The organism is Roseateles sp. FW301-B2, assembly GCF_058788955.1.
The window spans coordinates 28,824-85,230 of the sequence record NZ_JBYTBE010000015.1 but is presented as its reverse complement, the minus strand read 5'-3'; the positions used below and the strand labels follow the sequence as shown (position 1 = coordinate 85,230).

The window sequence follows — 56,407 nt, the reverse complement described above, 5'->3', positions numbered from 1 at the left end:
TCCAGGCATCTGCCAACCACTCAAGGACAGTCCATGCCCATCAAGACCACAAGCGCCAGCCTGCAACCCGTGCTGGCCGCCAGCCTGGCCCCGCTTGAAAAGCTCACCCGGCTGACCCAGGCCAACCTGGACCTGCTGACGCGCTTCTCACACTCGGACGAGATCAGCGCCCCCGGCCAAGTGCCGAATCTGCTGCAGTCCAAGGCCTTCAACGAACTCAGCCAGGGCATCATCAAGAACTACAGCGAGTTCGTCAGCGAGCTTGGCAAGGACGGCGTGGCCGCCCTGGCCAAGGTCCAGCCATGAGCGCGCTCCACCCCTTGAAGGCCCTGCATGCGCTGCGTCTGCGGCTGCGGCGCAAGGCCGCGCGCGCGGTACAGCCCCCCGCCTCCGACCAGGCCTATCTGATCTTGGAGCCCGGCAGCTACCAGGTGCACCGCAGCGGCGCAGCCCGCCATACCGTCATCAAGCCCAAGCGCTGAGCCCGACGTGCTGGTGCTGGACAGGCGCGACTCCACCGTCTGGGTGGACGACACGCTCTCGCCGCGCCGGCAGGCCCTGGACCTGCGCGCGTTCAGCGTTCAGGCGTCGCGCTCGCTGCGCCGGATATCGCGCAGCATGAAGAGGTACAGCCCCTCCACCTTCTCGCGTGCCCAGGGGGTCTTGCGCAGGAACTTCAGGCTGGAGGCGACGCTGGGCTCGTGCGTGAAGCAGCGCACCGGAATGCGCTCGCCCAGCCCGGCCCAGCCATAGTGATCGGCCAGCGCCGTGACGATGCGTTCCAGCGTCATGCCGTGCAGGGGGTCGCGCGAGGCGGCGGATGTCGTGGGGGTGGCCATGGCCGATTGTCGCTAAGGTTTGACGGTGGTGAGCTGGCCTTCACGCGCCAGCTGAGCCAGGCCCGCATGCAGCCGTGCCAGCAGGCCCTCGTCCAGCCGCGGGTGGCAGGCCAGATGCAGCTCCAGCACGCCGACCTCCAGCGCCTCGCGCAGGCGCGGTGCGTCGGGCCGGGCCAGTTCGTAGCGCAGCGTCAGATCGCTGGTGGCCCAGAGGTCGATGCGTTCGGCCATCAGCATGCGCAGGCTGATCGCATCGCTGGCCACCTCCTCGACCGGCAGACCCGCGGCATGCAGGCGGCCGGCCACCACCGACTGACGGATCGCGCCGATGCGAAGGCCCCGCAAGGCCTGCAGGTCCGCCCAGCGGCGCGAGTCCGTGGCCCGCGCCATCAGCACCAGGCGCGAGCGCGCCAGCAGGCCGGCCCATTTGAAATGCGCCTCGCGCTCCGGCGTGCGCGCCAGGCCGACGATGCAGGTGTTGGGGTGCTGCTCGGCATCCCGCATCGCCCGGGCCGTCACGCTCGGTTCGAAGCGCACGTCCACGCCGGCCAGCGCGCCCAGGCGCGTGAACACCGGCACCCCGCGCCCCTCGACAACGCGCGTCTTCGGGTGGCTGACAAACAGGCCGGGCGTTTCCATCACCAGCAAGGTCAGGGTCTCGGCACGCGCCGCAGCGACGCTGCCGGCCAGCAGCAGCATCAACAAGGCACCGCCCCAGTTCCCCAATCGCATGCACAGGACTTTCATGACTTTGGCGGCATCGTAGCCGGGCGCTTGCGGGCGCCCAGGGCCGCGCCCGGTGCCCAGCCCAGGCGCTCGTACTCCGAGATCACCTGCGCGCCCAGCAGCAGCAGGGTGGCGCCCAGCTCCAGGCTCAGCAGCACCGCGATTGCGGTGGTCAGCGAGCCGTACACGGTGCCGATCTGCGAGAGCGTGCCGAAGTACCAGACCAGCACATGGCGGGTCAGCTCCCACAGCAGCGCCGCCACCAAGGCCCCCAGCAGGGCGGCGCCCCAGGAGGGCCGGCCCAGCGGCATGACGAGGTAGATCGAGGCCAGCATCAGCACCTCGCCGGCCAGGCCCAGCAGGTACAGCAGCAGGCCCGATACCCCCACCAGCGACCAGCTGCGCCCCAGCAGCTCGACGCTCTGCTGGCCCAGCGCCTGCAGGCTGCCGGCCACCAGGGTCACCAGCAGCAGGCCGGCGCCCAGGCTGCAGATATAGGCGTAGGGGATCAGCGCCGAGATCAGCGCATGGCGGCGGCGCCGCACCAGGCGGTGGTGGAAGATCACCGACATGGCGTTCTCCAGCACCGTGAAGGCCAGCGAGCTGAAGAACAGCATGCTCACCAGCAGCACCCAGCCCAGCACATCGCGGTGCGCCAGAAAGCGCGCCAGCTCGGCCACCATGGCGGACGATTGCCCGGGCACCAGCCATTCCAGGTAGCGGCCCACGGTGGTCAGCAGCTCGCCCTGCTCCACCACATGCGAGAGCACGATCACCGCCAGGATCAGCAGCGGCACGATGGACAGCAGCGCGTAATAGGCCACCGCGCCGGCCAGCAGCAGGCCCTGGTTGGCGCGAAAGGCCTTGAGCGTGCGCAGCGCGAAGGCGGCCGGGTGGCGCAACACCCAGAGCGCCGGGCGGCCGCGCTGCGGCAAGGGGTCGGGGGACGCTGCCATTGGCCTCATTCTCACCCAGCCGAAGCCGCTGCGGGCGTCGCAGCTGTCGGACAAGGCCGCGATCGCCTGTGGGCACCCGCCGCAACACGCCTGCCGGCACGGCACGCGCGCTCGGCGCGGCGTAAGCTGGCCCATGGACATCACCGAACTCAAGCCCACCCCGCTCAGCGTCGACGTGCGCAGCCTCTCGCTGGGCCTGCTGGCCCTGCTGGCCAGCCTCTATGCCCTGCACTGGGCCAAGGAGCTGCTGGTGCCGGTGCTGCTGGGCCTGGCCTTCAGCTATGCGCTCAGCCCGCTGGTGAACGCGCTGGAGCGCCTGCACCTGCCGCGTGTGCTGGGGGCGGCGCTGCTGATCGCCGGCATCACCGGCGGCCTGGGCGGGTCGGTCTATGCGCTCAGCGACGACGCCTATGCGCTGATCGAATCGCTGCCCGCGGCCACCCAGAAGGTGCACGACGCGGTGCGCGCGCGCGGCCCGCAGGGCGAAAGCGCGCTGCAGAAGGTGCAGAAGGCCGCCACCGAGCTGGAACAGGCCGCACAGGAGGGCAGCACGCCGGCGGCGACCACCAGAGGCGTGACGCGCGTGCGCATCGAGCGCCCGCAGTTCGACCTCAAGGACTATGTGTGGAGCGGCAGCCTCGGCGCCCTGGCGGCGCTGGCCCAAGCGCTGGTGGTGATCTTCATCACCTTCTTCCTGCTCGCCTCGGGCAACACCTTCCGGCGCAAGCTGGTCAGGATCGCCGGCCCCGACTTCGCCGCCAAGCGCATCACCGTGCAGGCGCTGGACGAGATCACCGACCAGATCCAGCGCTACCTGCTGGTGCAGCTGTGCACCAGCGTGCTGGTGGGCCTGGTGATCTGGGCCGCCTTCAGCGCGCTGCACCTGGAGCATGCGGCGGTATGGGGCGCGGCGGCCTTTGTGCTGGACTTCATTCCCTACCTGGGCGCCAGCGTGCTCACCGCCGGCTCGGCCTTCTTCGCCTTCGTGCAGTTCGGCAACCTGGAGCTGCCGCTGCTGGTGGGCGGCACCGCCCTGCTGGTGCACACCCTCTCGGGCAATCTGCTGACGCCCTGGCTGAGCAGCCGCGCCAGCCGCATGAACGCGGTGGCGATCTTCATCGGCGTGCTGGCCTTCGGTTGGCTGTGGGGGCCCTGGGGCCTGCTGCTGGGCGTGCCGATACTCACCACGGTGAAAGCGGTATGCGACCGCGTCGAACACCTCAAGCCGATCGGCGAGTTGCTGGGCGACTGAGGGCGCCCCCCTACTCGTGCCGCAGCGCCTCGATCGGATCGAGCTGCGCCGCGCGCCGCGCCGGGAAGTAGCCGAACAGCACGCCGATGCCGGCCGAGAACAGGAAGGCGACGATGTTGATGCGGGCGTCGAACAGGTAGGGCACATGCATCAGGCTGGCCAGGCCGATCGAGGCCAGCGTGGCGAACACGATGCCGATCAGCCCGCCCAGCGCCGCCAGCGCCACCGCCTCGATGAGGAACTGCATCAGCACCTCGCGCTCGAGCGCGCCGATCGCCAGCCGCAGGCCGATCTCGCGGGTGCGCTCGGTCACGCTCACCAGCATGATGTTCATGATGCCGATGCCGCCCACCAGCAGGCTCACCGCCGCCACCGCGCCCAGCAGCGTGGTCATCACCTGGGTGGTGCCGCTGATGGTCTCGGCCAGCTGCTGGGTGTCCAGCACGTTGAAGTTGTCGTCGTCGCCGGCGGCCAGCTTGCGGCGCTCGCGCAGCAGCTGGGCGAGGCTGGCCTTCAGGCGCGCGCTGTCGCTGCCGTCCTGCATCGACACCAGCAGGGTCGCGACGCGCTGGTTGCCGGTGACGCGGCGCTGCAAGGTGTGCAGGGGCAGCACCACCACATCGTCCTGGTCATTGCCCATCGCCGCCTGGCCCTTGGACGCCAGCACGCCCACCACGGTGCAGGAGAAGGTCTTGATGCGCAGCTGCTCGCCCAGCGCCGGCGTGCTGCCGTAGAGCTCGCGCCGCACCGTCTCGCCGATGATGCAGACCGCGCCGCCCGCCAGCTGCTCGGCCTCGTCGAACAGCCGGCCCTGGGCCAGCTTCCAGTTGCCGGTGCTGAACCAGGCGTTGCTGCTGCCGGTGACGCTGCTGGCCCAGTTGCGCCCGTTCGCCACCACGGTGACGCTGGCGCGCCCTTCCGGCGCCACCGCCGCCACGCCGCCGATCTGCGCCGCGATCGCCTCGGCATCGGCCTCCTTGAAGGCCGGCGCGCTGCTGCCGCCGCCGCCGAACTGGCGCTGGCCCGGCCGCACCATCAGCAGATTGCTGCCCAGGCTGGAGATCTGCTGCTGCACCGCCTGCGTCGCGCCCTTGCCCAGCGTCACCATGGTGATGACGGCGCTGACGCCGATCACGATGCCCAGGATGGTGAGGAAGGAACGCAGCAGATTGCGCCGGATCGAGCGCAGGGCCAGCATCAAGGTGTTGAGCAGCATCAGGCCGCTCCCGCCAGGGCTGGTTCGGTATTCGGAACGTCCGACGCGATCGCCCCATCGACGAAGCGCACCAGGCGCCGCGCATAGGCCGCCATGTCGGGCTCGTGGGTGATCATCAGCACGGTGATGCCATGCACCTCGTTGAGCTCGCGCAGCAGGGCCATGATCTCGCGGCTGCGCTGGGTGTCCAGATTGCCGGTCGGCTCGTCGGCCAGCAGCACCGCCGGCTCGGTGACCAGGGCGCGCGCGATCGCCACGCGCTGCTGCTGGCCGCCCGAGAGCTCGGAGGGCATGTGATGCTCCCAGCCGCCCAGGCCCACCGCCTGCAGCGCATGCGCCGCGGCCGCGCGCCGGCGCGCCGCGCCCTCGCCGCGGTAGAGCAGCGGCAGCTCGACGTTTTCCTGTGCCGAGGTGCGCGGCAGCAGATTGAAGCCCTGGAACACAAAGCCCAGGAAGCCGCGCCGCAGCAGCGCGCGCTGGTCGCGCGTGAGCGCCTCCACATGGGCGCCCTGGAACAGGTACTGGCCGGCGCTGGGCGTGTCGAGGCAGCCCAGGATGTTCATCGCGGTGGACTTGCCCGAACCGCTGGGCCCCATGATGGCGACGAACTCGCCCGCCCGGATGTCCAGGTCGATGCCCTTCAGCGCCATCAGCTCGGCCTGGCCGCTGCCATAGACCTTGGTGACGCCGCGCAGGCTGATCAGCGGCGCAGTCACTTCGGCGCCACCTTCTGGTCGGTGATGACCTGCATGCCGGGCTGCAGCTCGCCGCCGAGGATCTCGGTCATGTGGCCATCGCTGATGCCGGCCTGCACCGGCACCATCACCGCCTGGCCCTCGCGCAGCACCCAGACCTGGCGCGCGCCGGCGGTGCTGGCGCCCTCGGCGGCCGAGCGCTTGGCGCCGCTGCGCGGCGGGCCGCGCGGGATCAGGCTGGAGACGATGCCGCCGGAGGCAGCGGCCGCCGCCGTCGGCGCGGCGCTGGGTGCAAAGCGCAGCGCGCTGTTCGGCACCAGCAGGGCGTCGTCGCGCTGCAGCGCGGTGATGGTGGCGGTGGCCGTCATGCCGGGGCGCAGGCTGAGGTCGGCGTTGTCCACGTCCAGATAGGTCAGGTAAGTGACGACGTTCTCGGTGATGGTGGAGCCGAAGGCCACGCGCGTCAGCGTGGCCGGGTACTTGCGGCCCGCGTAGGCGCTGACGGTGAAGCTGGCGCGCTGGCCGACCTGCACCTTGCCGACATCGGCCTCGTCCACATAGACCTGCAGGCGCAGGCGCGCCAGATCCTCGGCCACGCTGAACAGCGTGACCGCCTGCAGCGAGGCCGCCACCGCATTGCCGGGATCGACATTGCGCGTCAGCACCACGCCGTCGGCGGGGGCGCGGATCGAGGCCTTGGCGAGGTTGATCTGGTCGGTGGCCAGCGCCGCCTTGGCATCCTGCACATTGGCGCGCGCGCTCGCCAGATCGGCCTGCGCCCGCTCGGCGCTGGCACGGCCGCTGTCCAGCTCGGCCTTGGACGGCACCTTGCCGCCCGACAGCCGCGCCACCTCTTCCAGCCGCGCTAGCGCGGCCTGGCTTTCCTTCAGCGTGGCCTGGGCCTGGGCCACGCGCGCCTCGGCGGCCGCCAGCGAGGCCTGCGAGCGCAACACCTGACCCTGCAGCTTGGCGGTGTCGAGCTCCACCAGCACCTGGCCACGCCGCACGCGGTCGTTCACGTCCACGTTCACCTTCAGCACGGTGCCCGAGAGCTCGCTGCCGATATTGATCGCGCGGGTGGGCTGCAGCGTGCCGTTGGCGGTGACGCTGAGCGTGAGCTTGCCGCGCGTGACCGGCTGCGCCACATAGACCGGCGCGGCCTGGCTGGCCTGGCGGCTCTGCCACCACCAGGCGCCCAGGCCGGCCAGCAGCAGCAGCGCCAGCAGCAGCCAGGGCCAGCCGCGCCGGTACCAGGGCCGCCGGGCCTGCGCCAGCACGGCGGACAGATCGGGCGGGGGCTTTGTTGTTGCTGCGTCGCTCATCGGTTTCATGATTCCATCAAGAAGGCTGCCAGCCACCGCCCAGCGCCTTGTACAGGCGCACATGGTCGGCGCTGACGGCGGCCATGGCCGTGGCCACGCCGTCTTCGGTGCTGAGTTGGTTGCGCTGGGTCTCCAGCACGGTCTGGAAGTCCACCAGCCCGCTGCCATGGCGCTGGCGTGCCAGCAGCGCCGCCCTGGCGGCCGATGCCGAGGCGGCCTGCAGCCGCGCGAGGCGCTCGCGGTCGCCGCGCAGCGCCACCAGCGCATCCTCCACATCGCGCAGCGCGCCCAGCACGGTGGCCTGGTAGGCCGCCTGCGCCTGCGCCAGCGCGGCCTGCTGGGCGCGCACCTGCGCGCGCGCCGCGCCGCCGTCGAACAGCGGCAGCGACACGCTGGCCAGCAGCGCCGAGGCCAGCGAGGCGCCATTCGTCAGCGTGCCCAGGCTGAGCGCGCTGAGGCCCACATTGCCGCCGATGCGCAAGCTCGGCAGCCGCGCCGCCTCGGCCTCGCCCACGCGCGCGGCGGCCGCCTGCACGCGCAGCTCGGCGGCGCGCACATCGGGGCGCTGGCGCAGCGTCTCGGCCGGGATGCTGAGGGCCAGGTCTTGCCCCGGCTGGGGCAGCGGCGCGCTGGCGGCCAGCTGGGCGTCCAGCGCCGCGGGTGGCTGGCCGCTCAGCAGCGCCAGCGCATGGCGGCTCTGCGCGATGCCGGTCTGCAGGGCCGGCAGCTGGGCGCGCGTCTGCTCGGTGGCGGCGCGCGCCTGCTCGGCCTCCAGCGAGGTGGTGAGCCCGGCCTGCAGCCGCCATTCGGTGATCTGCAGGGTCTCAAGCTGGCTGGCCAGATTGGCCTCGGCGATCGCCAGCCGCGCCTGGTTGCCGCGCAGGCTGATATAGGCCAGCGCCACTTCGGCCGCCACCGCCACCTGCACATCGCCCAGGCTGGCCGCGCTGGCCTCGGCCGTGGCCTGCTGGGCCTGCACGGCGCTGCGCTGGCCGCCGAACAGGTCGGGCTCCCAGCTCGCGTCCAGGCCCAGCTTGAAGCTGTTGACCGGGCTGCTGCTGCCGCTGTCACTGCGCTGTGCCGCGGCGCTACCGCTCAGGCCGGGCAGCAGGCCGGCCGCCGCCACGTCGCGCAGGGCACGCGCCTGCTGCAAGCTGGCCTGGGCCAGGCGCACATCGGTGTTGGCCTGCAGGGCCTGGCGCAACAGCGCGGCGAGCTGGGCGTCGCCAAAGCCCAGCCACCAGGCAGTCAGGCGCACATCGGCGGAGATCGCGGTAGCCGGCATGGGCGGCTGCGGCGGCGCGCTCGCACAGCCGGCCAGGGCCATCGATAGCGTCAACAGCAGCGGGGCGAAGCGAGCGGGCATGGTCATCACGGATCCCAGTGTCGGCAGCGGCCTTGACGGGCGTGTTGCGCACTGTCAAGCGCAGGTAAAGCTGGCGCGTCGGAGCACCGCTACGCGCCCGCAGCACTGTACTGCGTCGCCGAGCCCGCCGGCGCGCTCAGCTGCAGCCGCGATAGACCGCACAGTCGCTGGCATAACAGCTGCAGGCCGCGGCCTCCAGGCCGGCGCGATCCAGCACCTGCATCGCGCCGCGGTGGTAATGGATCAGGCCCCGGCCCTGCAGCAGGCCCGCCGCCACCGTGATGCCGACGCGCCGCACGCCCAGCATATAGGCGAGGAATTCATGCGTGATGTGGAAGCTGTCGAGGCCGGCACGGTCCTGGCTCATCAGCAGCCAGCGCGCCAGCCGCGGCCCGATCTGGTGATAGCGCAGGCAGCCGGCCGCGTTGGCCGACTGCGCCATGCGCACGTACAGGTACTGCTGCAGGCTCAGGCGCAGCGCCGGGCTGAGAGCCAGCTCGCGCCGGAACACCGGGCCGCTCATGCGCCAGGCAAGACCTGGCCCCTGCACCAGGGCACGCAGCGGCGTGCGCTGCACCCCCAGGGTGAGCTGCAGGCCCAGCATGCCCTCGCGGCCTATCATGCCCACTTCCAGACCATGCTGGTCGATCTGCGCCACCAGCGAGATGAAGCCGCTGCGCGGGAAGTAGACGAACCGGGTCGCCTCGCCCGACTCGCAAAGCACCTCCGACAGGTGCAGGGGCACCGCCTCGCCGGCGGCCAGCAGACGCTGGCGCTCCGCGCGCGGCAGGGCTTGGATCAGCAGGTTCTCGGCCAGGCTCACGGGCGTTCTCCCAGTAGGCCTCGAGTCTGCGGCCGCGGTGGCGTGCCGACCGTCTGCCAGCGCACAGAGGCGCTCAGAGCGCTCTCAGAGAGCGAGCCGGTCCGGCAGCAGTCGCTCGTACTCCTTGCGCACCACGCCGTAGCATTCGCAGCTGCGCGCCTCCAGGCCGGCGCGGTCCAGCACCGAGATATGGCCGCGCGCGTAGCGGATCAGCCCGGCCGCCTGCAGCTTCAGCGCGCTCTCGGTCACGCCCTCGCGGCGCACGCCCAGCATATTGGCGATCAGCTCCTGGGTCATCTTCAGCTCGCTGCCATTCAGGCGGTCCAGGCTCAGCAGCAGCCAGCGGCACAGCTGCTGGTCCAGGCTATGGTGGCGGTTGCACACCGCCGTCTGCGCCATCTGGGTGATGAGGGCCTGGGTGTAGCGCAGGAACAGATGCATCACCGGCCCGGCGCGGTCGAACTCCTCCTTCATCGCCGAGGCGCGCAGCCGATAGCCGCTGCCGGCGCTCTGAACCACCGCACGGCTGGGGGTCGAGCCCCCGCCCATGAAGAGCGAGATACCGACGACACCCTCGCGCCCGACCACGGCAATCTCGGCCGAGGCGCCGTTCTCCATCACATAGAGCAGGGAGACGATGGCCGTGCTGGGGAAGTAGACGTGGGCAAGCGTGCGGCCCGATTCGTACAACACCTGGCCCAGCGGCATGTCCACCGCTTCGAGCAGGCCCTGCCAGCGCTGCCATTCGGGCTCGGGCAGGCAGTCCAGCAAGTGGTTGCCGCGGCTGCGGGGCGGGAGGTTGGGCATGGGCGCTCCGAAAGATGGCTGGGCGCCGCCAGCGCTGGCAGCACCAGCTGAACTATAGGCAGTCCTGGCCCGGGCATGTGTTCGCTAGCGCACAGACCCTGGGCACCCCCGGCCCTAGGGTGGCTCATGACCCTGCTCTATCCCGTCCTCAGCAAGACCGCCTACCGCCTGGATTTCGCCCTCTACGGCCTGGCTTGCGCCCTGCTGGCCGGCCTGCTGCTGAGCCTGGCCTGGCGGGCCGGCTGGGCGCAGATCCTGCTGGGTCTGGCCTGCATCGCGGCCGGCGTGCTGCTGTGGAGCCTGATCGAATACGCCGTGCACCGTTTCGTCTTCCACGGCATGCAGCCCTTCAAGCGCTGGCATGCGGCGCACCACCAGCAGCCGGGGGCGCTGATCGGCATGCCCACGCTGCTGAGCGTGCCGCTGTTCGCGGGCCTGGTGTTCCTGCCGGCCTGGGCCCTGCTGGGCCTGCCGGCCGCCGCAGCGCTGATGCTGGGCGTGCTGGGCGCCTATATCGCCTATGGCGTGGTGCACCACCTCAGCCACCACGGTAAACGCCTGCCGCCCTGGCTGCTGCAGCGCCGCCATTGGCATGCCCTGCACCACCGCGGTGCCAACGCCGGCCGCTACGGCGTCAGCAGTTCGTTCTGGGACCGCGCCTTCGGCAGCTGCTGAGGCGCTGTTGCGCGCAGGCCCGCTGGTACGCCAGCGCACAGACCGGCGCGGCGGCAGGCCCTACAAGGGAACTTGCCCCGCAAATGCAAGACCAGCGGCCACCAAGCCAGCACGAAAGCCCCAATGAAAAACCACCATTCCCTGCGTCTCATCGCCCTTGCCAGCCTTGGCGCCCTGTGCGCTGCCGGCCCCGCCCTCGCGCAGGAGCAGGGCAGCTATCTCGGCCTGGGCATCGGCCAGTCCAGCGCCAAGCTGAACGACGCCGCCATGGCCGGCAGCGTGCTGGGCAGCGGCTTCGGCATCACCGCGCTGGAGCGCGACCGCCGCGATACCGGCTACAAGCTGTTCGGCGGCTGGCAGTTCAACCGCTACCTGGCGCTGGAAGCGGGCTATTTCCGCCTCGGCGAGTTCAGCTCGGTGGCCAGCACCCTGCCCGCCGGCAGCCTCGACACCCACATCAAGATGCAGGGCGTGAACCTCGACCTGGTGGCCACCCTGCCCATCACCGACAGCCTGTCGGCGCTTGGCCGCATCGGCGGCACCTATGCGCGCAACCGGGCCGATTTCGTCGGCAGCGGCGCCGCGGCGGCGATCAACCACGAGCAGCGCGCACGTGGCAGCAATGCCAAGTACGGCGCCGGCCTGCAATATGCCTTCTCGCCCAGCCTGCTGGTGCGCGGCGAGGTGGAGCGCTACCGCATGAACGACACCACCGGCGGCCACGGCAATGTGGACCTGGTCTCGGTGAGCCTGGTGTTCCCGCTCGGCCGCAGCAGCAACTACAGCGCACCGCGCGCCGCCGCGCCGCAGCCCGTCTATGTGGCGCAGGCACCCGCGCCGGCGCCGGTGCTGGCACCCGCACCGGTGGTGATGGCGCCGATGGTGATGCCGCCCGCCCCGCCGCCGGTCAGGCGAGTGAGTTTCTCGGCCGAATCGCTGTTCGGCTTCGACCGCTCGACGGTGCGCCCCGAGGGCCAGGCGGCGCTTGACAACTTCAGCCGCGAGCTGGCCGGCAGCAGCTACCAGGTCATCAATGTCGAGGGCCACACCGACCGCCTCGGCAGCGAGGCCTACAACCAGCATCTCTCCGAGCAGCGTGCCGAGGCGGTGAAGCGCTATCTGGTCGACAGCGGCAAGCTCGAGGCCAGCAAGATCGCCGCGGTGGGCAGGAGCGAATCGCAGCCGCTCACCAAGCCTGAGGACTGCAAGGGCAGCAAGCAGACGGCCGCCCTGATCGCCTGCCTGCAGCCGGACCGCCGCGTCGACATCGAAGTGGTCGGTACCCGCTGATCGCGTCCCCACAGGCAAGACCCAATGACGGCGGGAGGCCTTCATGACGATGACATCCGGGCATCCAGCCGCACGCTGGAGCACCTCTTCCTTCGGCGCCTGCGTCGACACCAGCCCCGCCGAGCTTGACGCGCTCGGCGCGCACCTGCACGCCTGCCATGCGCAGCGCGGCCGCTGGTTCGGCCTGCGTTGCCGGGCCGATCTGATGCATGGCTTTCTGGCGGCACGGCTGGTCAGCAGCCTGCTGGCCGTGGTGGTGCTGATCGGACTCGCGCTGCTGGCGCTGCGGTGAGGCTGGCGCAGTGAGGGCGGCCGAGCTCGCGCGCCATGTGCCGGAGGCCGCGCCGGCCCTGCTGGCCCTGCTGGACCCGGCGCGCGGGCCGCTGCAGCCGCCGATACGCTCAGAGATCTTCGGGCCGCAGCGCTTTGCCCAGCATGGGCTGAGCCTGGGCCTCACGCACCGCAGCGCCAGCGTGGCCCGGCGTTGGCAGGCCGGCTTCTCGCCACGCCTGCGCGACAACATCGCGATGCTGCGCGAGGCACAGCGCTATATCGGCACCCAGGCCGAGATGGGCGTGGACCTCAGCCCGGCGGCCGAATGGCTGCTGGACAACTTCCACCTCATCGATGCCCAGCTCAAGGAGGTGCACGAGGGCCTGCCGCGCAGCTACTTCCGCACCCTGCCCCTGCTGCCCGACGAGCCGCTGGCCGGGCTGCCGCGCATCTACGGCCTGGCCTGGGCCTTCGTCGCGCATACCGACGGCGGTTTCGACGAAGAGCTGCTGCGCCACTACCTGGCCGCCTACCAGCAGAGCTGCGAGCTCAGGCTGGGTGAGATCTGGGCCCTGCCCACCACCTTGCGCGTGGTGCTGATCGAGAACCTGCGCCGCCTGGCCGAGCGCGTGGCCTGCCACAAGGCCGCGCGCGAGCTGGCAAACCTGTGCTGCGACCAGCTCGACAGCGGCAGCCCGCGCGAGTTCGATGCGCTGCTGCGCCAGCTGGTGCTGCGCGGGGTCGACCGCGTGTTCCTGGTGCAGCTGGCGCAGCGCCTGCTCAAGCAGCCGCACGATGCCGACAACCCCAGCAGCCCGATCCAGGCCTGGCTGCGCCTGGCCCTGCCAGATCTCGCCACCCTGCTGGCCCAGCAGGACGCCGACCAGGCCGCCGACAACCTCAGCGTCAGCAATGCCGTGAGCTCGCTGCGCGCCATCGGCGATGCCGACTGGGGCGAGCTGGTGGACGGCAGCAGCCTGCTGATGCAGCGCCTGCTGAGCGCGCCCGGCTTTGCCGCCGAGCATGCGGCCAGCCGCGAGCTCAGCCTGCATGCCATCGAAGGCCTGGCGCGGCGCAGCCGGCGCAGCGAGCTGGCGGTGGCTGAGGCCCTGCTGGTCCTGATGGGCGAGGCCGGCCGGCAGCCCGAAGCCGCGCGCGCCGCCTACCCGGGCTTCTGGCTGCGCGGCCCCGGCCGGCCGCGCCTGCTGCGCTCGCTGGGCCTGACCGAGCCGCTGCGCCTTGCCGCGCGCGCGCTGCTGCGCCGCCTGGCCCTGCCGCTCTACCTGAGCGGCCTGGCGCTGCTGAGCCTGGCCCTGGTGGCCTGGCTGCTGGCCCAGGCCGGTGCCGCCACCGGCGCGCTGCCGCTGCTGCTCACCGGCGCGCTGATGTTGTTCCCGGCCTCCGAGGCGGTGATCGCACTGCTGCACAGGCTCATCAGCGAATCGACGCGCCCGCGCCAGCTGCCGCGCCTGGCGCTGGGTGGCGGCATCCCGGCCGCGCACCGCGTGATGGTGGTGATCCCCTGCCTGCTCACGAGCCCCGCCGCGGTGCGCGCGCTGACGCGCCGGCTCGAGCTGCACCAGCTCGCCAACCCCGAGGCCCAGGCCCAGTTCGGCCTGCTGAGCGACTGGGCCGATGCCGATGCCGCCAGCGCTGCCGCCGACGCCGGCCTGCTGAACGATGCGCGCGGCCAGATCCAGGCCCTCAATAGCCGCTACCCCGCCGCGCCCGGCCAGGCAGCGCGCTTCCTGCTGCTGCACCGCGAGCGCAGCTACAGCGCCAGCGAGCAGCGCTGGATCGGCTGGGAGCGCAAGCGCGGCAAGCTGGAGCAGCTGGTGGCGGCGCTGGCCGAGGGCCAGCAGGCCGCCTTTCTCGATCTGGGCACCGAGGCCGTGATCGCCGCCGACACGCGCTACATCGTCACGCTGGACAGCGATACCGAGCTGCCGCCCGGCCGCCTGCGCGAGCTGGTGGGCGTGGCCGCGCATCCGCACAACCAGCCGCGCCTGGACGCGAGCGGGCGCCGCCTGGTGGGCGGCTACGGCATCCTGCAGCCCCAGGTGGCGTCGCCCCTGCCGGACCTGCAAGACCTGACCCCCTACCACTGGCTGTTCGCCGGCCAGTGCGGCATCGACCCCTACAGCGCCGCCAGCTCCGAGGTCTACCAGGACCTGTTCGCCGAGGGAAGCTTCGCCGGCAAGGGCCTGCTGCACGTGCAGGCCCTGCATGCGGTGCTGGCCGGCTCGCTGCCGGTGGCGCGCGTGCTCAGCCACGACCTGCTGGAGGGCGCCCTGGTGCGCTGCGCCACCCTCAGCGACATCAACGTGATCGAGGACGCCCCCTTCCACGCCGACGTGGCGGCGGCGCGCGTGCACCGCTGGACGCGCGGCGACTGGCAGCTGCTGCCCTTCCTGCTGAACCCCTGGCGCTACCCCATCCGCGCGCTGAACCGCTGGAAGATGCTGGACAACCTGCGCCGCTCGCTGGTGGCGCCGGCCGCGCTGGCGCTGCTGCTGCTGAGCCTGGCCAGTGGCTGGCTGGCCGCGCCGGCGGCGCTGGCCCTGGTGCTGGCCGCCTACATGGCGGGCCCGCTGCTGGGTGCGCTGGCGGCGCTGCACTCGCACCGCGAGGACCTGGCACGCGCGCACTTCTACCGTCAGGCCCTGGCCGATCTGGGCCGCGCCCTGTGCGGCGGGCTCTGGCAGCTGCAGCAGCTGCTGGCCCAGGCCCTGCTGGCGCTGGACGCGATCGTGCGTGCGCTCTACCGCATGGGCGTGAGCCACCGCCATCTGCTGCAATGGACCACCGCCGCCGCGGCCCAGGCGGCAGCGCAGACGCGCCTGCCCGCGCTGCTGCGCCAGCACCGCGCCGAGCCCCTGCTGGCCGGCGTGCTGCTGGCCGGCCTGCTGCTGTGGGGCACGGCCGCGCCAGTGTTGGCCTGTGCCCTGGCCCTGCTGTGGGCCAGCGCGCCGCTGGCGGTGTGGTGGGCCAGCCGGCCACGCGCACCGCGCGCCGACGCGGCCCTGCCCGCGGCCGACCAGCTCTATCTGCGCGGCATTGCGCGCGACACCTGGCGCCTGTTCGAGCGCTGCATCGGCCCCGACGACCGCCAACTGCCGCCCGACAATCTGCAGACCCTGCCCGCCGAGATGCTGGCGCACCGCACCTCGCCCACCAATATCGGCCTCTACCTGCTGAGCTGCGCCTGCGCGCGCGAGTTCGGCTGGATCGGCAGCGCCGAGCTGGTGCAGCGCCTGCAGGCCACGCTCGCCACCCTGGCCACCCTCGCGCGCCACCGCGGCCACTTCTACAACTGGTACGACACCCAGAGCGGCGCACCGTTGCTGCCCATCTATGTCTCCAGCGTCGACAGCGGCAACCTCAGCGGCCATCTGCTGGCGCTGGCCCAGGCCTGCCTGGAGCTGGCCGCCGAGCCGCTCAACGACGCCGCCATGCAGGCCAGCCTGGCCGAGCTGCAGCAGCGCATCACCAGTGCCGCCGGTGGTGACGGCGGCTGCGCCGAGCTCGACTGGCTGAGCGCCGACTACGAGGCCACCCTGCGCTCGGCGGCGCTGGACCGCCAGGCCAGCGCCGCCACCCTCAGCACGCAGCTGCGGGCGCTGGCCGCGGCCTGCGAGCGCCTGGCCTGGGAGCCCGAGTTCGGCTTTCTCTACCACCGCAAGCGCCATCTCTTCCACATCGGCTACCGCGTCGCCGAGCAGCAGCTGGACGCCGGCTTCTACGATCTGCTGGCCTCGGAATCACGCCTCACCAGCCTGCTGGCAATCGCCAAGGGCGATGTGCCGGTGCAGCATTGGGCGGCGCTGGGCCGGCCCTTCTACGCGGTGGGCCGGCATGCGGCGCTGCGCTCCTGGTCGGGCTCGATGTTCGAGTACCTGATGCCCAGCCTGATCCTGGCCGAGCCGCCCGGCAGCGTGCTGCGCGAGGCCTGCTGCGCCGCCCTGCACGAGCAGATCGCCTATGCGGCCGAACAGCAGCAGCCGGGCCTGCCCTGGGGCATCTCGGAATCGGCCTTCGCCGGGCGCGACCACAGCCTGGCCTACCAGTACGCGCCGCAGGGCGTGCCGCGCCTGGCGCTGCGCCGCACCCCGGCCGACGAGCTGGTGGTGGCCCCCTATGCGACGGCGCTGGCCGCGCAGCTCGCACCGCATGGCGCGACGCGCAATCTGCGCGCCCTGCAGGCGCTGGGCGCGCGCGAGCGCTACGGCTTCATCGAGGCGCTGGACTTCTCGCCCGCCCGGCTCACCGAGGCGCTGGAGGGCAGCCCCGAGCTGCCCTATGCACCGGTGGCCACCTTCATGTCGCACCACCAGGGCATGAGCATCGTGGCGCTGGCCAATGTGCTGCTGCAGGGCGCGCCGCAGCGCTGGGGCATGGCCAATGCCCATGTGGCGGCGGTGGCCTCGCTGCTGCACGAGCGCGCGCCGCGCGAGATCTCCACCCTCAGCACGCCGGTGCTGCCGCTGCCGCCGCAGCTGCTGCAGCGCCGCCCGCCCGGCCTGCTGCGCGAGCTGCTGCCCGGCGACACCGGCCTGCCGGCCACCCAGCTGCTTTCCAACGGCCGCTATGCGCTGAGCCTGCGCGCCAACGGCGCGGGCGAGAGCCGCTGGGGCCGCCTGGGCCTGACGCGCTGGCGCGACGACGCGCTGCGCGACGCCTACGGCAGCTTCTTCTTCCTGCGCCGCAGCCCGGAGGCCACGCCGGTCTCGCTGAGCCAGCATCCGGCGCCCGACGCCGCCGCCAGCTACCGCGCGGTGTTCCACGCCGACCGCGTCTGCCTGCACGCCAGCTGGCCCGAGCTGCAGGCGCAGACGACGGTCTGGGTCAGCCCTGAGGACGACATCGAGTTCCGCTCGGTCGAGCTGCGCAATCTGGGCGCTGCGGCGATCGAGCTGGAGCTGATCTCGGCCTTCGAGCCCACGCTCTCGGAGCCGCGCGCCGACGAGGCGCATCCGGCCTTCGCCAATCTGTTCCTGCGTGCCGAATGGCAGCCGGCCCAGCAGGCCCTGTGGTTCGAGCGCAAGCCGCGCCTGGCCAACGAGCCGGCGCTGCTGGCGGCGCATTTCCTGGTGGCCGGCGACGCCGACATCCGCGCCCTGGCGGTGCAGACCGACCGCGCGCAGTGGCTGGGCCGCAACCGCCTGGTCAGCCAGCCGCTGGCCAAGCTGCAAACGGTGGCGATGGCCGCGGACGGCCTGGCGCAGGCACTCGACACCGGGCTGGACCCGGTCTGCGCGCTGGCGCTGACGCTGCGCATCCCGGCCCATGGCAAGGCCTTGCTGACCTTCGCCACCGCCGCCGCCGACCAGCCGGCGGTGCTGCACGCGGTGATCGACAAATATCGCCAGGCCAGCCATGTGGAACGCGCCTCGCTGATGTCGGCCACGCTCGCCAGCATCCGCCTGCGCGCGCTGCGCATCAGCCCCGACAACCATGCCGCCACCCAGCTGCTCAGCACCGCCCTGCTCTACACCCTGACGCGCCCCGACGCTGGCGCCACCGGCAAGGCCTGGGCGGGCAGCGACAAGCGCCTGCTGTGGCGCTACGGCATCTCGGGCGACCGACCGCTGCTGCTGGTGAGCATCGCCGCCAGCCAGGGCCTGGGTCTGCTGCGCGCGCTGGCGCAGGCGCTGCGGCTGTGGGAATGGGGCGGCCTGGCCTGCGAGCTGGTGGTACTGAACCAGGAGCCGGCCTCCTACCAGATGGCCCTGCAGCGCGAGCTGGCCTTGCTGCGCGAGCGCCACCTGGCCGATGGCCTGGCCCTGCCGCAGGGTGCGGTGACCCAGTTCCACCTGCTGCGCGCCGAGGAGGTCTCGGCCGAGGAGCTGGCCACCCTGCAGGCCCTGGCACGCCTGCACCTGCAGGCCGATGGCCGGCCGCTGCGCCAGCATGTGGCCGACTGGGCCGCCCTGCACGAGCAGGCCCTGGCGCTGCGCCAGGAAGTGCCGGCCAGCGCGCTGGCGCGCACCGCGCCGCCACCCCAGCCCGCCATCTCGCAGGGCGAGTTCGCCAGCGACGGCAGCGCCCGCTTCAGTTTCTCGGCCGGCGCCGCCGAGCGGCCCCAGCGGCCATGGATCAATGTGCTGGCGAACGCGGACTTCGGCTGCCATGTCTCGGAGGCCGGCGGCGGCTACAGCTGGGCCACCAACAGCCGCATGAACCAGCTCACCGCCTGGGCCAACGACCCGCTGGCCGACCCGGCCGGCGAGCATCTGCTGCTGCAGGACCTGCGCAGCCGCGAGGTCTGGAGCGCCAGCGCCGGCGCCGGTGGCGATGCCGCGCTGCGCTACCAGGTCAGCCATGCGCAGGGCAGCACCCTCATCAGCCACCGGCGCGGCGAGCTGAGCATCAGCCTCACTTGGTGCGTGGACCCGCAGGCGGCCGTCAAGCAGCTGCGCCTGCAGCTGCACAACGCCGGGCCGCGCACGCGCCATCTGCGCGTGCTGGCGCTGGCCGAGTGGCTGCTGGGCGCCAGCCGCAGCGACCGCGCCAGCGTGCACACCGAGCGCCAGGGCGGGGTGCTGTTCGCCACCCAGCGCGAGCAGTCCGCCGGCTTCGGCGGCGGCACCGCCTTCCTCGCGCTGGCCGGCCCCGCCGCGCCGAGCGATTGGAGCTGCGACCGCCGTGAGTTCTTCGACGCCGGCGGCGCCCTGGTGCTGCCGCATGCGCTGGGGCGCCTGAGCGGCAGCGGCCTCGACCCCTGCGCGGCGCTGGCCTGCGAGCTGGCGATCGCGCCGGGCGCGAGCGAGCAGCGCGTGTTCCTGCTCGGCTATGCGGCCAGCCCCGCGGCGGCGCGCCAGCTCGCCGCCAGCGCCGCGCAGCAGGACGCTGCCGGCCGCGAGGCCCTGGCGCATGCGCAATGGGACGAGCTGCTGGGCGCCACCACGGTGGCAACGCCTGACCCCCTGTTCGACGCGATGGTGAACCGCTGGCTGCTCTACCAGACCCTGGCCTGCCGCATCTGGGCCAAGGCCGGGCTCTACCAGGCCGGCGGCGCCACCGGTTTCCGCGACCATCTGCAGGACGCGATGGCGCTGGCCTGGGCCGCGCCGGCCCGGCTGCGCGCCCAGATCCTGCTGGCCGCCTCGCGCCAGTTCCCCGAGGGCGACGTGCAGCATTGGTGGCACGCACCCGGCGGCGCCGGCGTGCGCACCCATTGCAGCGACGATCTGCTGTGGCTGCCGCAGGCCCTCTTGCACTATCTGCGCGCCAGCGACGACCAGGCCCTGCTGGACGAAACCCAGCCCTTCCTGGACGGCGCGCCGATTGCGCCCGGCGCCGCGGACGCCTACGACACCCCGGCCACCAGTGTATGGAGCGCGAGTGTCTACGAGCATGCGGCGCGCTGCATCGACCACAGCCTGCGCGTCGGCGCCCATGGCCTGCCGCTGATGGGCGCGGGCGACTGGAACGACGGCATGAACCGGGTCGGCGACCAGGGGCGCGGCGAGTCGGTCTGGCTGGCCTGGTTCGCCTGCCAGCTGGTGGCCGGCTTCGCGCCGCTGGCGCGCCAGCGCGGCGAACCCGAGCGCGCCGCGCGCTGGGAGCAGGCGGCCGAGGGCTGGCAGGCGGCGCTGCAGGGCCCGGCCTGGGACGGCCTGTGGTTCAAGCGCGCTTTCTTCGATGACGGCTCGCCACTGGGCTCGCATGTCAATAGCGAGGCGCGCATCGACCTGATTGCGCAGGCCTGGAGCGTGCTGTCGGGCGTGGCGCCGCTGCCCCGGCAACGCCTGGCGATGGCGGCCGTGGAGCGCGAACTGGTGGACCATGAGATGGGCCTGCTGCGCCTGCTGCATCCGCCCCTGGCCCAGGCCCAGCCCAGCGCAGGCTACATCCAGGCCTACCCGCCGGGGGTGCGCGAGAACGGCGGCCAGTACTCGCATGCCGGTGTCTGGGCGCTGATGGCGCAGGCGCAACTCGCGCAGCAGAGCCAGCTCGCCGAGGCGGGCGATCTGGCCTACCGCTATTTCACCTATCTGAGCCCGGCCCACCGCGCCGCCGATGCCCTGCGCGGGCTGGCCTACGGCATCGAGCCCTATGTGATGGCGGGTGATGTCTACAGCCAGCCGCCCTATCTGGGGCGCGGCGGCTGGAGCTGGTACACCGGCTCGGCCGCCTGGCTGCAGCGCGCCGCCGTGGAATCGCTCTTCGGCCTGCAGCTGGAGGCGCACCGCCTCAGCCTGCGCCCCTGTCTGCCCTCACATTGGCCCGAGGCCCGGCTGACGCTGCGGCGCGGCGCGCGCGTGATGCGTTTCCTGCTGCTGCGCGTGCCGCCGGCCCTGGCACAAAAACAGGCCGCCGCCATCCTGGGGGATGGAGCGGCGGCCCAAGTCTTGCTGCCGGGTCAGTGCGTGAACTGGAACGAACTGGCTTTGGATGCCAGCTTTGTCGTCCCCCTGCTAGCGTGATGCGATCACGCCGTTCACATCCGACAGCAGGATCTCCACGCGCCGGTTCAGCTGGCGTCCGGCGGCGTTGTCATTGCCGGCCACCGGGCGGGTCTCGCCCAGGCCGCGCACGCTGAGGCGATCGGCCGCCACGCCCTGGCCGACGATGGCGTCGCGCACCGCCTCGGCACGCCGCTGCGACAAGCCCTCGTTGCTGCTGTCGCTGCCCACGCTGTCGGTATGGCCCTCCACCAGCAGGCGACGCTGCGGGTACTGCTTCATGAAGGCGGCCAGCTGCTCCAGATTGCGCAGGCCGCCGGGCTTGAGGCGGGCCTGGTTGTTGTCGAACAGCACATCGCCGATGGTGATCACCAGGCCGCGCTCGGTCTGCTTGGCATTGAGCGCGCGCAGCTCGGTTTCGAGCTGGTAGGTGCGCACCTGGGCATCGTCGGCGGCGCGCCGCGCGGCCTCGGCATCGGCCACCGCCATCGAGGTCTGGCGCTGCGCGGCCAGGGTCTGCTGCTGCGCCGCGGCGGCGCTGAGCTTGGCGGCATCCGCCTCGCTGGTACGGGCGGCAAGCCGCATGCGGTCGCGCTCCACCTGCGACTGCACCACCGCGCGCTCGGCGGCGCGCTGGCGCGCGCTTTCCTGCGCGATCGCCGTGCGCTGCGCCGCCACATAGGCGAGGTGATTGACGCTACCGGCCTCGTCGCGGCGCGCATAGGCCTGGTCGGCACGCTCCAGCGCCTCGCCCGCCTGCTTGAGTTCGGCCGGCGCCAGCTCGCGCGTCTGCGCGTCGTTCTGGGCCTGGCGGTAGTCGGCGCGCGCGGTCTCGAGTTGCGGGTTGCTGGCCGGTATCGAGCTGCACGCCATCAGGACGGCGCTCGCCGCCAGGGCGATCAGGGTGCGGGGATTGCTGCGGATCATGCTCATGATGGATTCCTTGCGGGGGTTGATGGGGGTCACGGGGTTCACTGCGTCTTGCGCTCGAGTTCTTCGCGCAGCACGCGGCCGTCTTCCTTGACGGCCGTGGCGGCCTTGCCGGCCTTGCCCGCCTCCGACTTGCTCTGCGCCAGCCGCGCATCGACCTGCGCCTCCTCGGCCAACAGGCGTGCCTGGGCGTAATGCTTGTCGTTGATGGCGAGCTGGGCGCGCTCCAGCTTGTCGCGCGCCATGCGCATCTCGGCGGGTGCGTATTCGTTGCCGCCGGCGCTCTGGGCCTGGCCCATGGCGGCCTTGCCCAGCGCCATCTCGGCGTCGGGCGGTGGGGTGCTGGCGCAGGCCGCCAGCGCGAGGATCAACAAGCCGCTCAGGGCGGATACAGAAAGGGTGCGCATGGGGCTACTCCGTGGTTGGGATGTCGCGGCCAGCCTGCGGTGCCCCGGCGCTGGCGTCGGTGCGTTGACGCACCGAGCCGACAGATGCGGCGTCGTCCTACAAGAGCAGGTGCTGCCCGACTATGGGCGGCGCCGCCGCGCCTTCCTACATTGAGGCTTCACCCATCCAGGAGCATCACCATGACCATCCGCCACCTCACCACCGCCGCGCTCAGCGCCCTCGTCCTCGTGTTCGCCAGCGGCTGTGCCGTCACGCGCGGCCAAGAGACCGTCGGGGCCTATGTGGACGACACCGCCATCACCACCGCCGTGAAGGGCCGCTTCATCGACAACAAGGACGTCGATGCCTCGGCCATCAGCGTGGAGACGCTCAATGGCACCGTCATGCTCTCGGGCTTTGCCAAGAGCCTGAAGGAAAAGACCACCGCCGAGGGCATCACCTGGAAGATCGCCGGGGTGAAGAACGTGAAGAACGAAATCGCCATCCGTCCGTAATCATTGAACGCAAGGAATCACCATGAACTGGGATCGCATACAGGGCAACTGGAAACAGACCACCGGCCGCGTCAAGGAGCAATGGGGCAAACTGACCGACGACGACCTCGACATCGTCGCCGGCCGGCGCGATCAGCTCGCCGGCATGATCCAGGAACGCTACGGCCTGGCCAAGGAAGACGCCGAGAAGCAGCTGTCGGCCTGGCAGCGCAGCGCCACCGATGCGTGGTTCGGCAAGGACGACGCCGCCAAGAAGCACTGAGCCTGCCTACACTGGGCAGGCGGGCCTGTCAGCAGGCCCTGACAAGGACCTGCCATGCAGCACGCCACCCGGATAGAGACCGACAGCCTGGGCGAGATCGCCGTGCCGGCCGAGGCACTGTGGGGGGCGCAGACGCAGCGCTCCCTGCTGCACTTCCACATCTCCAGCGAACGCATGCCGCCCCCGCTGCTGCAGGCGTTGGCCCGCATCAAGGCCGAGGCGGCGCGGGTCAATGCCGAGCTGGGCCTGCTGGACGCGACGCTGGCGGCCGCGATCGCCCAGGCGGCCAGCGAGGTGCTGGCCGGCGAGCATGCCGAGGCCTTCCCGCTCTCGGTCTGGCAGACCGGCTCGGGCACGCAGACGAATATGAATATGAACGAGGTGCTGGCGAATCGCGCCTCCGAGCTGCTGGGCGGCGGGCGCGGCAGCGAGCGCCATGTGCATCCCAACGACCATGTGAACCTGGGCCAGTCGTCCAACGACGTCTTTCCCAGCGCCATGCACGTGGCCGCCGCGCTCGAGCTGGCGAACCAGCTGCTGCCCAGCCTGCTGGCCCTGCGCGACACCCTGGCCGCCAAGGCGGCCGAGTACGTCGATCTGATCAAGATCGGCCGCACCCATCTGCAGGACGCGACGCCGCTGACCCTGGGCCAGGAGATGTCGGGCTGGGTGGCCCAGCTCGAGCTGGCCGAGCAAGCCATCCGCGCCAGCCAGCACGCGCTGCACGAGCTGGCGATCGGCGGCACCGCGGTGGGCACCGGCCTCAACACCCATGCCGAGTTCGGCCGGCGCGTGGCGGCACGCCTGGCCGCCGGCACCGGCCTGCCGCTGCGCTGCGCCGCCAACCGCTATGCCGCGCTGGCCGGCCACGAGGCCCTGGTGGCGGCGCATGGCGCGCTCAAGACCCTGGCCACGGCGCTGATCAAGATCGCCAACGACGTGCGCTGGCTGGCCTCCGGGCCGCGCTGCGGCCTGGGCGAGCTGCGCATCCCGGAGAACGAGCCGGGCAGCTCCATCATGCCCGGCAAGATCAACCCGACCCAGTGCGAGGCGCTCACCATGCTCAGCTGCCAGGTGCTGGGCAACGACGTGGCGCTGAGCATCGGCGCGGCCTCGGGCAGCTTCGAGCTGAACGTCTTCAAGCCTCTGATCGCCCACAACTTCCTGCAGAGCCTGCGCCTGCTGGCCGAGGGCATGGCCAGCTTCGACACGCATTGCGCGCGCGGCATCACGGCGGACCGCGCGCGCATCGCCGAGCTGCTGGCGCGCTCGCTGATGCTGGTGACGGCGCTGAGCCCGCATATCGGCTACGACCAGGCCGCCGCCATCGCCAAGCAGGCCCATGGCCAGGGCCTGAGCCTGCGCGAGGCGGCGCTGGCCTCGGGCCTGCTGACGGCCGAGCAGTTCGACGCCTGGGTGCGGCCGGAGCGGATGGTGTAGGAGGCGCTCCTCCGCAGACGGGTGATGCGCAATCGGCCCAGATCGGTTTGAATAGGGTGCGTCGACACCCATGGAGGGCCGAGCTATGACAAACGCTGCACAAATACTCCGTTCCAAGCCCGCTGCGACCGTGTTCAGCATCGAACCCACGGCCTCGGTCTTTGAGGCGGTGCGCCTGATGGCCGACAAGAACATCGGCGCGCTGCTGGTCGTGGAGCGCGGCAAGGTGGTGGGCATCGTCTCGGAACGCGATTACGCGCGCAAGATCGTGCTGATGGACCGGTCGTCCAAGGACACGCTGCTGCGCGACATCATGTCCAGCCCGGTGATGGTGGTACCGCCCGACCGCAGCGCCGAGGAATGCATGGCGCTGATGACCGAGCACCGGCTGCGCCACCTGCCGGTGATGGACGGTGAACGGCTGCTGGGCCTCGTCTCGATCGGCGACCTGGTCAAGGCCACCATCGCCGACCAGCAGTTCATCATCGAGCAGCTCGAACACTATATTGCCGGGCGACGCGACTGAGCGGCCCGCGCCCGGCTGCGGCCGGAGCGGCTGGCAGCGCTGGGGTGTAGCCGACTGGGTCACCTTGCTGCAGCGCAGCGGAGGGATTTCCCGCAACTGGCGGCGCGGCCGCGCTGGTAGTCTGGCCTTTCCGATCGCACCCCAGGCTTCAAGGAGAACCCGATGAGGACCCTGCGCATCCTGATGACCGCCTTCACCCTGCTGGGCATGGGCGCCGCGGCTACGGCCAACACGCTGACCCAGAACGTCTCCTGGACCATAGACCGGGCCGGCACCAGCACCAAATACCGCCTGGTGGCCTATGGCGACTCGATCTACGCGGGCTACAACGGCTCGACCCTCAATGCCGCCAAGTACGCGGCCCCGACGGTGGATGCGGAATACCTCTCGGCGCTGTGGAATGCCGATATCGAGAGCGTGCGGCGCGCCAAGTCCGGCGCGGTGGCCTCCGACGTCTACAACAACAAGATCGTGGCCGAGAAGTCCTATATGCAGGCCGCCTCGACGCGCGTCGTGACCTTCGAGATGTGCGGCAACGACGGCCTGCAGGCACGCTCGGCCTTCAAGAGCCAGACCGGCACCTGCAACTATGCGGGCATGGACAGCGCCGTCAACAGCTGCAAGACCTATGTGGCGGCGGCGATGGACTTCATCAACGCGAATGCCTATGCCGGCACCAAGCTGAAGATCATCTCCAACCTGCACTACCCGGGCTACGCCGCCGACAATGTGCAGAGCAGCTGCAAGGACGCCAGCACCGGCGCGACGGTGAACCTGCAGAGCCTGTTCCTGCCCAAGCTCGCCACCATGAACTACTGGATGTGCGAGTTCGCCCGCCAGAAGGGCTTCAAGTGCGCGGACAACTTCGCCCAGTACATGGGCGCCGACTATGACGCCAATGGCGACGGCCAGGTCGACTCCGACGCGCTGCGCTATGTGGCCGGCGAGAGCGAGGCCAGCTATGTGAACCGCATCAGCAACACGCTGCGCGCCACCCTGCGCGATGCCAACACGCATTTCGTCTCGGCCAGCAGCAGCTACGACTACATCCAGTCCGACAACACCCACCCCACCTATACCGGCGGCACCGTCAGCGCCGGCCTGTTCGGCGGCACCACCGGCTCGGGCGCGCCGCGCTACACCTCGTTCAGCGGCGGCAAGAGCCCGATCTGGAACCAGTACGGCCACGAGCGCATGGGCTGGGCGATTTCCACCTCCAACCCCGCGGCGCCCTGAGGGCGGGTCGGGGCCATGTCCATGCGCCACCGTCCCGATCAAGCCGGCGGCTGGCGGCCCTCGCTGGGCCTGCTGGCGATCGCCCTGGGCCTGGTGCTGACGGCCGGCGCCTGGTGGTGGATGGGGGCGCCCGACGCCGCGGCTGAGCCACTAGCCGCGGCCGCGCCGCTCGCCCCGACGCCTGACCTTGTACCGACGGCGGCCGTGGTCGCGGTGGCGGCAGCCAGCAACGTCGCGGCCACACCGCCGGCCCAGTACGGCGCAGCGCCGCCACGCATCCCGCGCCAGCGCGACCCCAACGGCGATCTGACAGCCGACCTGGCCGACTATGTCAACGAGGGCGAGCGCCCCGGCATGGCCGAGGTCATCGCGCGCCTGCACCAGGCCGGCGTCTACACCGGCCTGGGTGCCTTCTCGCCGCCGGGCACGCGCCCGCCCCTGCTGGGCCTGGCCGTGCCGGAAGACTTCCCGCTGCCGGCCGGCTATGTGCGGCATCACCAGGCCACCGATGACGGCCAGCGCATCGAAGCCATCCTGATGTTCGCGCCCGATGCGCAGCTGGTGGACGCGGCGCGCCAGCCGATCGCGATGCCGGCGGACCGCGTGGTACCGCCCGAGCTCGCGCCGCCGGGCCTGCCGCTACGGCGCATCGTGGTGCCGGCGCCGCTCGAGCGACCCGGGGGTTGAGCATCAGCGAACTGCTGCACAGGCTGGCCGCCAGCCGCTGGTTGGGCATGCTTGTCAGCGCGCTGCTGTGCGGCCTGTACGCGCGCGGCGACGGCGCCTGGCCGCTCGGCTTCGTGGCCCTGCTGCCCTGGCTGCACCGGCTCAGCGCGGTGACCTCGCTGCGGGGCACGCTGCTGAGCGCCTGGGCCATGTCGGTGCTCTACACGTTGGCGGTGTTCGCCTGGTTCGGCAGCGCCATCGGCGCCTACACGCAGCTGGGCGCCGGCACCGGCCTGCTGCTGCTCCTGCTGCTGGCGCCGCTGTTCCAGCCGCAGTTCTTCGCCTTTGTGCTGCTGCGGCGGCTGGGCCGCCGCTGCAGCCGCAACCGGCGTGCGCTGGCCGGGGCGCTGATGGGCAGCGCGGCCTGGGTCGGCGCCGAGTGGCTGCTGCCCAGGCTCTTGGGCGACACGCTGGGCTATGGCCTCTATCCCGCGCGCATGCTGCGCCAGGCCGCCGATCTCGGCGGTGCGGCGGGGCTCACGCTGCTGCTGCTGCTGAGCAACGAGGCCCTGGCCGAGGCACTGGCGCGGCGTGCGCATGGCGCGCGGGCATTGGCGCGGCCGCTGGCGCTGGCGGCCCTGGTGCCGCTGCTGCTGGCCGGCTACGGCGCTTATGCGCTGGCGGCGCTGGCGGCCCTGCCGGCGGCCGGCAAGCCGCTGCGCATGGGCCTGGTGCAGGCGAATATCACCGACTACGAGGCCCTGCGCCGCGAGCAGGGCGCGGCCGCGGTGGTGCGCGCGGTGCTGGACACGCATTTCGCGATGTCCTTCGATGCCATCGAGCGCCAGCACGCCGATGCGGTGCTGTGGTCGGAGACGGTCTATCCCACCACCTTCGGCCATCCCAAGAGCGAGGCCGGCGCCGAATTCGACGCCGAGATACTGACGATCGTGAACGCCGCCGGCGTGCCCTTTGTGTTCGGCACCTATGACCGCGATGCGGCGGGCGAGTACAACGCCGCCGCCTTCGTCGCGCCCGGCGCGGGCCTGCTGGGCCTGTACCGCAAGACCCGACCCTTCCCGCTCACCGAATACGTGCCGCCCTGGCTGGACGGCCCGGCCCTGCGGCGCTGGCTGCCCTGGGCCGGCAGCTGGCGGCCGGGCAGCGGCGCGCGCGTGTTCCCGCTGCGCCTGGCCGATGGCCGCGAGATCCCGGTGCTGGCGCTGATCTGCCTGGACGCCGTCGATACCGGCCTCGCCATCGAGGGCGCACGCCTGGGCGGCCAGGCCATCCTGACCCTGTCCAACGACGCCTGGTTCAACGCCCTGCCGCAGGGCGCGGCCCTGCACCAGGCGGTGGCGGCGTTTCGCAGCATCGAGACGCGCCTGCCGCAGTTCCGCGTCACCAGCAACGGCTTCAGCGCCATCATCGATGCGGGCGGCAGCATCGTCGCCGGCTCGCGCCTGGGCGAACGCGTGCTGGTGCTGGGCGAGCTGCCGGTGCGCGAGGCCGGCGGCCGCCCCACCCTGATGCTGGCCTGGGGCGACTGGGTGGGGCGCGCGGCAGTCGCCGCGCTGGCCCTGCTGGCCTTGGGCACCGCCTTGCGCCGCTGGTGGCGACCCGGCGAAGCACAGCCGGACCCCGCCGCCAGCGATGCCGCCACCCTGGCAAGCGTGGCCGTGCTGCCGCCCACCGCCCGCCTCGCCGCCGGCCTGCTGCGCGGCTTTGCGCGCGCCAGCCTGCTGTGGATGCTGGCGGCGATGGCGCTGGGCGATGGCCTGCTGCAGCTGAGCACGCTGGCGCAGCTGCGCAGCGTGGCGGCGCTGTTCCTCGCCCCCGAGCTGGCGGCCTGGTGCGTGCTGCGCGCCTTCACCGCGCGCGTCAGCATCGATGCTGAAGCCGGCACGCTGGTGCTGGCGCGCGGCCGCCAGCGCCTGGCCCTGCCGCTGCGGGACATCGCCGGCATCGAGCCCTGGCGGCTGCGCCTGCCGGGCCCGGGCGCCTGGCTGCGCCTGGCCGGCGGCCGGCGCTGGCACTACGGGCTGGCGCTGGCCGACCCGCTGGCGCTGGCGCGCCTGCTGCGGCTGGCACCCCCGCCTCCCTTGTCGTTTCCGGCCCGCTACGCGCAACTCTGCCTAACTTCCAGCCGGCGCAGCCGCCTGCAGCGGCCGGCGGCGAAGTTCCTGCTGCTGCCGCTGGCGCTGGCAATACCGGCTTTTCGCCTGCACCAGCAGATCGCCTACGGCGGCAGCTTCGGCGAGCTGCAGGCCTATGGGGCGCTACTCTTCCTCAAGGGCTTTGCGCTCTGGTGGGCCGCCTGGGCGATCGGCGTGCTGCTGTGCGCCGCGCTGCTGCGCGCCGCCATCGAGGCCGGCACGCTGGCGGCCCTGCTGCTGCGCCCGCAACAAGCCGGCGCGCTGCGCGGCTGGCTGGAGCGCCTGGGCCTGGCCTTGCTCTACCTGGGCCTGCCGGCCTGGCTGCTGCTGCGCCTGCTGGCGCCCTGAGCCGGGCGGGCCGCCGCGCCTACAGCGCCATCGCCGGCCGCAACGCCATCGCCTGGCGCCAGCGCAGCAGCTGCGGGTGCTGCTCGCCGGGCTTGACGCGCACCACGCGTGCGAAGTCCACCGCCACCACGGCGGTGATGTCGGCGATGCTGAAACGCTCGGCGGCAATGAAATCGCGGCCCTGCAGGCGCGTGTCGAGCTCGACGAAGAACTGCTGCAGCCGCGCCAGGCCGCGCTGCGCCAGTGCAGGGATCTGCGCATAGTCCACCGGCCCCGGCAGCGCGCGGTTGGCCATCGCCGGGGCGCTGTTGCGCATCGCCTCGGCGATCGCCATCAGGCCCTCGAACTCGATGCGCCATTGCCAGCTCGCGATCTCGGCCTTCTCGGCGGGCGTGCTGCCCAGCAGCGCCGGCTCCGGAAAGCGCGCCTCCAGATAGGCGGCGATGGCGGCGTTGTCGGTCAGCAGCAGGCCCTCTTCGGTGCGCAGCGCCGGCACCGTGCATTGCGGGTTGATGCGCCGGTAGGCCTCGCTGAGCTGCTCGCCCTGGCGCAGGTCCACCTGCACCGTCTCATGCGCCACGCCCTTCTCGGCCAGCAGGATGCGCGCGCGGCGCGGGCTCGGCGCGGTCGCGCAGTCGTAGAGGGTGATCATGGCGGCGTCCTTCCAGCCGGCTCGGCCAGCTTGTCCTGGGTGCGGGTCTCGAAGTCGCTGGCCGCGTGGCGCTCCAGCAGCTGGCTGGCGGGCTGGCCCCAGCTGCGGTTGACGATGCGGCCGCGCCGCACCGCGGGGCGCTGGGCGATCGCGTCGGTCCAGCGCAGCACATGGCGGTAGTCCTGCACCTGCAGGAACTCGCCCGCGCCATAGAGCTGGCCCTTCACGAGCGTGCCATACCAGGGCCAGACCGCCATGTCGGCGATGGTGTAGTCGGCGCCGGCGAGGTAAGGGCTCTCGGCCAGGCGCCGATCCAGCACATCGAGCTGACGCTTCACCTCCATGGCATAGCGGTCGATCGCGTACTCGATCTTCTCGGGCGCGTAGGCGTAGAAATGGCCAAAGCCGCCGCCGAGAAAGGGCGCGCTGCCCATCTGCCAGAACAGCCACGACAGGCATTCGGCGCGCGCCGCGCCGCCGGCCGGCAAGAAGGCGCCGAACTTCTCGGCCAGGTGCAGCAGGATCGCGCCCGACTCGAACACGCGCAGCGGCTCGGGCCCGCTGCGGTCCAGCAGGGCCGGGATCTTGGAGTTCGGGTTGATGCCCACAAAACCGCTGCCGAACTGCTCGCCCGCGTCGATGCGCACCAGCCAGGCGTCGTACTCGGCGCCCGCATGGCCCGCCTCCAGCAGCTCCTCCAGCAGCACCGTGACCTTCACGCCATTGGGCGTGGCGAGCGAATACAGCTGCAGCGGATGGCGGCCCACCGGCAGCTCGCGCTCATGGGTGGCACCGGCCACCGGCCGGTTGATGGCGGCGAAGCGGCCGCCGTTGCCGTCCTTCTTCCAGGCCCAGACGCTGGGCGGCTGGTAGGGTGCGGCCTCGCTCATGCAGTGGGTGCTCCCGGCTTGGGCAGCGCGGCGGCAAAAAAGCTCTCCGGCATCTGCACCGCGGTGACCTCGCCGCGCGCCGTCACCACGCCCTCGGCCAGCACCCAGGACTCGACGATCACCTTGCGGCCCTGGATGGCCTTGACGCGGCCGCGTATCTCCAGCGGGCCGGCGATCGGCGTGGGCTTGAGGTAGTCCACATGCAGGGAGCCGGTGACGAAACGGAAGGCCGGCTGCGTGTCCATCTCGCGCCCCTCGGCGCGGTACATGGCGGCGGCGGCCGTGCCGGTGCTGTGGCAATCGATCAGCGAGGCGATCAGGCCGCCATAGACATAACCCGGCACCGCGGTGTGGAAGGGCTCGGGCTGGTAGCGGGTGACGCTCTCCTCGCCCGCCCAATGCGTCTTGATCTGGTGGCCATGGCCGTTGAGGCGCCCGCAGCCATAGCAATGGGCGACGTTCTCGGGGTAGTTGTCCTGAAAGGCACTTTTTTCACTCATGGGCTTGCTCCGGCGTTCGCGGGGGTGTCGGGATGGCGCGCGCGCCAGGCCCGCATGGCCTGGCGGTAGGCGTCCATCGCCAGATCGTGCAGCTCGAAGATGCAGGGCTCGCAGCCATTGCCGCAGCAGGCCTCGAGCTCGGGCTGCACGGGTGGCATGGGCATCGGGTCGGGGTCGGGCGCGTCAGTGCTCATCATGGGCGCTCACGGCGCGCCGCGCTGCACGCGCGAGCCCAGCTCGGTGATGCCGCGCCGGCCATCGGCCAGCGGCGCGGTGGCCAGGCCCAGGTCCTGAAAGCGCTGCTGCATGGCCTCGCTGACGACGCGGCCGCCGAACACCTGCGGAATGAACCAGAGGTCGGCGACCTCGGCCGGGGTGAGCAGGGCACGGATCTCGGAAGCGGTCTTGGCGGTCATGGCACGGACTTTACCGCCAGGCCGTGTGCGCGCTCGAGCCGGTAATGGTGTTCGGTGCAGGCTTCGCCCTTGAACAGCGCCGCCTCGCTGTGCACCAACCGCAGGCCCAGGCGCTCCAGCAGCCGCATGCTGGCGTGGTTGCGCGCATCGGTGATGGCGATCAGCGCGCGCACCTCGGGGCGCGCGAACAGCATCTCGATGAGGGCGCGCAGCGCCTCGGTGGCCAGGCCCCGGCCCTGCGCCTCGCGCATCAGCGTGAAGCCGATCTCGGCCACGCCACCGGCATGCAGGCACAGGCCGATATCGCCCACCAGCTCGTCACCGGGGCGCTGTGCGATCGCCAGCTGCAGCCAGGCCTCCTCCACGAAGGCCGGGGCGGCGTGCATGCCGGCGATGAAGTCGGCCGCCTCCGCCATACTCAGCGCGCTCCAGCCCTGGTAGCGCGCCAGCTCCGGGTCGGCGCGGTAGGCGGCGAAGCGCGCCAGGTCGGCGGGCCGCAGGCGGCGCAGGCTGAGGCGCGCGGTCGTGAGGGTGCTGAACTCTTGCATGGCCGCGACGGTAACAGCATGAAACCCGCCTCGCCATGGCCTGCCCATAATGCGCGCCAACCGGAGCGCAACGCACACCATGACCGAATTGAACGAACGCAGCACCATCACCCCCGCACTGCTGCTAGCGCGGCTGGAGGCCATCGCCGGCGCGCTGCGCGACAGCGGCACGGCGCTGGGCCTGCTGGGGCTGGGCTCGGTGGGGCTGGAGCGCGGCCGCCTGGATGCCTATTCGGATCTGGACTTCTTCGCCATCGTCGCGCCCGGCCACAAGGCGCGCTACATCGAGCGGCTCGACTGGCTGGCCGCGGCCCATCCGCTGGCCTGGCATTTCCAGAACACCGCGGACGGCCACAAGGCCTTGATGGCCGACGGGGTGTTCTGCGAATTCGCGGTGTTCGAAGCGCATGAGCTGGCGCAGATCCCCTACGCCAGCGGGCAATGGGTCTGGCGCAGCGAGGCGCTCGACCCGGCGCTGGCGCATCCGAGCCTGCCCATGCCCACCGCGCGCCTGCCGGACGAGCGCTGGATCGTCGGCGAGGCGCTGAGCTGCCTGTTCGTCGGCCTGCAGCGCTGGCAGCGCGGCGAGAAGCTCTCGGCCGCGCGCTTTGTGCAGGGCCACGCGCTCGACCGGCTGATCGAACTCGACGCCTTGCGCGCCGAGGACCACGCTCGCGCCGGCGCCGATGCGCCGCCCGACCCCTTCAACCGCGAGCGCCGGCTGGAGCGACGCCAGCCCGGGCTGGTGCAGGAGCTGCCCGCGCTGATGCCGGGTTATGCCGCCACGCCGGCGGCGGCCCTCGCCATGCTGGCCGCGCTGGAGCGGCGCGGCGCGCGGCTGGACCCGCACATCAGGGCGCAAGTCCTGGCGCTGGCGACGCATCGCGGATGCGCCTGATCGGCGTCAGCAGCAGGCCCAGCACCACGATCAGCAAGAGCGCCGCACCGCTGGCGCTGAACAGCAGCGCCAGGCCCAGCAGCTTGAGCGCAGCGCCGGCCGCGGCCGCGGCCAGCGGCGTGATGCCCATGAAGATGAACATGAACAGGCTCATGGCCCGGCCCAGCATGGCCGGCGGGATGCGCTGCTGCATCCAGGTGTAGACGGCCACCTGCACAAAGCCGCCCAGCGCGCCCAGCGGCACCAGCAGGGCCAGGCCCTGCCAGGTGGCGTGGACATGGCCGAAGGGCAGAAAGGCCAGGCCCGCGCAGGCGTCGATGGCCAGCACCGTGGCGCCCAGCGTGCCCAGGCGCCGGCCCTTGAGCAGGCCGGACAGCGCCATGCCCACCAGCACGCCGCCGCCATGGCCGGCCAGCAGCAGGCCCAGCGAGGCCGCGCCGCCCGGCAGCTGGGTCTGTGCCAGCACCGGCAGCGCCACCTGGATGGGGCCGCCGACGAAAAAGCCGATGGCGGCGAAATATAGGCACAGGGTGCGCAGCTCCACGTCGCGCCAGAAGAAGCGCATCGCCTCGGCGATCGCCGCCAGCACCGGCACCGGCTCGGGCCGCGCGCGCTGGCCGAGCCTGACCTGGCGCAGCGTCCAGGCCGAGACGAAGAAGCTGAAGGCATCGAAGCCGAAGGCCAGCGCCAGGCCGCGCGCATCGTTGATGTGCTGCTGCGGCGCCGGCGGCGCGCCCGGCTCCGCCAGCAGCACGATCAGCGCGCCGGCCAGCGCCGGCCCCAGCAGCACGCTCAGCTGGCGCAGCGCCATCAGCGTGCCGTTGGCGGCCTGCAGGGCCTCGGGCGGCAGGGCCTGGGGCAGGATCGAGCTGCCGGCCGGATAGCTGAAGGCGGTGGCCAGGCCGATGCCCAGCGCCAGGCCATAGACCATCCACAGCTGCAGCGTGCCGCTCCACACCAGCAGGGCCAGCAGGCCCACCAGGGCGCCGTTGATCAGCTTGGTGAGCAGCAGCACGCGCTGCGGCGAATGGCGGTCGACGATGGCCCCGCCCACCAGGATGAAGACGGCGCGCGGCACGCCCATCACCGCCAGCACCGTGCCCAGCACCAGGGCGTCGCCGCTGAGCTGCAGCACCAACCAGGGCAAGGCGATGAGGGTGAACTGGTCGCCCAGCATGGACAGCAGGCCGCCGCCCAGCAGCCAGCGGAAATTGGGGTTGGCAAACAGCCGGGCCTTGCCGGCCTGGCTCTCAAGTCTTGTCATGGTTGTTCTCCTCCCTTGGGTTCAGCGCCTGGCGCAGATAGGCGATCATTTCCGGCGTGACGCCGGTCTCGCGCTGCAGCCCCGTTTCCTGCTCGTACATGGCCTGCACCTTGGCCTTCAGCTGGGCCTGGTCGCCGACGAACTGCTGGGCCAGCGCGCGCCAGCGCAGGGCCAGGGCGCGCACGCCGGGGCTGGCGGCCGGCACGCCCGCCGTCATGCTGGCCTGCACCTCCTGGATCAGGCCGTGCCAGGCCAGCTCGATATCGCGCACGCGCGCCTCACCCAGCTCGGCGCGGCGGCGCGACAGGGCCTGCAGCTCCGCCTCGCTGAAGTACTGCTCGAACAGCCGCATCAGGCTCATCACGGTGAACAGGTGCTCGCTCAAGCCCTGCTCGCTCGCATGGGCGCGCGCCGCCACCGTCTTGAGCGCCTTGAGCAGGCGCTGCTGGCGCTGCAGCTGCAGCTCCACCTCGGCGATCTGGCGCTCCAGCACCTCGCGCAGCGGCGGGTTCTCCGCCTCCATCAGCAGGGCGATCTCCTTCAGCGCCAGGCCGGAATGGCGCAGCGCCAGCACGCGGTGCAGGCGCTGCACATCGGCCTCGCTGTAGCGCCGGTAGCCGGCCTCGCTGCGCCCCGAGGGCAACAGCAGGCCGAGCTTTTCGTAGTGATGCAGGGCGCGCACGGTGAGCCCGGCACGCTTGGCGAGTTCGCCGACGGTGTATTCCATGGCTCGCATCATCGGGCCTCACGCAAGGTGAGGGTCAAGCCCCCCGGCGCGCCCGCGCTTAACAAACCCACACAGTCTTAATGTGGGGCCCACCCTATCCTCGCGCCCAGCCCAACCCGGCCGCCCGCCGCGCGGCAGCATCCAAGGAGTACGCGATGCCCAGCTACACCCTCAACGTCAACGGCCGCGACCATCTGGTCAACGTGAGCAGCGAATCCATGCCCCTGCTGTGGGTGCTGCGCGATGTGATCGGCCTCACCGGCACCAAGTACGGCTGCGGCATCGAGGTCTGCGGCGCCTGCACCGTGCTCATGAACGGCCAGCCCGAGAAGAGCTGCAAGCTCGATGTCTCCTCGGCCGCGGGCAAGCCCATCACCACCATCGAGGGGCTCTCGCCGGACCGCAGCCACCCGGCGCAGCAGGCCTGGATCGCCCTGCAGGTGCCGCAATGCGGCTACTGCCAGTCGGGCATGCTGATGTCGGTGGCGGGCGCGATGAAGGCCGGCCACCATGGCAGCGAGATCGCCAGCGAGGTCAAGAACGTCTGCGTCTGCGGCACCTATCAACGCATCAAGCAGGCCGTTGCGGGTCTGTAAGCCGGGAGCCCGCAGCATGATCGATTTCCCCAAGTCCGAACTCGCACTCAACCGCCGCCAGCTGCTGGGTGCCGGCAGCGCCTTCACACTCGCCTTCTTCCTGCCCGGCAAGGCGGCCGAGGCCGCCGGCGCCAGCAGCGCCGTGAACAGCTGGCTCAGCATTGGCGCCGACGACAGCATCACGCTCACCATCGGCAGCTCCGACATGGGCCAGGGCGCCAGCGCCGGCCTGGCCCAGCTGCTGTGCGAGGACCTGATGGTGGAACCGGCGCGCATCCAGCTGAAACAGGGCGCGCCCACGCTGGCCAGCCCGGCGCCGCTCGGCACCGCCATCAACACGGTGGGCAGCGGCGTGACACGCAACAACTACTGGCGCATGCGCGATGCCGGCGCGATCGCACGCGAGACCCTGGTGGCCGCGGCGATGGCGCGCCTGGGTGATGGCAACCGCGCCAACTACCAGGTCAGCAACGGCGTGATCCTGCACAGCCCCTCGGGCCAGCGCCTCAGCTACGGGCAGCTGGCCGCCGACGCGGCCCTGCTGGTGCCGCCCAGCAGCGCACCGCTGGTGCCCGACAGCCAGTTCAAGTACATCGGCAAGCCCTGCGCCCGCCCCGACATCCCGCTCAAGGTAGATGGCAGCGCCATCTACGGCCTGGACGTGCGCGTACCCGGCATGGTGTATGCCGTCATCAAGCATTGCCCCAGCTTCGGCGGCACGCTGGCCGCCCTGCCCGCCACCCCGGCCGGCGCGCTGGCGCTGGTGCCCACCAAGGTCTGGGCCGGCACCGGCCGCGGCGCCGAGGCGGTGGGCAATACCAATGCGCTGGCGGTGGTGGGCGTCACCACCTGGGACGCCTGGCAGGCCGCCAAGCGCCTCAGCCCGAGCTGGACGCTGCCGGCCAGCACCGCGACGCTCAACAGCAGCCAGTTCATGGCCGACGCGCAGCGCCTGATGAGCAGCGCCACGCCCTATGTGGCCGGCGCCGCCAACCCGCCCGGCACGCTCTACACGGTGGAACGCAGCAGCGCCGATGCCAACGCCGGGCTGGCTGGCGCCGCCAAGCTGCTGGAGGCCAGCTACAGCCTGCCCTATGTGGCCCATGCCTGCATGGAGGTGCTGAACTGCACGGTGGACTATGTGGCCGGCCAGCGCTGCGAGATCTGGGCGCCGACGCAGTCGGCCAAGTCCGCCCTCGCCCTGGTCTGCGCCATCACCGGCCTCCCCGCGGACAAGGTGGTCTTCCACACCACCTACCTGGGCGGCGGCCTGGGCCGCAAGGCCGAGCTGGACTTCATCAGCCAGGCCCTGCAGGTGGCCCTGGTGCTGCAGAAGCCGGTGAAGCTGATGTGGCCGCGCGAGGAGGACTTCAGCCACGACCAGTACCGCCCGATGGCGCTGGTGCGGGTGCGCGCCGGCCTGGATGCCAACGGCTACATCAGCGCCTGGAGCTACCGCAATGTCTCGCCCTCCATCCTGGGCCAGCGCGGCGTGACGCTGGGCGCCAACGGCGACAGCCAGGGCTACGAGGCCTCGCAGGCCCTGCCCTATGCCTTCGGTGCGCGCCTCACCGAGTGGGTCAGCCACCCCTCTGCCGTTCCGGTGGGCTTCTGGCGTTCGGTGGGCGCCTCGATCAACACCTTCGCGGTGGAGTCGATGCTGGACGAGGTGGCGGCGGCGCTGGGCCAGGACCCCTACCAGTTCCGCCGCGCCCGCCTCAGCGACCCGCGCTGGATCGCCGTGCTGGAGGCCGCCGCCAACGCCGCCGGCTGGGGCAGCGCGCCGCCGGCCGGGCGCGCCCGCGGCATCGCGGTGGGCACGGCCTTCAACACCGTGGTGGCGCAGGTGGTGGAGGTGGCCAACAACAACGGCCAGCCGCGCGTCACGCGCGTGTGGGTGGCGGTGGACGCCTATCTGACGGTGAACCCGGGCTCGGTGGAGGCGCAGATCGTCGGCGGCGTGGTGCATGCGATCAACGCCACCCTGTACGGCCGCCAGACCTTTGCCAACGGCGCCGCCCAAGTGAAGAACTTCAACGCCAGCCGCATGATCCGGCTCGGCGAGATGCCCGAGGTGAAGGTGCTGATCATGCCCGCGCCGGCCAATGCCGACCGCAGCCGGCCGATCGGCGGCGTGGGCGAGCTGGGTGTGCCGACCTTCGCGCCGGCGCTGGCGAATGCCTGGTTCAGGCTCACCGGCGCCCGAGTGCGCAGCCTGCCCTTCAACCCGAACGCCACCATGGGCGGTTGAGGCGGCAGGCCGCGCGCCCGTTCAGGGCAGGTTCAGCAACCAGGCACCCAGGCCGTGGGTGGCCACATACATCTTGCGTGCCGCCGGGATGATGGTGAGGCCGGCCACTTCCACATTGGGCATGCCCGGCGCCGCGGCGGTCCAGCTGCTGCTGCCGGCGGCGAGGCGGTAGACGCCGAAATCGCTGGCGATGTAGAGGTCGCCGTTGAGGTCGTCGCGCGCCACATCGGTGGCCGGGATGTCGCCCAGGTCGTAGCTGCGATCCACCCAGCTCACCGTGCCGGCGGTCGGGTCGTAGGTGACCTCGAACACATGGCCCGGCGTGGCCGGCGTCGAGGCGCTGAAGCCGCTGTAGGAAATCCAGGCCCGATTCGGATTGGCCGGATCGATATGGATGCCGCTGACGAAGCGGTTCGGATCGTTGGGCGCGAGCGCGTCCAGGCGCGTCCAGGCGACGGCACCGGCCGGTTCGGCGTCGACGTTCTTGGAGATGAACACGCGCCCGGTGGTGGTGGCCGCCCAGGCGGTCGAGCTGTCGGAGGCGGTGCGCTCCACCGCCGCCATCGCGCCGCCGGCGCGGTCACCGCGTGCCGCCGCGACGAGGCTGGGTGCGGCGATCTGCTGCCAGTCGCCGCATTGCACCGTGAAGTCGCCGCGCCACTCGTTGCAATGGCCGCGGAACTCGGCCAGCGTCATCGTGCCCATGCCCCAGGTCTTGGTGCGCCAGACATTGGCCGCGCCGGCAAACATGGTCTTGCTGACCTTGGGGTCCGAGATGATGGGCACATAGAACTGGCCGCCGGTGCCATAGATCGGATCGCCGATCCAGTTCCAGTCGCCCATCTCGCCGCCGCTGAAGTTCACGTCCGGCGAGGCGTCGTAGAAGGTGTGGAAGCGGAACTTCGGATCGGCCACATCGAAGCCCGACTGCCCGCCATCGCCGATCATGGTGTTGATCCAGCGCACCGGGTTGCCGGTGGACTGCCAGGTGCCGTTGTCCTGCGTGCCGCCCTGCACCAGGTTGACGTTGTGCGGGCTCACCGAGAGGCTCTGGAACTGCAAGGTGGACAAGCCCTTGTTCATGCTCTCCAGCCTGGAGGGCACGCGCGACAGCAGCTGCTTGCAGCGCAGCAGGTTCGCGCCGCCCAGGCCGCGCGCATCGCACCACACCGAGACGTCGGAGAACATGCCGCTGGAGCGCACGATGCCGCCGTCCGAGGCCTCGAAGAAGCGGTAGGGGTTGCCCGGCTGCACCACCAGGTAATGCTGGTCAGGGTGCAGCCCGTTCGGGTTGACGGGGTCGGTGCCGTCCATGGTCATGTCGGTGAAGGACGCGCCGCCATCGGTCGACAGCACCACGCCGCGGCCATTGGAGATGCCGCCGGTCTCGCCATAGGCATAGGAGCCGCCCAGGTAGACGATGTCCGGGTAGCCCGCCGGCGAGACCACGAAGTTGTCGTACCAGCATTGGCCGCTGCAGAAGTTGTAGGAGCCATAGCCCGGATTGGCCGGGTTGTTGCTGGTCATGTCGCTGAACACCGGTGCGCCACTGCGCGCGTCGTCGCTGCGGAACAGGCGCGCATAGGGTGCGCCGACATTGCCCTCGGCCACATAGAGGCGCGTGTTGCCATTCGCCAGCCGGTTCACCGCCAGCATCGGGCGGGTGGTGTTCTGCGCGGCGTTCAGCGAGGGCTTGATCTGCACCCAGCTCGCGCCGCCATCGCTGGAGCGCCAGACGCCACGCCCGAAGGAGGCCGCGTAGACGGTGTTGGGATCGACCGGATCGAGCTCGATCTGGCGCACGCCGCGCGGCGAGCAGGCGTTCAGGTTGTTGGCCTGCGCCACCAGATTCGCGGCCGAGCAGTCGGCCGCCGCGGCCGAGCCATTGTGCAGGTAGGTCCAGCTGGCGCCGCCATCGGTGGACTTGTAAAGCCCCCACTGCGGTGCGCCGGGCACCAGGGTCACCACGCCACCGGTGGCCACCGAGGAGGCGCCGCGGCCGGCGCGCACCGAGGCCGCGTAAATGGTCAGCGGATCGCCCGGCTTGACGGCGATCGACCCGACGGCGCGCGCGTTGAACGAGGCGGCGCCCAGGGGCCCGCTCCAGCTGTCACCGCCATCGGTGGACTTGTAGATGCCCACGCCGGCGATGCAACCGCTGCCGCAGCCGTTCGCCTCGCCGGTGCCCACCCACAAGGTGTTGCCGGTCGCATCGTTCGGGTCCAGCGTGATGGAGCCGATCGCATTGATGCCGAAGGGGCCGCTCAGGTACTGCCAATTCGGCTGGCCGTCCAGCGCATTCTTGGTACGCCAGATGCCGCCGCCCGCGGGTGCGGCCCAGAGCCGGCATTGGCCCTGTGTGCAGTTCGGGTCGATGGCCAGGGCCACGGTGCGGCCGGCGCCGACATAGTCGGTCGGGATGTAGCTGAAGGAAGAGCGGTAGGGCGAGCGTGGGAACAAGGCCTCCTGCGGGCCGACGCTCACGAAGGTACCGGGTTGGCCCTTGCCGACCGGGAAGTTGCGCCCCGCCATCGCCTTGGCGGCACTGCGCGCCGCCTCGATGCGGGCCAGCGGGATGTCGTCCTCGGGATAGGCGCGCTGTAGAAAGCCCGCATCGCCGGCGGCGGCCGGGCCCTCGGTGGAGCTGGGCGGCAGGGCCTGCTTGAGCTTGACCAGATGTTCGCGCAGGCCGCCGGGCTTGCCGCCCTTGGGCTTGCCGAGCTTGCCGGCCTCGTCCTTGCCGGCCTGCACCGCCACCTCGAGCTTGGCGGGTTCGGCCTTGGGCTCGCTCGGCGGCTCGGCCGCCGGGGCGGCGTGACCAAGGCCGGCGAGCACCAGGGCGCTCAGGGCTGCGACTGTGTGAATGCGCTTCATCTGCATGTCTCCTTGCTGCACCGCGAACCGCGCGATGAGACGCCGCCGCCGGCAAGGTGTCAAATTGCAACTGAAGCGGAAACAGGCTTCATGCCGCGGCAAGGCGGGGGCTGGCCCGCGTCAGCGCGGCGGCAAGAGTTCGGCCGGGATCGGCGCCTGCGGCGCCTCCGTCATCCACATCACGCTGGAGATCCACCAGCGCTTGCCGTCGAAATACATCTCGATACTGTTGACGCCGCGCGAGCGCTGCAGCCCCGAGGGGCTGGCGTACTCGGTCTCGTAGGTCGAGTCGACATGGGCGATGTGGCCGTACACACGCGTGCTGCGATGAATCTCGCGCTCACGGAATCCGCGCCGCACCAGCGGCTCGGACTCGTTCACCAACTGCTGGTGATCCCAGACCTCGACCTGGGGCGCGCCATTGGCGGCGGTGGAGGTCGCCACGAAGCGCACCCACGGGCCGTACAGCGTGCGATCGCGCCCCCATTGGCGCGGCGCCTCGGAGCGCACATTCACCACTTCGTAGAAGGCGCGCATCAGGCCGTCCACGCTGGCCACGTCGTCGGCCCGGGCGTCCACGCTCGGAACCTCCACAGCAGGCGCAGGCGTCGCGCCCCGCGCCGCCTGGGCCGCCAGCGCAAGCATGATGATGATGGGCAGGGCCAGCATCAGCGCCGCCAAGCGCCGCCCGAAGCGGCCGCAGCCGGGTCTCTTTAGAATCGTCAGGTAGGTGTTCATGCCGCGCATTCTCGGCAGCATGCCGACACGCCGCTATCAAAAACCTGCTCGCCCGCCGCGGCCCTTCCAAGCCTTCTCCTCCATGCCTTCGCCAGCCCCATCGTCCACTACCACGCATGCCGCCAAACCCGGCGCCGTCGTGAGCGAATGGCACTGCAGCGGCCGCCGGAGTGCCTGGCAGGAGGAGCACCTGACACAGGCCATGATCGAGTTACCGCTCACCGGCATGGACATGCGCAGCATCCGCGGCCAGCAGACGGTGGTGGACGTCGGCACCGCGGTACTGCATGGTGCGGACGAATCCTTTGCCCTGGCCTCGCCCACCGCAAGGCCGCGGCGCAGCACCAGCATTGCGCTGGACGGCGAGCTGCTCGGCGCGATGGCGCCCGACTTCACGCCCGGCGTCGTGCGCACGTCGGCACGCACCGCGCTGCTGCAGCAGCGCCTGCGCCGGCAGGGCGCCGACCCGCTGGCCCGGGACGAACTGGGGCTGATGCTGGTGGACAGCGTGATGGCCGACGCACGCCTGCAGGCCGGTGCGCGGGCGGGCATCCCCAGTCTCAGCCCGGCCTGGCGCCGCCTGGCCGATGATCTTGGCCAATGCATGGCGGTCGGTTTTGACCAGGCGCTCAGCCTGGAACAGCTGGCCCGCAGCTGCGGCACCTCACCCTTTCATGCCAGCCGCGTATACCGGCGCGTCACCGGCCTCAGCATGCATCGCCAGCTGAACCGACTGCGCCTGCGCGAGGCCTTGTTCCGCCTGCCCGAGATGCGCGGGCGACTCACCGAACTGGCGCTGGACCTGGGGTTTTCCTCGCACAGCCATTTCAGCAGCGCCTTCAGGGCGGAGTTTGGACGCGCGCCCTCGGCGCTCGGCTAGCGCCGGAACGCCGCCTCGATCTCTTCCAGCGTCTTGCCCTTGGTCTCGGGCAGCAGGAAGGCGGCGGTGAGGAAGTACACCAGGGTGCAGGCGGCCCAGAAATAGAACATCGCCGCATAGCCATGCTGGCCCACGGTGGGCAGGAACACGGCGGCGATCACGGTGGAAACGAACTGGTTGATGAGCAGCGCGATGCTCATGCCGTTGGAGCGGATGCGCGTGGGCATCAGCTCGGAGAGCGCCAGCCACACGCACACGCCCGGGCCGACGGCGAAGCTGGCCACGAAGGCGAAGATGCAGGCCGCCACCCACCAGCCATGCGTGGCGCTGGGCACCGGGCCGACGAGCGCCTGCTCGATGCGCAGCGGCGCCGTCGCGGCGGCGGCGGGGTCGGCAAAGGGGTTCAGGTGCAGGCGGCGGAAGAAGGCGCCGATCACGCCATCGGCCTGCACGGTGTCGGCACGGCTGATGCGGATGGCCGGCAGGCCGGCCTCGTCGCTGCGGCGCGTCTGCACATTGGTGAAGGGGCCGTAGGCATAGGACAGGGTCAGTTGTTGCGCCCCGCCAGCTTGGGCGCCCTCGGCGCCTGGCTGCACACCCAGGCGCTGCAGCAGCGCGGCGTCGAGGCGCAGCTCCAGCGCATCTTCCTGCACCAACGCCTGCACCGCCTCGCGGCCATCGCGGCGCCCGCTCTCGGCGCCCTGGAACAGCAGCGCCGCGCCCAGCAGCGACAGCATGATGCCGCCGCTGCCCAGCATGAGCAGGAACTTGCGGCCCTTGCGGTCCACCAGCAGCACCGCCACCACCGTCATCAGCGCGTTCAGCAGCTTGATCGCCACGTCGGCGCTGTTGGCCACCGCGCCGGGCAGGCCGGCCTGGTTGAGGATGTTGACCGCGTAGGCCAGGATGGAATTGATGCCGGTGGCCTGGGTGCAGGCCAGCACCAGGCAGGCGAGGAAAAAGGGCAGCAGGTAGCGGCGGCTCAGCAGCGGGTCCTGCGCGCTGGCACTCACACCCGTGCCGGCCGCGGGCGCGGCCTCCTGCATCTCGCGCAGCTCCAGCTCGGCCTGGGCAGCATCGCGGCTGCGCAGCAGCGCGGCGCGCGCCGCGGCCACGCGGCCCTGGCGCACCAGCCAGCGCGGCGATTCGTTCAGCAGCAGGCCGCCCAGGGTGAAGATCAGGCCGGGCGTCAGGCAGGCCCAGAAGATGCTGCGCCAGGCCTGGTCCTTGGCGGCGAACACCGCCGCGGCACTGCTGCCGGCCGCAGCCACCGCCTCCACCGTGCGCGCCTGGTAGAGCCCGATCAGCGCCGCCACCACCAGGCCGATGGTGAGCAGCAGCTGGAACATCGCGGTGCCGCGGCCGCGGTTGTCGGCGCCCAGGCATTCGGCCAGGTAGAGCGGCACCACCACGCCGATCAGCCCGCCGCTGATGCCTTGCAGCAGCCGGCCCAGCAGCAGCGGCGTGTAGCCCTCGGCCAGCGCGATCACCGGGATGCTGAGCGTGAACAGCGCCCCCGCCAGCAGCATCGCGGCCTTGCGGCCGATGAGGTCCGCCAGCGCACCGGCGAACAGCGAGGACAGCACGCTGCCCAGCAGCACCGCGGCGACGATGAAGCCGAGCTGCTGGGTGCTGAGCTTCCAGGCCAGCGAGGCGGTGGACTCCAGATAGGGCAAGGCGCCGGCGATGATGCCGATGTCGATGCCGTAGAGCAGGCCGCCCATGCCGGCGATGAAGAGCATGAAGCGCATCGCCCAGGCGGACTGTGGCGATGCGGCGGCGGTAAGGGCCCGCGAGGCGGTGGCGTCGGTCATCGTGTGTCTCTTGCTGCTTGTTGTCGGTCAGGAAAGCGGCGTCATGCCCGCGAGATGAGCTGGCCCTGCACATAGACCTCGAGCAGGCGCAGCTGCTCGTCCAGCACCAGCACATCGGCCCAGGCGCCGGGCGCGAGGTGGCCGCGCTCGGCCAGGCCCAGGAACTCGGCCGGGTATTGCGAGAGGCGTTGCGAGGCCTCGGCCAGCGGCAGGCCGATGGCGACGAGATTGCGCAGCGCCTGGTCCATGGTGAGGGCGCTGCCGGCCAGCGAGCTGCCGTCCAGCAGGCGCACGCAGCCCATGCACTTCATCACCCGCTGCGGGCCCAGCTCGTACTCGCCGTCGGGCATGCCGGTGGCCGCCGTGGCATCGGTGATGCCATAGGCCTTGGGAATGGCGCGCAGGGCGGCCCGCAGCGCGCCCGGGTGCACATGCTCGAGATCCGGGATCAGCTCGGCGAACTCGGCATGGGCCAGCGCCGCACCCACCATGCCGGGCTGGTAATGGTTGAGCCCGGTCATGCCGTTGAACAGATGGGTGAAGCCGCTGGCACCGGCGGCCAGCGCGGCCACGCCATCCTCATAGCTACCGGCGCTGTGGCCGATCTGCACGCGCATGCCCAGCGCGCAGAGCTGCGGGATCAGGGCCAGGTGTTGCCCCACCTCGGTGGCCAGGGTCAGCACCTTGATGGGGGCCAGCGCATGCAGGCGCTGCACGCCTTCCAGCGTGGCCTCCAGCACCAGCGGCGGCTGGGCGCCCAGGCGCCGGTGGTTGAGAAACGGGCCCTCCAGGTGCACGCCCAGGATCTGCGCGCCGTCCGGATCCCGCGCCGCCATGCCGGCGGCCACGCCCATCAGCGCGCGCTCGATCTGCGGCAGGTGCGCCGTCATGGTGGTGGCCAGCAGGGCCGTGGTGCCGTGGCGGGCATGCAGGCGCGCCACCTTCAGCGCAGCGCTACCGCCCTGCATCACGTCCACCCCGCCGCCGCCATGCACATGCAGGTCGATGAAGCCGGGCAGGATGGTGTGGCCACTTGCGGCGCTTGCAGCGCTTGCGGCGCCGGCCGTGATCGAGCGTACCCGCGCATCGAAGCCGAGCTGCCCTTGCAGCCAGCCCTGCGGCGTGAGGATGCGGCCCTGGACTTGCTTCATTCGGCGACGATGACTTCGATGCCCAGGCGCTGCAGCCCGTCGCGGTACTCCGCGCTGATGCCGGCATCGGTGATGACGGTGTGCACGCGGTCCAGCTGCACGATGCGGTGCAGGCTGACGCGGCCGAACTTGGAGGCGTCGCTCAGCACGATGACCTTCTTGGCGCGCTCCACCATCTTGTGGTTCAGGCTGGCCTCGGCCTCGTGGTGGGTGGTGAGGCCGAACTGCAGGTCCAGCCCGTCCACGCCGAGGAAGAGCTTGTCGAAGCTGTAGGCGCCGAGGCAGGCCTCGGCCTGCGCGCCCTGGATCGAGAGCGACTCCTTGCGCAGGCGGCCGCCGGTGAGCATCAGGTCCACGCCTTCGGCATCGGCCAGCTCCCAGGCGATGTTGAGGCCGTTGGTCATCACCGTGACCTGCTTGAGCGCGCGGATATGGCGCGCCAGCGGCACGGTGGTGGAGCCCGAGTCGATGATGATGTTGTCGCCGGGCTGCACCAGCTGCGCCGCGCAGGCGCCGATGCGCTCCTTCAGCGTGGCGTTGAGGCCATCCTTCTGGCGGATGGTCTGCTCCGGTGGCGGCTGGCGCATCAGCGCAGCGCCGCCATAGCTGCGCGTCACCAGGCCCTGGGCCTCCAGGGTGGCCAAGTCGGAGCGGATCGTGACGGCCGAGACGCCCAGCAGGGGCACCAGGTCCGAGACCTGCACGCTGCCCTGCTTGACCAGCATCTGCAGGATGCGTTCGCGGCGTTCGCTGGTGTTTCTCATGGTGATGCTTGTCGTGTTTCGATGCGAAGGACGAGAGCTTAGCCGCCGCAGGCGCGTGCGTAGGCCGCCAACACCGCGCCCACCTTGTGCTCGGCCAGGGCCTGCGCGCGCGGCGCCAGCCGCCCTTCGAGCACCGCCCGCGCCTGCTCGGGCAGGAACTGGCTCACCAGCGGCAGCGGCAGCTCGATGCCATCGAGATTCGCGATCAGCTGATCCACGGCCGTCTGCACCGCGGGCTCGCCCCAGTAGTAGCGGCAGCGGTCGCTGAAGGCATAGCGGCGCAGCAGGGTTTGCTGCGCCGGCGTGCCGGCATAGTGCTTCTGCCAGTGCCTGGGCTGGGCCAGCATGGCGGCCTCCAGCACCTCGATCAGGCCGGCGCGGCGCGCGGCGGGCAGCAGCTCGGCCTCGATGTGCGAGAGCGCGAACAAGGCCTCGCGCAGCGCAAACGTGGCCGCCGGGCCAACCTTGAGGATGGCGAAACCGCCGCGCACCAGGGCGGCAAGCGCGGCCTCGGTCTGGTAGTCGGTGCTGTGGGCCTCGAACACCAGGCCGGGGCGCAGCGTCTGCCGCCGCAGGAAGGCCGAGAGCTCGGCCGCGGCGGCGGGGGCGTAGTGCTGCACCTGGCTGTGGTCGAAATCCACGCCCGGCTGCACCACCATCGCGATCACGCGTTCCCAGGCCGCTTGCAGGCCCTGGGCGGCAAAGGCCTGGGCATGTACTTGCAGGGTCTGGTCGGCGGCCGCCGGGGCGGTCACGGCCACGCCGCCGCCCAGCGAGGCCTCGCCGCCGGGCACCGGCACCTCGGTGCCGATCACATAGACCGGCGCGGCCAGACCAGCTTGCGCCGCGGCGGCCTCCGCCACCCGCGCCAGGCGGGCCGAGCGCTCGGCCACCAGCGCGTCCGAGAGGCGCGGCGGATCGTCCGCGCAGGCCATGCTGCAATCGAGATGGATTTTTTGAAAGCCCGCGCTCACATAGGCATGGATGAGCGTCTCGGCATGGTCCATGGCCGCGGCCGCCGGCAGGCCCTGCCAGGCATTCGGGCCCAGGTGGTCGCCACCCAGGATCAGGCGCTTGGCCGGCAGGCCGGCCGCGGCGGCCAGCCCATGCACATAGCGGGCAAATTGCGCGGGCGTCATGCCGGTGTAGCCGCCGAACTGGTCCACCTGGTTGGAGGTGGCCTCCACCAGCAGCGGCGTGCCATGCGCCAGCGCCACCTGGATGGCGGCGCGCAGCACCGTGGCGTGGCTGCAGCAGACGCTGGTGAGCCCGCGGGCGGCGCCATGCGGCCGGGCTTGCAGGAGAACAGTCAGAGGCTGGGACATGCGGGTGGGAGCTCAGCGGTGTTGTGATTGCAGCGCCAGCAGGGCCGCGCCACGCGCGCCGCCGGCATCGCCGAAATGCGGCGGCAGGATGGGCGGCACACGCACGCCCTTGAAGAGATGGCGCGCCATCGCGGCGGGCAGCTCGGTGTAGAGATGCGCCAGCTTGGACAGCCCGCCGCCCAGCACGAAGGCATGGGGGTCCAGCGCCAGCATCAGCTGCGCCAGGCCATGGGCCAGCAGGTCGAGGTGGATGTCCAGGCACAGGCGGGCACCGCCCTCGCCCGCCGCCGCACGCTGGGCGATCTGGACCGTGTCCAGCGCCGCCCCGCCCAGGTGGCGGTAGAGCGCCTCCAGCCCCGAGCCCGAGACATAGCGCTCCAGGCAGCCCTGCAGGCCGCAGGGGCAGTCCCACAGCGGCAGGCGGTGCCGCGCCAGCAGGCTGGCGGGCAGGCTTAAGTGCCCCCATTCGCCGGCCATGCCGTTGTAGCCGGCGAGCAGCCGGCCGTTGACGCACAAGCCGCCGCCGGCGCCGGTGCCGAGGATGGCGCCGAACATGCTGGGAAAGCCGTCGGCCGCGCCGCCCAGGGCCTCGGAGAGCGCGAAGCATTGGCAATCGTTGCCGATGCGCACCGGGCGCTGCAGCAGGGCCTGCAGGGCCGGGCCCACCTGGTGGCCGTTCAGCGCCGGCACGTTCGAGCTCAGCTGCACGCCGCTGGCGGCATCGATCACGCCGGGCAGGCCCAGGCCGACGCCGCAGCGCTCGCCCAGCACGCCATCGGCCTCCTGCACCAGCGCGACGATGGCCTGGCAGAAGGCATTGAAGTCATGGGTGGGCGTGGCGACGCGGCGGCGGTGCCGCTCGGTCAAGACCTGACCCTGCACCGCATAGGCCACCAGCTCGATCTTGCTGCCGCCGATATCGATGCCGCAGCAGGCCTGGGGCTCAGTGCTCGACATGGGCATGGTGGATGGTGACACCCTGCACGACGCGGTTGACCGTGCCGTCGGGAAAGGGGTTGTCGGGGGTCAGGCCCAGGCGCGCCGATTGGTGCAGCGCCAGCTGCTGCGCCATCAACAGCCACAGCGGCGCCAGCCAGGCATCGCCCAGGCCGGCCAGTGCCGCGGCGGCCAGGGTCCAGGCCTGCCCATCGGCGGCAAGATCTGACCCCGCGGGGCCCACGCTGACGATGTGGCCGGCCACGCGCTCGCGCCTCAGCTCGTCCAGCAGATCCTGCTCGTAGCGGCGCGCCAGCGCGCCCGCGCTGTGGAACAGCACCACCAGGCTCTGCGCATTCAGCGCCGACTTGGGGCCGTGGCGAAAGCCCAGCGGCGTGTTGGCCAGGCTCAGGCTGCGGCCGCTGGTCAGCTCCAGCACCTTCAGCGCGGCCTCCTTGGCGAGCGCTTCCAGCGGGCCGCTGCCCAGGTAGACGATGCGCTCGAAGGCCTGCCCGCCCAGGTTCATCAGGCCCGGCGCCCAGTCCCGCAGGGCCAGTTCGGCCTGCGCGGCCAGCAGCTCCAGGCGCTGCAGGCGCGCCGGCCAGGCGCCCGGGTCGAACACCGTCAGCGCCGCCAGCAGCATGCTGGTGAAGCTGCTGGTCATGGCGAAGCCGCGATCGCAGCTGGCCGCGGGCATCAGCAGGTTCAGCGTGTCGGCCTGCTGCGCATTGCCGCGCACCAGCTCACCCTCGGCATTGCAGCTGATATTGAGGAAGCGCAGCGGCGCCGCCACGCGGCCGCGCAGCAGTTCCACGGTGGCGAGGCTTTCCGGGCTGTTGCCGCTGCGCGCGAAGGACACCAGCAGGGTGGGCCGCTCGCGCCGCAGATACAGCTCGGGATGGCTCAAGAGGCTGGTGCTGGCGATGGCGCGCACCTCGGCGGGCCAGGCGGCGTTGAGGGTGTCGGCCACGATCTCGCCCACATAGGCCGAGCTGCCGGCGCCGGTGAGTATCACCAGATGGCCAGGCTGCTGCAGCCAGTCCGCCAGGAAGGCCTCGATGCCGGCGCGCCCGGCTTGCAGGCCGGCGGCCAGTTCGCGCCAGACGGCCGGCTGCTGGGCGATCTCTTGCGCGGTAGCCAGGCCGCCGATGCCGTGCCAGGCCTCAGCGCTGCGATGCAGAAGTGCGTTGGTGTCGTTCATTGCAGGGGTCAAAGTCTGGGCCGGACGATAAGCCGAAACTTTCGAGCTGTCAAACAAAGAAAGCAATCGAAAGATATGGAGACGCCAAGGTGCGGTTTTACGCATCAGTAAGGCCCAAATTTCCGTGGAAATTCACCTTGCCGTGCACAAAACACCACCAAATCGAAAGCATCAATCGCCCATAAATCAATCATCGAAAGGTGCAAAAGGCCTATTTTCTAGTGGTTTACACCATCAAAGCCGATAAACACGCTTATGCAACTTTCTCTTCGTTGACTACTTTCGTTTCGAAACCTAGAGTTTGTACATCGGAAAGAAAGATAAGGCGGGCCCGTCACGGCGGGTCACGAGGACGAAGCAGGCATGAGCAAGAGCGTGATGATGATGAAGAAGAAGCGCAGCAAGCAGTACCAGGCCCGCCTCGGCGGCCTGCTGCTGTTGCTAGCCCTGCTGCAACAGCAACAGACCGTCGGCGCCGCGCCGGTGGGCAATCTGCGCGACATCAAGGCCATAGGCCAGGGCAACGACAACACGGCAAGCGCGCAGTGGGAGCTGCACACCGATGCAAAGCAGCAAGCGGGCCTGCTGCGCATCAGCCTCTTGCGCCCCGACCTCTTCCGCATCCAGGCCGCCGCCAGGGGCGACAAGGGCAAGCTCAGCGAGCCCGGCAACAAGGCCGCGGCCATCGTCGAGCATGAACCCAGCGGCCCGGTGGCGCATGAGTTCAGCGACGCCGGCGACCACCACCTGCTGCGCACCAGCGAATTCGCGCTGCGCATCTACAAGAAGCCGCTGCGCTTCGCCCTCTACCAGGCCGACAACCGCACGCCGCTGTGGCAGGAGGCCCAGCCCCTGGACCTGGCCGACAAGCTCAGCGTGCAGACCCTGGCGAGCGACAAGGCCGAGCGCTTCTACGGCGGCGGCCAGCAGAACGGCAGCTTCGAGTTCAAGGGCAGGCAGCTGGAGATCTCCTATTCCGGCGGCTGGGAGGAAGGCGACCGCCCCAGCCCCGCGCCCTTTCTGATGAGCTCGCGCGGCTGGGGCGTGCTGCGCCACAGCTGGGCCGATGGCAGCTACGACCTGCGCCAGCCCGGGCAGATCACGCTGGCGCACCAGGAGGGGCGCTTCGACAGCTATTACTTCGTGGGAAAAAGCATCCGCGAGGTGCTGGCCGGCTACACCGCCCTCACCGGCCGCGCCCGCCTGCTGCCGCGCTGGGCCTATGAGTACGGCGACGCCGACTGCTACAACGACGGCGACAACGTCAAGAAGCCCGGCACCGTGCCCAAGGGCTGGAGCGACGGCCCCACCGGCAAGACCCCGGACGTGATCGAGTCGGTGGCACGCAAATACCGCGAGCACGACATGCCCGGCGGCTGGATCCTGCCCAACGACGGCTATGGCTGCGGCTACACCGAGCTGCCCGAGGTGGTGCAGGGCCTGGCCAAGCTGGGTTTCAAGACCGGGCTGTGGACCGAGAACGGCGTCGACAAGATCAAGTGGGAGGTCGGCAGCGCCGGCACGCGCGCTCAAAAGCTCGACGTGGCCTGGACCGGCCAGGGCTACCAGTTCTCGCTGGACGCCAACCAGGCCGCCTACCAGGGCATCCTGGACAACTCCGACGCCCGCCCCTTCCTCTGGACCGTGATGGGCTGGGCCGGCACACAGCGCTATGCCGTCACCTGGACCGGCGACCAGAGCAGCAGCTGGGACTACATCCGCTGGCACATCCCCACCCTGATCGGCTCGGGCCTCTCGGGCCAGGCCTATGCCACCGGCGATGTGGACGCGATCTTCGGCGGCAGCCCCGAGACCTACACGCGCGACCTGCAGTGGAAGAGCTTCACCCCGGTGCTGATGGGCATGTCGGGCTGGGCCGCGCAGGCGCGCAAGCATCCCTGGGCCTATGAGGAGCCCTACCGCAGCATCAACCGCCGCTACCTGAAGCTGAAGATGCGGCTGATGCCCTATATGTACGGGCTGGCGCGCGAGGCCGAGACGAGCGGCGCGCCGCTGGTGCGCGGCCTGATGTGGGACCACCCCGAGGACGCGAGCGCTCATACCGAAGCGCATAAATACCAGTTCATGCTGGGCCGCGAGCTGCTGGTGGCGCCGGTCTACCGCAGCCAGGCCGCCAGCGGCGGCTGGCGCAAGGACATCTACCTGCCCCAGGGCCTGTGGTTCGACTACTGGGACGGCCGCCAGGCCCAGGTGGGCCGCGAGGGCCGCACGCTGGACCTGCAGGTCACGCTGGACAAGCTGCCGGTGTTCGTGCGCGCCGGCGCCATCCTGCCCATGTACCCCGAGTCGCTCTACGACGGCGAGAAGCCCAAGGACCAGCTGACCCTGGACCTCTACCCGCATGGCGAATCCAGCGCCACGCTCTACGAGGACGACGGCCTGACGCGCCGCTACCAGCAGGGCGAATCCAGCCAGCAGCTCATCAGCATGCGCGCGCCCGTCAGCGGCAGCGGCGACATCAGCGTGCAGGTGGGCGCCGTGCAGGGCAGCTATGCCGGCCAGGAGACGCAGCGCAGCATCGCCCTGCAACTGCACACCCATGCGAAGCCGCAGGCCGTGCTGCTGCAGGGTCAGGTCTTGCCGGAGTTCGCCGACGCGGCCGCCTTTGCCACAGCCCTGCAGGGCTGGCACTACGACGCCGCCGACCGCCTCGGCACCGTGCATGTGAAGACCAGCAAGCGCGACATCCGCGAGGCGCTGGACTTCGTCGTGCAGATCGCGGCCGGCACGCCGCAGACGCAGAGCAGCGACTTCCCCGCCGCCCCCACGCTGGGCCGCGCGGTGCCGGTGGACAGCCTGCATGTGGTGAACCGCCCGGCCGAGGAGCCCGGCCACCCGCTCGAGAACGCCTTCGACGGCAAGCCCGACACCTGGTTCCGCAGCACGCGCAACCAGGCCATGAAGACGGGCCCGCATGAATGGGTGCTGGGCCTGGGCGAGCGCCGCCTGATCGACGGCATCGAGCTGGCACCGCGCAACGACAAGAACTGGAAGTACGGCCAGATCCGCGACTACGAGGTCTACCTGGCCGACAACAACGGCGACTGGGGCCAGCCGGTGCAGCGCGGCCGCCTCGAGTTGAAGGAAGGGAAACAGGCCATCGGCTTCAAGCCCACCGCCGGCCGCCTCTTGCGCTTCCGCGTGCTGAGCGTGCACAACCCCGATGGCGACGCCGCCGGCACGGCGGACCCGATGGTCAGCGCGGCGGCGGGCGGCGGCATGGCGGTGGCCTTCAATGCCTTCGCGCCGGCCGAGGTGCCACCCATCGTGCTGTCGGAGTTCCAGGTGATGGAGCACCGCCCGCCGGCCGGGTCCGCCACGGCCGAGCCGACGCAGCGCTATCTCTCGGACCTGGCCGCCCTGCCCCAGGGCTGGGCGCGGGACCGCGCCGCGAGCGGTCGGCCCGAGCTGCGCATGAACGGCCTGCAGTTCCGCAAGGGCCTGGGCGTGCGCCCCGGCGCCAGCCTGCAGCTGAAGCTCGACAGCGGCTGGAGCATGTTCCGCGCCGACGTCGGCATCGACGACAGCTGCCGCAATGCCGGCGGCGCGATGGAATTCCAGGTCTGGGGCGACGGCCGCCTGCTCTACAGCAGCGGCGCGGTGCAGGCCCCGGCGGTGGTGAAGCCCGAGCTCGACCTGCGCGGCCTGCAAACGCTGCAATTGCGCAGCCTGGCCGTTACCCAGGTCGCCAAGGCCGGCAAGCCCACCGCGGTCTGCGGCAACTGGGCCAATGCCACCCTGCTCGGGCCCGCCGGCGCCACCGTACAGATCACCCGCTAACCCCCGACCTACCGGTCTTTATTGCCAGAACAAGGTGGCGCTGACCACCTCCACCAGGAGATAGACGAGATGAAACCCAACAAACTATTTGCCCTGCTCGCCGCCGCCGGCCTGGCCACGCTGGCCCATGGCGCCGAGGGCGAGAACAAGCTGGAGCGCGTGGAGGTCACCGGCTCCAGCATCAAGCGCATCAATGCCGAGACCGCCTCGCCGGTGCAGGTCATCGATGCCAAGCAGATCGAGGCGATGGGCGCCAAGACCCTGCAGGAGATCCTGAGCAATCTGCCGGCGAACATGCCGGCGCTGGAGGACAGCCGCTCGATGTTCACCGGCACCGACGGCGCCTCGCAGGCCAATCTGCGCGGCCTCGGCGCCTATGCCACCCTGGTGCTGCTGAACGGCCGCCGCCTCTCGCCCTATGGCGCACCGGACGGCTTCCAGTACCTGTTCGTCAACATCGACGCCCTGCCCGCCGCCGCCATCGAGCGCATGGAGGTGCTGACCGACGGCGCCTCGGCCATCTACGGCTCCGACGCCGTGGCCGGCGTGATCAACGTCATCACCAAGAAGTCCTACCAGGGCCTGGAGATGAGCGTCAGCACCGAGAAGGCGCCGCATGTGGGCGCCTATGGCGAGCACTCGGCCTCGGCGGTGTTCGGCTTCGGCGACCTGGCGCGCGACAAGTTCAACATCTACGGCTCGGTCAACCTCTTCAAGCGCGACCCGGTCTATCCCTCGGACGACTACGACAAGTTCCCCGCCGGCTTCTACGTCGACAACCCGGCCTACATCAAGAACTTCCGCATCACCGAGGGCAGCCAGCCCGGCCAGCTGAACCCGGGCACGCAGTTCGTGTTCGACAGCAAGGGCGCGCGCCGCGGCATGGCCCTGCCGGGCTGCACCAGCATCGTCACCACCGGCAGCAACACCAGCTGCGCGATCAACACCCTGCCCTATGCGCTGGCCCACAAGCCCGAGAGCGAGCGCGCCACGCTCTACCTGAGCGGCCGCTACGAGTTCAGCCCCGCGCTGGAGGCCTTTGCTGACCTGGCCTACACGCAGATCGACATGCGCTCGCACAACACGCCGCGCGCCTTCAACAGCGGCAGCACCAGCAACTGGTACTCGCGCGACACCGGCACCAAGCTCAACAGCTTCAGCATCCCCTATCTGGGCCCCAACAACGTCTACAACAAGCTCAGCCCCGAGCTGAAGGGCGTGATGGGCGGCGTGGCCGGCATGACCTACACGCCGCTGGACGAGCCCGGCCACTTCGGCCAGCGCAACACCGACAACAACTACCGCGCCCTCGCCGGCCTGCGCGGCAGCCTGGGCGAGTGGGACTTCGAGACCGCGCTGGCGCTGGGCGGCAGCCATTCGGTGCTGTACCAGACCACCAACATCAGCAAGACCGGCTTCGAGAAGGCCTTCGGCCCCATCACCGTCGACCCCGGCACCGGCCGCCGCATCATTGCCGACAACCCGGCCTACCAGTTCGGCGTGATCAGCGAGAAGAACGCCGCGCTGCTGCGCGAGGCCTTCCCGACCTTCGACATCCAATCCTGGACGCGCCTGGCGAGCTGGGATGCCAAGGTCGAGGGCAGCGTCTACAAGCTGCCGGCCGGCGATGTGCGCGCCGCCTTCGGCGCCAGCCTGATGCGCGAGGAGATCTACACCCCGGGCAATGCGGCGGCCGCGGCCGGCGACATCACCCAGCAGGGCGGCTCCTGGTTCAAGGGCGAGCGCAATGTCGCCGGCGTGTTTGCCGAGGCGATCGCGCCACTCACCAAGGACCTGGAACTCGATGCCGCGCTGCGCCTGGACAAATACCCCAACTTCGGCGCCAACCTGGCGCCCAAGCTGGGCCTGAAGTTCCGCGCCACGCCCGAACTGCTGCTGCGCGGCACCTACTCCGAAGGCTACCGCGCGCCGAATCTGGCCGAGTCCGGCAACGGCGGCGTGTTCGCGCAGACGGTGGTGAAGGACGACACCCGCTGCGCCGAGACCAATGCGATCGCCCAGCTGCTGCGCAAGTCCAGCGTGGCCGCCGAGGTGACGCGCGGCAACGAGCTCTTCAACACCCAATGCGCCAACGGCACGGTGGTGGGCGGCGTGACCGCGCCCAACAAGGACCTGAAGCCCGAGACCGCCAAGATCAGCACCTTCGGCTTCGTGTTCCAGCCCACCCGTGACCTGGACCTCTCGGCCGACTACTGGTTCGTCTACCGCCGCAACGAGATCATCCGCGAGGATTTCCACACCACCTTCCTGGCCGCCACCGCCAAGTACGGCCCGGGCCTGGTGGGCGCACCGAACGCCTTCCGCAACACCATCTCCGACGCCGACCGCGCCGTCATGGCCGAGGTGGCCGCGATGTGCGCCAACCCGGCGAATGCCGCCGCCTGTGCCGGCAAGCTACCGGGCTACACGGTGGGCAATCTGGCCGGCGTGATCACCAACTACACCAACCGCGGCCGCACCCTCACCGATGGCTTCGACATCGACGCCCAGGCGCGCTTCTCGCTGCAGAGCTGGGGCAAGCTCAAGCTCGGCACGCGCCTGACGATCGCCAACCGCACCACCTTCAACGCCGAGGACGCCGATGGCTGGGCGCCCAACTTCGTCGGCTATGCCGGCACTCCCAAGCTGCGCGCCAACTTCAGCGCCGACTGGGCCTATGGCGACGTGGTGACCAGCCTGTTCGTCAACTACACCGGTGGCCACAAGTGGGACTATGACCCCCGCTACATCAGCTACGACGCACAGAGCTGCGAAGACAACGGCGGCGCGCTGACGGCGGCGCAATGCGCCAAGGGCACGCCCTCCTACACCACGGTCAACCTGAACCTGGCCTGGACGCCGACCAAGGACCTGAAGCTGGGCTTCAATGTGAAGAACCTGTTCAACAAGCAGCCCTACTACGACCCGAACGGCTGGGAAGGCTTCGACCACCGCTTCAACATCTTCGGCCGCATCTTCAGCATCTCGGCCGACTACAAGTTCAAGTAAGCGTCCCCTGCCGGGGGGGGGGGGGGGCACGCCGCGCGGCTTGACAATGAAGTAGGGC

At 70.9% G+C, this 56,407-nt stretch carries 47 protein-coding genes; 20 read left to right on the top strand and 27 right to left on the bottom strand.

What is annotated here, in order from left to right:
- The first annotated feature begins 33 nt into the window (after positions 1–33).
- Together AC3WQY_RS12385 and AC3WQY_RS12380 are read left to right on the top strand one after the other, a co-directional pair.
- The gene (locus tag AC3WQY_RS12385) at positions 34–306 is read left to right on the top strand and encodes a hypothetical protein (protein ID WP_492708743.1); all 273 of its coding nucleotides are present in this window, start codon (positions 34–36) and stop codon (positions 304–306) included.
- On the top strand, positions 303–482 hold the full coding sequence (locus tag AC3WQY_RS12380; RefSeq protein WP_492708741.1) for a hypothetical protein: 180 nt from the start codon (positions 303–305) through the stop codon (positions 480–482). The genes AC3WQY_RS12385 and AC3WQY_RS12380 overlap by 4 nt, the downstream gene beginning before the upstream one ends.
- Before the next feature lie 99 nt (positions 483–581).
- On the opposite strand, the gene AC3WQY_RS12375 is transcribed toward AC3WQY_RS12380, so the two are convergent.
- The 3 genes from AC3WQY_RS12375 to AC3WQY_RS12365 are packed head-to-tail and all read right to left on the bottom strand — an operon-like array spanning position 582 to position 2,521.
- Positions 582–839 carry a VF530 family protein gene (locus tag AC3WQY_RS12375; protein WP_492708739.1) on the bottom strand — a complete coding sequence of 86 codons (258 nt, stop codon included), beginning with the start codon at positions 837–839 and terminating at the stop codon, positions 582–584.
- A 12-nt stretch (positions 840–851) separates the two neighbouring features.
- A complete protein-coding gene (locus AC3WQY_RS12370) occupies positions 852–1,571 on the bottom strand; it encodes a substrate-binding periplasmic protein (protein WP_492708737.1) in 720 nt (239 codons plus the stop codon).
- Between the two features lie 11 nt (positions 1,572–1,582).
- A complete protein-coding gene (locus tag AC3WQY_RS12365; protein ID WP_492708735.1) occupies positions 1,583–2,521 on the bottom strand; it encodes a YihY/virulence factor BrkB family protein in 939 nt (312 codons plus the stop codon).
- Positions 2,522–2,654: 133 nt separating this feature from the next.
- Between AC3WQY_RS12365 and AC3WQY_RS12360 the strand changes: the two genes are divergently transcribed.
- Positions 2,655–3,773 (top strand): AI-2E family transporter, encoded by a 1,119-nt coding sequence (locus tag AC3WQY_RS12360; RefSeq protein WP_492708733.1) that lies wholly within the window; start codon positions 2,655–2,657, stop codon positions 3,771–3,773.
- A 10-nt stretch (positions 3,774–3,783) separates the two neighbouring features.
- On the opposite strand, the gene AC3WQY_RS12355 is transcribed toward AC3WQY_RS12360, so the two are convergent.
- From AC3WQY_RS12355 to AC3WQY_RS12330, 6 genes are all read right to left on the bottom strand, one after another.
- The gene (locus AC3WQY_RS12355) at positions 3,784–4,989 is read right to left on the bottom strand and encodes an ABC transporter permease (RefSeq protein WP_492708732.1); all 1,206 of its coding nucleotides are present in this window, start codon (positions 4,987–4,989) and stop codon (positions 3,784–3,786) included.
- The gene (locus tag AC3WQY_RS12350) at positions 4,989–5,705 is read right to left on the bottom strand and encodes an ABC transporter ATP-binding protein (RefSeq protein WP_492708730.1); all 717 of its coding nucleotides are present in this window, start codon (positions 5,703–5,705) and stop codon (positions 4,989–4,991) included. Before AC3WQY_RS12350 ends, AC3WQY_RS12355 begins: the two co-directional genes overlap by 1 nt.
- Positions 5,702–7,006: an efflux RND transporter periplasmic adaptor subunit gene (locus AC3WQY_RS12345; protein ID WP_492708794.1), complete on the bottom strand. Its 1,305-nt coding sequence runs from the start codon at positions 7,004–7,006 to the stop codon at positions 5,702–5,704. Before AC3WQY_RS12345 ends, AC3WQY_RS12350 begins: the two co-directional genes overlap by 4 nt.
- A 16-nt stretch (positions 7,007–7,022) precedes the next feature.
- On the bottom strand, positions 7,023–8,372 hold the full coding sequence (locus AC3WQY_RS12340; protein WP_492708728.1) for an efflux transporter outer membrane subunit: 1,350 nt from the start codon (positions 8,370–8,372) through the stop codon (positions 7,023–7,025).
- Positions 8,373–8,508: 136 nt separating this feature from the next.
- Positions 8,509–9,195, bottom strand: coding sequence for a Crp/Fnr family transcriptional regulator (locus AC3WQY_RS12335; protein ID WP_492708726.1), 687 nt, complete (start codon positions 9,193–9,195; stop codon positions 8,509–8,511).
- 84 nt (positions 9,196–9,279) lie between these two features.
- Positions 9,280–10,002 carry a Crp/Fnr family transcriptional regulator gene (locus AC3WQY_RS12330; RefSeq protein WP_492708724.1) on the bottom strand — a complete coding sequence of 241 codons (723 nt, stop codon included), beginning with the start codon at positions 10,000–10,002 and terminating at the stop codon, positions 9,280–9,282.
- 126 nt (positions 10,003–10,128) lie between these two features.
- Between AC3WQY_RS12330 and AC3WQY_RS12325 the strand changes: the two genes are divergently transcribed.
- From AC3WQY_RS12325 to AC3WQY_RS12310, 4 genes are all read left to right on the top strand, one after another.
- Positions 10,129–10,677, top strand: a complete 549-nt coding sequence (locus AC3WQY_RS12325) for a sterol desaturase family protein (protein ID WP_492708722.1) — start codon at positions 10,129–10,131, stop codon at positions 10,675–10,677.
- Positions 10,678–10,800: 123 nt separating this feature from the next.
- Complete coding sequence (locus AC3WQY_RS12320) at positions 10,801–11,967, top strand: OmpA family protein (RefSeq protein WP_285233169.1); 1,167 nt, start codon at positions 10,801–10,803, stop codon at positions 11,965–11,967.
- Positions 11,968–12,010: 43 nt separating this feature from the next.
- Positions 12,011–12,259 (top strand): hypothetical protein, encoded by a 249-nt coding sequence (locus AC3WQY_RS12315; RefSeq protein ID WP_285233170.1) that lies wholly within the window; start codon positions 12,011–12,013, stop codon positions 12,257–12,259.
- Between the two features lie 10 nt (positions 12,260–12,269).
- A complete protein-coding gene (locus AC3WQY_RS12310) occupies positions 12,270–20,669 on the top strand; it encodes a glycoside hydrolase family 94 protein (RefSeq protein WP_492708719.1) in 8,400 nt (2,799 codons plus the stop codon).
- Here the strand turns inward: AC3WQY_RS12310 and AC3WQY_RS12305 are convergent.
- Positions 20,661–21,581, bottom strand: coding sequence for an OmpA family protein (locus AC3WQY_RS12305; RefSeq protein ID WP_492708717.1), 921 nt, complete (start codon positions 21,579–21,581; stop codon positions 20,661–20,663). The genes AC3WQY_RS12310 and AC3WQY_RS12305 overlap by 9 nt on opposite strands.
- Positions 21,582–21,619: 38 nt before the next feature.
- Entirely contained in the window at positions 21,620–21,985 is a 366-nt protein-coding gene (locus AC3WQY_RS12300) for a DUF4398 domain-containing protein (protein WP_492708716.1), read from the bottom strand.
- Between the two features lie 180 nt (positions 21,986–22,165).
- Between AC3WQY_RS12300 and AC3WQY_RS12295 the strand changes: the two genes are divergently transcribed.
- The 7 genes from AC3WQY_RS12295 to lnt all read left to right on the top strand — a co-directional run bounded on the left by AC3WQY_RS12295 (position 22,166) and on the right by lnt (position 29,114).
- The gene (locus AC3WQY_RS12295; protein ID WP_492708714.1) at positions 22,166–22,480 is read left to right on the top strand and encodes a BON domain-containing protein; all 315 of its coding nucleotides are present in this window, start codon (positions 22,166–22,168) and stop codon (positions 22,478–22,480) included.
- A 22-nt stretch (positions 22,481–22,502) separates the two neighbouring features.
- The gene (locus AC3WQY_RS12290) at positions 22,503–22,742 is read left to right on the top strand and encodes a CsbD family protein (protein WP_285233175.1); all 240 of its coding nucleotides are present in this window, start codon (positions 22,503–22,505) and stop codon (positions 22,740–22,742) included.
- Positions 22,743–22,796: 54 nt separating this feature from the next.
- Positions 22,797–24,182, top strand: a complete 1,386-nt coding sequence (gene fumC / locus AC3WQY_RS12285; RefSeq protein ID WP_492708712.1) for a class II fumarate hydratase — start codon at positions 22,797–22,799, stop codon at positions 24,180–24,182.
- A gap of 85 nt (positions 24,183–24,267) precedes the next feature.
- A complete protein-coding gene (locus tag AC3WQY_RS12280; protein ID WP_492708710.1) occupies positions 24,268–24,708 on the top strand; it encodes a CBS domain-containing protein in 441 nt (146 codons plus the stop codon).
- A 162-nt stretch (positions 24,709–24,870) separates the two neighbouring features.
- Positions 24,871–25,944 (top strand): SGNH/GDSL hydrolase family protein, encoded by a 1,074-nt coding sequence (locus tag AC3WQY_RS12275; protein ID WP_492708708.1) that lies wholly within the window; start codon positions 24,871–24,873, stop codon positions 25,942–25,944.
- A 15-nt stretch (positions 25,945–25,959) separates the two neighbouring features.
- Positions 25,960–26,631: a hypothetical protein gene (locus tag AC3WQY_RS12270; protein ID WP_492708706.1), complete on the top strand. Its 672-nt coding sequence runs from the start codon at positions 25,960–25,962 to the stop codon at positions 26,629–26,631.
- Entirely contained in the window at positions 26,628–29,114 is a 2,487-nt protein-coding gene (lnt, locus tag AC3WQY_RS12265; protein ID WP_492708704.1) for an apolipoprotein N-acyltransferase, read from the top strand. Before AC3WQY_RS12270 ends, lnt begins: the two co-directional genes overlap by 4 nt.
- A 19-nt stretch (positions 29,115–29,133) precedes the next feature.
- Here the strand turns inward: lnt and AC3WQY_RS12260 are convergent, their stop codons facing one another.
- Genes AC3WQY_RS12260 through AC3WQY_RS12235 form a run of 6 tightly spaced genes read right to left on the bottom strand, consistent with a single transcriptional unit; the run spans position 29,134 to position 32,120 of the window.
- Complete coding sequence (locus AC3WQY_RS12260) at positions 29,134–29,766, bottom strand: glutathione S-transferase family protein (RefSeq protein ID WP_492708702.1); 633 nt, start codon at positions 29,764–29,766, stop codon at positions 29,134–29,136.
- Entirely contained in the window at positions 29,763–30,656 is an 894-nt protein-coding gene (gene yghU / locus AC3WQY_RS12255; protein WP_492708700.1) for a glutathione-dependent disulfide-bond oxidoreductase, read from the bottom strand. Before yghU ends, AC3WQY_RS12260 begins: the two co-directional genes overlap by 4 nt.
- Positions 30,653–31,156 (bottom strand): PaaI family thioesterase, encoded by a 504-nt coding sequence (locus AC3WQY_RS12250; protein ID WP_492708698.1) that lies wholly within the window; start codon positions 31,154–31,156, stop codon positions 30,653–30,655. The genes yghU and AC3WQY_RS12250 overlap by 4 nt, the downstream gene beginning before the upstream one ends.
- Entirely contained in the window at positions 31,153–31,353 is a 201-nt protein-coding gene (locus AC3WQY_RS12245) for an oxidoreductase-like domain-containing protein (RefSeq protein WP_285233184.1), read from the bottom strand. Before AC3WQY_RS12245 ends, AC3WQY_RS12250 begins: the two co-directional genes overlap by 4 nt.
- A gap of 6 nt (positions 31,354–31,359) precedes the next feature.
- The gene (locus AC3WQY_RS12240; RefSeq protein WP_285233185.1) at positions 31,360–31,572 is read right to left on the bottom strand and encodes a hypothetical protein; all 213 of its coding nucleotides are present in this window, start codon (positions 31,570–31,572) and stop codon (positions 31,360–31,362) included.
- The gene (locus tag AC3WQY_RS12235) at positions 31,569–32,120 is read right to left on the bottom strand and encodes a GNAT family N-acetyltransferase (protein WP_285233186.1); all 552 of its coding nucleotides are present in this window, start codon (positions 32,118–32,120) and stop codon (positions 31,569–31,571) included. The genes AC3WQY_RS12240 and AC3WQY_RS12235 overlap by 4 nt, the downstream gene beginning before the upstream one ends.
- Positions 32,121–32,199: 79 nt before the next feature.
- Between AC3WQY_RS12235 and AC3WQY_RS12230 the strand changes: the two genes are divergently transcribed.
- Positions 32,200–33,018, top strand: a complete 819-nt coding sequence (locus AC3WQY_RS12230) for a hypothetical protein (protein ID WP_492708695.1) — start codon at positions 32,200–32,202, stop codon at positions 33,016–33,018.
- On the opposite strand, the gene AC3WQY_RS12225 is transcribed toward AC3WQY_RS12230, so the two are convergent.
- Together AC3WQY_RS12225 and AC3WQY_RS12220 are read right to left on the bottom strand one after the other, a co-directional pair.
- On the bottom strand, positions 32,972–34,282 hold the full coding sequence (locus AC3WQY_RS12225) for an MFS transporter (protein ID WP_492708693.1): 1,311 nt from the start codon (positions 34,280–34,282) through the stop codon (positions 32,972–32,974). The two genes, AC3WQY_RS12230 and AC3WQY_RS12225, sit on opposite strands and share 47 nt — an antisense overlap.
- On the bottom strand, positions 34,269–35,009 hold the full coding sequence (locus tag AC3WQY_RS12220) for a MerR family transcriptional regulator (RefSeq protein WP_492708691.1): 741 nt from the start codon (positions 35,007–35,009) through the stop codon (positions 34,269–34,271). The genes AC3WQY_RS12225 and AC3WQY_RS12220 overlap by 14 nt, the downstream gene beginning before the upstream one ends.
- Before the next feature lie 155 nt (positions 35,010–35,164).
- On the opposite strand from AC3WQY_RS12220, the gene AC3WQY_RS12215 reads away from it, so the two are divergent.
- Together AC3WQY_RS12215 and AC3WQY_RS12210 are read left to right on the top strand one after the other, a co-directional pair.
- Complete coding sequence (locus tag AC3WQY_RS12215) at positions 35,165–35,605, top strand: (2Fe-2S)-binding protein (RefSeq protein ID WP_285233190.1); 441 nt, start codon at positions 35,165–35,167, stop codon at positions 35,603–35,605.
- 16 nt (positions 35,606–35,621) lie between these two features.
- Positions 35,622–37,856, top strand: coding sequence for a xanthine dehydrogenase family protein molybdopterin-binding subunit (locus tag AC3WQY_RS12210; protein ID WP_492708689.1), 2,235 nt, complete (start codon positions 35,622–35,624; stop codon positions 37,854–37,856).
- Positions 37,857–37,877: 21 nt separating this feature from the next.
- On the opposite strand, the gene AC3WQY_RS12205 is transcribed toward AC3WQY_RS12210, so the two are convergent.
- Both AC3WQY_RS12205 and AC3WQY_RS12200 read right to left on the bottom strand, forming a co-directional pair.
- Entirely contained in the window at positions 37,878–40,730 is a 2,853-nt protein-coding gene (locus AC3WQY_RS12205; RefSeq protein ID WP_492708687.1) for a WD40/YVTN/BNR-like repeat-containing protein, read from the bottom strand.
- A 120-nt stretch (positions 40,731–40,850) separates the two neighbouring features.
- Positions 40,851–41,468 (bottom strand): hypothetical protein, encoded by a 618-nt coding sequence (locus AC3WQY_RS12200; protein ID WP_492708685.1) that lies wholly within the window; start codon positions 41,466–41,468, stop codon positions 40,851–40,853.
- Positions 41,469–41,670: 202 nt separating this feature from the next.
- Between AC3WQY_RS12200 and AC3WQY_RS12195 the strand changes: the two genes are divergently transcribed.
- Positions 41,671–42,348, top strand: coding sequence for an AraC family transcriptional regulator (locus tag AC3WQY_RS12195; protein ID WP_492708683.1), 678 nt, complete (start codon positions 41,671–41,673; stop codon positions 42,346–42,348).
- On the opposite strand, the gene AC3WQY_RS12190 is transcribed toward AC3WQY_RS12195, so the two are convergent.
- Genes AC3WQY_RS12190 through AC3WQY_RS12165 form a run of 6 tightly spaced genes read right to left on the bottom strand, consistent with a single transcriptional unit; the run spans position 42,345 to position 49,539 of the window.
- Positions 42,345–44,162: an MFS transporter gene (locus AC3WQY_RS12190; RefSeq protein ID WP_492708681.1), complete on the bottom strand. Its 1,818-nt coding sequence runs from the start codon at positions 44,160–44,162 to the stop codon at positions 42,345–42,347. The genes AC3WQY_RS12195 and AC3WQY_RS12190 overlap by 4 nt on opposite strands.
- A 41-nt stretch (positions 44,163–44,203) precedes the next feature.
- A complete protein-coding gene (locus AC3WQY_RS12185; RefSeq protein ID WP_492708679.1) occupies positions 44,204–45,313 on the bottom strand; it encodes an N-acetylglucosamine-6-phosphate deacetylase in 1,110 nt (369 codons plus the stop codon).
- Positions 45,310–46,077: a DeoR family transcriptional regulator gene (locus AC3WQY_RS12180; protein WP_285233197.1), complete on the bottom strand. Its 768-nt coding sequence runs from the start codon at positions 46,075–46,077 to the stop codon at positions 45,310–45,312. Before AC3WQY_RS12180 ends, AC3WQY_RS12185 begins: the two co-directional genes overlap by 4 nt.
- Positions 46,078–46,115: 38 nt before the next feature.
- A complete protein-coding gene (locus tag AC3WQY_RS12175; protein ID WP_492708677.1) occupies positions 46,116–47,402 on the bottom strand; it encodes a D-tagatose-bisphosphate aldolase, class II, non-catalytic subunit in 1,287 nt (428 codons plus the stop codon).
- A gap of 12 nt (positions 47,403–47,414) precedes the next feature.
- Positions 47,415–48,359, bottom strand: coding sequence for an ROK family protein (locus AC3WQY_RS12170; RefSeq protein WP_492708675.1), 945 nt, complete (start codon positions 48,357–48,359; stop codon positions 47,415–47,417).
- Complete coding sequence (locus AC3WQY_RS12165; RefSeq protein ID WP_492708674.1) at positions 48,346–49,539, bottom strand: AgaS family sugar isomerase; 1,194 nt, start codon at positions 49,537–49,539, stop codon at positions 48,346–48,348. Before AC3WQY_RS12165 ends, AC3WQY_RS12170 begins: the two co-directional genes overlap by 14 nt.
- A 363-nt stretch (positions 49,540–49,902) precedes the next feature.
- Between AC3WQY_RS12165 and AC3WQY_RS12160 the strand changes: the two genes are divergently transcribed.
- Entirely contained in the window at positions 49,903–53,340 is a 3,438-nt protein-coding gene (locus tag AC3WQY_RS12160) for a TIM-barrel domain-containing protein (RefSeq protein ID WP_492708672.1), read from the top strand.
- 69 nt (positions 53,341–53,409) lie between these two features.
- Entirely contained in the window at positions 53,410–56,349 is a 2,940-nt protein-coding gene (locus tag AC3WQY_RS12155) for a TonB-dependent receptor plug domain-containing protein (RefSeq protein WP_492708670.1), read from the top strand.
- The last annotated feature ends 58 nt before the right edge of the window (positions 56,350–56,407 follow it).

Excerpts from the sequence above, each read along its gene's own strand:
- AC3WQY_RS12385 (WP_492708743.1), top strand. The coding sequence starts at position 34 with ATGCCCATCAAGACCACAAGCGCCAGCCTGCAACCCGTGCTGGCCGCC.
- AC3WQY_RS12380 (WP_492708741.1), top strand. The coding sequence starts at position 303 with ATGAGCGCGCTCCACCCCTTGAAGGCCCTGCATGCGCTGCGTCTGCGG.
- AC3WQY_RS12375 (WP_492708739.1), bottom strand. The coding sequence starts at position 839 with ATGGCCACCCCCACGACATCCGCCGCCTCGCGCGACCCCCTGCACGGC.
- AC3WQY_RS12370 (WP_492708737.1), bottom strand. The coding sequence starts at position 1,571 with ATGCGATTGGGGAACTGGGGCGGTGCCTTGTTGATGCTGCTGCTGGCC.
- AC3WQY_RS12365 (WP_492708735.1), bottom strand. The coding sequence starts at position 2,521 with ATGGCAGCGTCCCCCGACCCCTTGCCGCAGCGCGGCCGCCCGGCGCTC.
- AC3WQY_RS12360 (WP_492708733.1), top strand. The coding sequence starts at position 2,655 with ATGGACATCACCGAACTCAAGCCCACCCCGCTCAGCGTCGACGTGCGC.
- AC3WQY_RS12355 (WP_492708732.1), bottom strand. The coding sequence starts at position 4,989 with ATGCTGCTCAACACCTTGATGCTGGCCCTGCGCTCGATCCGGCGCAAT.
- AC3WQY_RS12345 (WP_492708794.1), bottom strand. The coding sequence starts at position 7,006 with ATGAGCGACGCAGCAACAACAAAGCCCCCGCCCGATCTGTCCGCCGTG.
- AC3WQY_RS12340 (WP_492708728.1), bottom strand. The coding sequence starts at position 8,372 with ATGCCCGCTCGCTTCGCCCCGCTGCTGTTGACGCTATCGATGGCCCTG.
- AC3WQY_RS12330 (WP_492708724.1), bottom strand. The coding sequence starts at position 10,002 with ATGCCCAACCTCCCGCCCCGCAGCCGCGGCAACCACTTGCTGGACTGC.
- AC3WQY_RS12325 (WP_492708722.1), top strand. The coding sequence starts at position 10,129 with ATGACCCTGCTCTATCCCGTCCTCAGCAAGACCGCCTACCGCCTGGAT.
- AC3WQY_RS12320 (WP_285233169.1), top strand. The coding sequence starts at position 10,801 with ATGAAAAACCACCATTCCCTGCGTCTCATCGCCCTTGCCAGCCTTGGC.
- AC3WQY_RS12315 (WP_285233170.1), top strand. The coding sequence starts at position 12,011 with ATGACGATGACATCCGGGCATCCAGCCGCACGCTGGAGCACCTCTTCC.
- AC3WQY_RS12305 (WP_492708717.1), bottom strand. The coding sequence starts at position 21,581 with ATGAGCATGATCCGCAGCAATCCCCGCACCCTGATCGCCCTGGCGGCG.
- AC3WQY_RS12300 (WP_492708716.1), bottom strand. The coding sequence starts at position 21,985 with ATGCGCACCCTTTCTGTATCCGCCCTGAGCGGCTTGTTGATCCTCGCG.
- AC3WQY_RS12295 (WP_492708714.1), top strand. The coding sequence starts at position 22,166 with ATGACCATCCGCCACCTCACCACCGCCGCGCTCAGCGCCCTCGTCCTC.
- AC3WQY_RS12290 (WP_285233175.1), top strand. The coding sequence starts at position 22,503 with ATGAACTGGGATCGCATACAGGGCAACTGGAAACAGACCACCGGCCGC.
- fumC (WP_492708712.1), top strand. The coding sequence starts at position 22,797 with ATGCAGCACGCCACCCGGATAGAGACCGACAGCCTGGGCGAGATCGCC.
- AC3WQY_RS12280 (WP_492708710.1), top strand. The coding sequence starts at position 24,268 with ATGACAAACGCTGCACAAATACTCCGTTCCAAGCCCGCTGCGACCGTG.
- AC3WQY_RS12275 (WP_492708708.1), top strand. The coding sequence starts at position 24,871 with ATGAGGACCCTGCGCATCCTGATGACCGCCTTCACCCTGCTGGGCATG.
- AC3WQY_RS12270 (WP_492708706.1), top strand. The coding sequence starts at position 25,960 with ATGTCCATGCGCCACCGTCCCGATCAAGCCGGCGGCTGGCGGCCCTCG.
- AC3WQY_RS12260 (WP_492708702.1), bottom strand. The coding sequence starts at position 29,766 with ATGATCACCCTCTACGACTGCGCGACCGCGCCGAGCCCGCGCCGCGCG.
- yghU (WP_492708700.1), bottom strand. The coding sequence starts at position 30,656 with ATGAGCGAGGCCGCACCCTACCAGCCGCCCAGCGTCTGGGCCTGGAAG.
- AC3WQY_RS12250 (WP_492708698.1), bottom strand. The coding sequence starts at position 31,156 with ATGAGTGAAAAAAGTGCCTTTCAGGACAACTACCCCGAGAACGTCGCC.
- AC3WQY_RS12245 (WP_285233184.1), bottom strand. The coding sequence starts at position 31,353 with ATGATGAGCACTGACGCGCCCGACCCCGACCCGATGCCCATGCCACCC.
- AC3WQY_RS12240 (WP_285233185.1), bottom strand. The coding sequence starts at position 31,572 with ATGACCGCCAAGACCGCTTCCGAGATCCGTGCCCTGCTCACCCCGGCC.
- AC3WQY_RS12235 (WP_285233186.1), bottom strand. The coding sequence starts at position 32,120 with ATGCAAGAGTTCAGCACCCTCACGACCGCGCGCCTCAGCCTGCGCCGC.
- AC3WQY_RS12230 (WP_492708695.1), top strand. The coding sequence starts at position 32,200 with ATGACCGAATTGAACGAACGCAGCACCATCACCCCCGCACTGCTGCTA.
- AC3WQY_RS12225 (WP_492708693.1), bottom strand. The coding sequence starts at position 34,282 with ATGACAAGACTTGAGAGCCAGGCCGGCAAGGCCCGGCTGTTTGCCAAC.
- AC3WQY_RS12220 (WP_492708691.1), bottom strand. The coding sequence starts at position 35,009 with ATGGAATACACCGTCGGCGAACTCGCCAAGCGTGCCGGGCTCACCGTG.
- AC3WQY_RS12215 (WP_285233190.1), top strand. The coding sequence starts at position 35,165 with ATGCCCAGCTACACCCTCAACGTCAACGGCCGCGACCATCTGGTCAAC.
- AC3WQY_RS12210 (WP_492708689.1), top strand. The coding sequence starts at position 35,622 with ATGATCGATTTCCCCAAGTCCGAACTCGCACTCAACCGCCGCCAGCTG.
- AC3WQY_RS12205 (WP_492708687.1), bottom strand. The coding sequence starts at position 40,730 with ATGAAGCGCATTCACACAGTCGCAGCCCTGAGCGCCCTGGTGCTCGCC.
- AC3WQY_RS12200 (WP_492708685.1), bottom strand. The coding sequence starts at position 41,468 with ATGAACACCTACCTGACGATTCTAAAGAGACCCGGCTGCGGCCGCTTC.
- AC3WQY_RS12195 (WP_492708683.1), top strand. The coding sequence starts at position 41,671 with ATGATCGAGTTACCGCTCACCGGCATGGACATGCGCAGCATCCGCGGC.
- AC3WQY_RS12190 (WP_492708681.1), bottom strand. The coding sequence starts at position 44,162 with ATGACCGACGCCACCGCCTCGCGGGCCCTTACCGCCGCCGCATCGCCA.
- AC3WQY_RS12185 (WP_492708679.1), bottom strand. The coding sequence starts at position 45,313 with ATGAAGCAAGTCCAGGGCCGCATCCTCACGCCGCAGGGCTGGCTGCAA.
- AC3WQY_RS12180 (WP_285233197.1), bottom strand. The coding sequence starts at position 46,077 with ATGAGAAACACCAGCGAACGCCGCGAACGCATCCTGCAGATGCTGGTC.
- AC3WQY_RS12175 (WP_492708677.1), bottom strand. The coding sequence starts at position 47,402 with ATGTCCCAGCCTCTGACTGTTCTCCTGCAAGCCCGGCCGCATGGCGCC.
- AC3WQY_RS12170 (WP_492708675.1), bottom strand. The coding sequence starts at position 48,359 with ATGTCGAGCACTGAGCCCCAGGCCTGCTGCGGCATCGATATCGGCGGC.
- AC3WQY_RS12165 (WP_492708674.1), bottom strand. The coding sequence starts at position 49,539 with ATGAACGACACCAACGCACTTCTGCATCGCAGCGCTGAGGCCTGGCAC.
- AC3WQY_RS12160 (WP_492708672.1), top strand. The coding sequence starts at position 49,903 with ATGAGCAAGAGCGTGATGATGATGAAGAAGAAGCGCAGCAAGCAGTAC.
- AC3WQY_RS12155 (WP_492708670.1), top strand. The coding sequence starts at position 53,410 with ATGAAACCCAACAAACTATTTGCCCTGCTCGCCGCCGCCGGCCTGGCC.